This window comes from Xanthomonas sp. LMG 12461, from assembly GCF_009192935.1.
GTDB classification, from domain to species: Bacteria; Pseudomonadota; Gammaproteobacteria; order Xanthomonadales; family Xanthomonadaceae; genus Xanthomonas_A; species Xanthomonas_A sontii.
On sequence record NZ_NQYT01000003.1, the window covers coordinates 1 to 57,671 of the forward strand.

46 protein-coding genes (1 of these 46 running past the window's edge) are annotated in these 57,671 nt (G+C 70.2%); 20 read left to right on the top strand and 26 right to left on the bottom strand.

Features of this window, described 5'->3' with window-relative positions:
• Window positions 1-251: 251 nt before the first annotated feature.
• From CEK68_RS01015 to CEK68_RS01035, 5 genes are all read right to left on the bottom strand, one after another.
• Complete coding sequence (locus tag CEK68_RS01015) at window positions 252-635, bottom strand: MGMT family protein (RefSeq protein WP_152238263.1); 384 nt, start codon at window positions 633-635, stop codon at window positions 252-254.
• Window positions 632-1,564 carry a DMT family transporter gene (locus tag CEK68_RS01020; protein WP_152238264.1) on the bottom strand — a complete coding sequence of 311 codons (933 nt, stop codon included), beginning with the start codon at window positions 1,562-1,564 and terminating at the stop codon, window positions 632-634. Before CEK68_RS01020 ends, CEK68_RS01015 begins: the two co-directional genes overlap by 4 nt.
• A gap of 88 nt (window positions 1,565-1,652) precedes the next feature.
• Complete coding sequence (gene gorA / locus CEK68_RS01025) at window positions 1,653-3,014, bottom strand: glutathione-disulfide reductase (RefSeq protein WP_152238265.1); 1,362 nt, start codon at window positions 3,012-3,014, stop codon at window positions 1,653-1,655.
• A gap of 157 nt (window positions 3,015-3,171) precedes the next feature.
• Entirely contained in the window at window positions 3,172-4,413 is a 1,242-nt protein-coding gene (locus tag CEK68_RS01030; protein WP_226977716.1) for a DUF418 domain-containing protein, read from the bottom strand.
• 139 nt (window positions 4,414-4,552) lie between these two features.
• The gene (locus CEK68_RS01035; protein ID WP_017909247.1) at window positions 4,553-5,032 is read right to left on the bottom strand and encodes a peptidylprolyl isomerase; all 480 of its coding nucleotides are present in this window, start codon (window positions 5,030-5,032) and stop codon (window positions 4,553-4,555) included.
• 109 nt (window positions 5,033-5,141) lie between these two features.
• Here CEK68_RS01035 and CEK68_RS01040 point away from each other — a divergent pair, with 109 nt between their 5' ends.
• Both CEK68_RS01040 and CEK68_RS01045 read left to right on the top strand, forming a co-directional pair.
• A complete protein-coding gene (locus CEK68_RS01040) occupies window positions 5,142-5,684 on the top strand; it encodes a C40 family peptidase (protein ID WP_017909248.1) in 543 nt (180 codons plus the stop codon).
• A gap of 107 nt (window positions 5,685-5,791) precedes the next feature.
• A complete protein-coding gene (locus CEK68_RS01045; RefSeq protein ID WP_081616424.1) occupies window positions 5,792-6,625 on the top strand; it encodes a C40 family peptidase in 834 nt (277 codons plus the stop codon).
• 117 nt (window positions 6,626-6,742) lie between these two features.
• On the opposite strand, the gene CEK68_RS01050 is transcribed toward CEK68_RS01045, so the two are convergent.
• Window positions 6,743-7,519, bottom strand: a complete 777-nt coding sequence (locus CEK68_RS01050; protein WP_043092618.1) for a class I SAM-dependent methyltransferase — start codon at window positions 7,517-7,519, stop codon at window positions 6,743-6,745.
• A 161-nt stretch (window positions 7,520-7,680) separates the two neighbouring features.
• Between CEK68_RS01050 and CEK68_RS01055 the strand changes: the two genes are divergently transcribed.
• Window positions 7,681-8,430, top strand: coding sequence for a nucleotidyltransferase domain-containing protein (locus CEK68_RS01055; protein ID WP_152238266.1), 750 nt, complete (start codon window positions 7,681-7,683; stop codon window positions 8,428-8,430).
• Window positions 8,431-8,452: 22 nt separating this feature from the next.
• Here the strand turns inward: CEK68_RS01055 and CEK68_RS01060 are convergent, their stop codons facing one another.
• The 3 genes from CEK68_RS01060 to CEK68_RS01070 all read right to left on the bottom strand — a co-directional run bounded on the left by CEK68_RS01060 (window position 8,453) and on the right by CEK68_RS01070 (window position 11,230).
• Window positions 8,453-8,932 (bottom strand): acyl-CoA thioesterase, encoded by a 480-nt coding sequence (locus CEK68_RS01060; RefSeq protein WP_017909252.1) that lies wholly within the window; start codon window positions 8,930-8,932, stop codon window positions 8,453-8,455.
• Window positions 8,933-9,045: 113 nt separating this feature from the next.
• The gene (locus CEK68_RS01065) at window positions 9,046-9,882 is read right to left on the bottom strand and encodes a class I SAM-dependent methyltransferase (protein WP_152238267.1); all 837 of its coding nucleotides are present in this window, start codon (window positions 9,880-9,882) and stop codon (window positions 9,046-9,048) included.
• A gap of 7 nt (window positions 9,883-9,889) precedes the next feature.
• Window positions 9,890-11,230, bottom strand: coding sequence for a dicarboxylate/amino acid:cation symporter (locus tag CEK68_RS01070; RefSeq protein ID WP_017909254.1), 1,341 nt, complete (start codon window positions 11,228-11,230; stop codon window positions 9,890-9,892).
• 151 nt (window positions 11,231-11,381) lie between these two features.
• Here CEK68_RS01070 and CEK68_RS01075 point away from each other — a divergent pair, with 151 nt between their 5' ends.
• The 6 genes from CEK68_RS01075 to CEK68_RS01100 all read left to right on the top strand — a co-directional run bounded on the left by CEK68_RS01075 (window position 11,382) and on the right by CEK68_RS01100 (window position 18,467).
• The gene (locus CEK68_RS01075) at window positions 11,382-13,088 is read left to right on the top strand and encodes an alkaline phosphatase (RefSeq protein ID WP_150409891.1); all 1,707 of its coding nucleotides are present in this window, start codon (window positions 11,382-11,384) and stop codon (window positions 13,086-13,088) included.
• Between the two features lie 44 nt (window positions 13,089-13,132).
• Window positions 13,133-13,660 (top strand): WG repeat-containing protein, encoded by a 528-nt coding sequence (locus tag CEK68_RS01080; protein ID WP_226977717.1) that lies wholly within the window; start codon window positions 13,133-13,135, stop codon window positions 13,658-13,660.
• Window positions 13,661-14,143: 483 nt separating this feature from the next.
• Complete coding sequence (gene tilS / locus CEK68_RS01085) at window positions 14,144-15,460, top strand: tRNA lysidine(34) synthetase TilS (RefSeq protein WP_226977718.1); 1,317 nt, start codon at window positions 14,144-14,146, stop codon at window positions 15,458-15,460.
• A gap of 31 nt (window positions 15,461-15,491) precedes the next feature.
• Window positions 15,492-15,755 carry an exodeoxyribonuclease VII small subunit gene (locus CEK68_RS01090; protein ID WP_017909613.1) on the top strand — a complete coding sequence of 88 codons (264 nt, stop codon included), beginning with the start codon at window positions 15,492-15,494 and terminating at the stop codon, window positions 15,753-15,755.
• On the top strand, window positions 15,745-16,626 hold the full coding sequence (locus tag CEK68_RS01095; RefSeq protein WP_152238268.1) for a polyprenyl synthetase family protein: 882 nt from the start codon (window positions 15,745-15,747) through the stop codon (window positions 16,624-16,626). Before CEK68_RS01090 ends, CEK68_RS01095 begins: the two co-directional genes overlap by 11 nt.
• Window positions 16,627-17,372: 746 nt before the next feature.
• Window positions 17,373-18,467, top strand: a complete 1,095-nt coding sequence (locus CEK68_RS01100) for a M35 family metallo-endopeptidase (protein WP_152238269.1) — start codon at window positions 17,373-17,375, stop codon at window positions 18,465-18,467.
• Window positions 18,468-18,549: 82 nt separating this feature from the next.
• On the opposite strand, the gene CEK68_RS01105 is transcribed toward CEK68_RS01100, so the two are convergent.
• The 4 genes from CEK68_RS01105 to pmbA form a co-directional block, all read right to left on the bottom strand.
• Entirely contained in the window at window positions 18,550-19,683 is a 1,134-nt protein-coding gene (locus tag CEK68_RS01105) for a DUF1501 domain-containing protein (protein WP_152238270.1), read from the bottom strand.
• Window positions 19,684-19,720: 37 nt separating this feature from the next.
• Window positions 19,721-21,148, bottom strand: coding sequence for a DUF1800 domain-containing protein (locus CEK68_RS01110; RefSeq protein WP_152238271.1), 1,428 nt, complete (start codon window positions 21,146-21,148; stop codon window positions 19,721-19,723).
• 172 nt (window positions 21,149-21,320) lie between these two features.
• A complete protein-coding gene (locus CEK68_RS01115) occupies window positions 21,321-21,698 on the bottom strand; it encodes a DUF4870 domain-containing protein (RefSeq protein ID WP_010344465.1) in 378 nt (125 codons plus the stop codon).
• A 312-nt stretch (window positions 21,699-22,010) separates the two neighbouring features.
• Window positions 22,011-23,375, bottom strand: coding sequence for a metalloprotease PmbA (gene pmbA, locus CEK68_RS01120; protein WP_150409897.1), 1,365 nt, complete (start codon window positions 23,373-23,375; stop codon window positions 22,011-22,013).
• A gap of 95 nt (window positions 23,376-23,470) precedes the next feature.
• Here pmbA and yjgA point away from each other — a divergent pair, with 95 nt between their 5' ends.
• Window positions 23,471-24,067, top strand: a complete 597-nt coding sequence (gene yjgA / locus CEK68_RS01125) for a ribosome biogenesis factor YjgA (protein WP_017910610.1) — start codon at window positions 23,471-23,473, stop codon at window positions 24,065-24,067.
• 171 nt (window positions 24,068-24,238) lie between these two features.
• Here yjgA and tldD read toward each other — a convergent pair whose 3' ends face one another.
• The 4 genes from tldD to CEK68_RS01145 all read right to left on the bottom strand — a co-directional run bounded on the left by tldD (window position 24,239) and on the right by CEK68_RS01145 (window position 32,039).
• Window positions 24,239-25,681, bottom strand: coding sequence for a metalloprotease TldD (tldD, locus tag CEK68_RS01130; protein WP_017914545.1), 1,443 nt, complete (start codon window positions 25,679-25,681; stop codon window positions 24,239-24,241).
• 226 nt (window positions 25,682-25,907) lie between these two features.
• On the bottom strand, window positions 25,908-29,825 hold the full coding sequence (locus tag CEK68_RS01135) for a YhdP family protein (RefSeq protein ID WP_152238272.1): 3,918 nt from the start codon (window positions 29,823-29,825) through the stop codon (window positions 25,908-25,910).
• A 157-nt stretch (window positions 29,826-29,982) separates the two neighbouring features.
• Window positions 29,983-31,473 (bottom strand): ribonuclease G, encoded by a 1,491-nt coding sequence (gene rng, locus CEK68_RS01140; RefSeq protein ID WP_010340444.1) that lies wholly within the window; start codon window positions 31,471-31,473, stop codon window positions 29,983-29,985.
• Window positions 31,473-32,039 (bottom strand): Maf family nucleotide pyrophosphatase, encoded by a 567-nt coding sequence (locus CEK68_RS01145; RefSeq protein WP_152238273.1) that lies wholly within the window; start codon window positions 32,037-32,039, stop codon window positions 31,473-31,475. Before CEK68_RS01145 ends, rng begins: the two co-directional genes overlap by 1 nt.
• Window positions 32,040-32,172: 133 nt before the next feature.
• On the opposite strand from CEK68_RS01145, the gene CEK68_RS01150 reads away from it, so the two are divergent.
• Together CEK68_RS01150 and CEK68_RS01155 are read left to right on the top strand one after the other, a co-directional pair.
• The gene (locus CEK68_RS01150) at window positions 32,173-32,913 is read left to right on the top strand and encodes an SIMPL domain-containing protein (protein WP_017907288.1); all 741 of its coding nucleotides are present in this window, start codon (window positions 32,173-32,175) and stop codon (window positions 32,911-32,913) included.
• Between the two features lie 232 nt (window positions 32,914-33,145).
• Complete coding sequence (locus CEK68_RS01155) at window positions 33,146-33,817, top strand: energy transducer TonB (protein WP_152238274.1); 672 nt, start codon at window positions 33,146-33,148, stop codon at window positions 33,815-33,817.
• Between the two features lie 440 nt (window positions 33,818-34,257).
• On the opposite strand, the gene CEK68_RS01160 is transcribed toward CEK68_RS01155, so the two are convergent.
• Entirely contained in the window at window positions 34,258-37,260 is a 3,003-nt protein-coding gene (locus tag CEK68_RS01160; RefSeq protein ID WP_226977719.1) for a TonB-dependent receptor, read from the bottom strand.
• A gap of 890 nt (window positions 37,261-38,150) precedes the next feature.
• Between CEK68_RS01160 and CEK68_RS01165 the strand changes: the two genes are divergently transcribed.
• Window positions 38,151-40,874, top strand: coding sequence for a TonB-dependent receptor (locus tag CEK68_RS01165; protein ID WP_226977720.1), 2,724 nt, complete (start codon window positions 38,151-38,153; stop codon window positions 40,872-40,874).
• 139 nt (window positions 40,875-41,013) lie between these two features.
• On the opposite strand, the gene rlmH is transcribed toward CEK68_RS01165, so the two are convergent.
• From rlmH to CEK68_RS01205, 8 genes are all read right to left on the bottom strand, one after another.
• A complete protein-coding gene (gene rlmH / locus CEK68_RS01170) occupies window positions 41,014-41,484 on the bottom strand; it encodes a 23S rRNA (pseudouridine(1915)-N(3))-methyltransferase RlmH (RefSeq protein WP_010340439.1) in 471 nt (156 codons plus the stop codon).
• A gap of 22 nt (window positions 41,485-41,506) precedes the next feature.
• On the bottom strand, window positions 41,507-42,664 hold the full coding sequence (locus tag CEK68_RS01175) for a J domain-containing protein (protein ID WP_226977721.1): 1,158 nt from the start codon (window positions 42,662-42,664) through the stop codon (window positions 41,507-41,509).
• Window positions 42,657-43,070, bottom strand: a complete 414-nt coding sequence (rsfS, locus tag CEK68_RS01180; protein WP_017907284.1) for a ribosome silencing factor — start codon at window positions 43,068-43,070, stop codon at window positions 42,657-42,659. Before rsfS ends, CEK68_RS01175 begins: the two co-directional genes overlap by 8 nt.
• 56 nt (window positions 43,071-43,126) lie before the next feature.
• A complete protein-coding gene (gene nadD, locus CEK68_RS01185; protein WP_193314069.1) occupies window positions 43,127-43,918 on the bottom strand; it encodes a nicotinate-nucleotide adenylyltransferase in 792 nt (263 codons plus the stop codon).
• The gene (gene holA / locus CEK68_RS01190) at window positions 43,915-44,949 is read right to left on the bottom strand and encodes a DNA polymerase III subunit delta (RefSeq protein WP_017917515.1); all 1,035 of its coding nucleotides are present in this window, start codon (window positions 44,947-44,949) and stop codon (window positions 43,915-43,917) included. The genes nadD and holA overlap by 4 nt, the downstream gene beginning before the upstream one ends.
• 101 nt (window positions 44,950-45,050) lie before the next feature.
• A complete protein-coding gene (gene lptE / locus CEK68_RS01195) occupies window positions 45,051-45,665 on the bottom strand; it encodes an LPS assembly lipoprotein LptE (RefSeq protein ID WP_152238277.1) in 615 nt (204 codons plus the stop codon).
• Window positions 45,666-45,789: 124 nt separating this feature from the next.
• Window positions 45,790-48,432, bottom strand: coding sequence for a leucine--tRNA ligase (gene leuS, locus CEK68_RS01200; protein ID WP_152238278.1), 2,643 nt, complete (start codon window positions 48,430-48,432; stop codon window positions 45,790-45,792).
• A 221-nt stretch (window positions 48,433-48,653) separates the two neighbouring features.
• Entirely contained in the window at window positions 48,654-49,277 is a 624-nt protein-coding gene (locus tag CEK68_RS01205) for a DUF998 domain-containing protein (protein WP_152238279.1), read from the bottom strand.
• 154 nt (window positions 49,278-49,431) lie between these two features.
• Between CEK68_RS01205 and trxA the strand changes: the two genes are divergently transcribed.
• The 7 genes from trxA to CEK68_RS01240 form a co-directional block, all read left to right on the top strand.
• The gene (gene trxA, locus CEK68_RS01210) at window positions 49,432-50,292 is read left to right on the top strand and encodes a co-chaperone YbbN (RefSeq protein ID WP_343193837.1); all 861 of its coding nucleotides are present in this window, start codon (window positions 49,432-49,434) and stop codon (window positions 50,290-50,292) included.
• A 160-nt stretch (window positions 50,293-50,452) separates the two neighbouring features.
• Window positions 50,453-52,129, top strand: a complete 1,677-nt coding sequence (locus CEK68_RS01215; protein WP_226977722.1) for a FecR domain-containing protein — start codon at window positions 50,453-50,455, stop codon at window positions 52,127-52,129.
• Window positions 52,126-53,796, top strand: coding sequence for a CHASE2 domain-containing protein (locus tag CEK68_RS01220; protein WP_152238281.1), 1,671 nt, complete (start codon window positions 52,126-52,128; stop codon window positions 53,794-53,796). The genes CEK68_RS01215 and CEK68_RS01220 overlap by 4 nt, the downstream gene beginning before the upstream one ends.
• Window positions 53,793-54,242 carry a DUF4442 domain-containing protein gene (locus CEK68_RS01225; RefSeq protein WP_152238282.1) on the top strand — a complete coding sequence of 150 codons (450 nt, stop codon included), beginning with the start codon at window positions 53,793-53,795 and terminating at the stop codon, window positions 54,240-54,242. Before CEK68_RS01220 ends, CEK68_RS01225 begins: the two co-directional genes overlap by 4 nt.
• A gap of 214 nt (window positions 54,243-54,456) precedes the next feature.
• Window positions 54,457-55,134 carry a DUF502 domain-containing protein gene (locus CEK68_RS01230; RefSeq protein WP_017910205.1) on the top strand — a complete coding sequence of 226 codons (678 nt, stop codon included), beginning with the start codon at window positions 54,457-54,459 and terminating at the stop codon, window positions 55,132-55,134.
• Window positions 55,131-55,913, top strand: coding sequence for a queuosine precursor transporter (locus CEK68_RS01235; RefSeq protein ID WP_193314071.1), 783 nt, complete (start codon window positions 55,131-55,133; stop codon window positions 55,911-55,913). Before CEK68_RS01230 ends, CEK68_RS01235 begins: the two co-directional genes overlap by 4 nt.
• Before the next feature lie 199 nt (window positions 55,914-56,112).
• Window positions 56,113-57,671, top strand: the 5' portion of a protein-coding gene (locus CEK68_RS01240; protein ID WP_150410298.1) for a DUF885 family protein. It continues 319 nt past the right edge of the window; 1,559 of the gene's 1,878 nt are visible here — the first part of the coding sequence; the start codon lies at window positions 56,113-56,115; its stop codon lies beyond the right edge, outside the window.

The window sequence follows — 57,671 nt, forward strand, 5'->3', positions numbered from 1 at the left end:
GCGCCGTACCCTCACCCCAACCCCTCTCCCGGAGGGAGAGGGGCTTGGCGTTCCCTTCTCCCCTTGGGAGAAGGTGCCCCGAAGGGGCGGATGAGGGTACGGCGCGCAGCCTCGTGCAGCTGAAACACCGCATGCGCTTCGCGCCCCTACCCTCACCCCAACCCCTCTCCCGGGGGGAGAGGGGCTAAGCCCTTCACAGCCGGCGTCTTCTGCGCTTCGAGACACGAGCCCCGCAGTTCTGGCGCGCCTCGCTAGCGAGGCCCCCACACCTCGGCATCGAGATCCCGCGCCGGCGCGGGCGCACGCTTCACCCGTCCGCCCTGCACCGCCACGCCTTCGGCGCGCAGGCGCTGGCATTGCTCGCGATAGCCACGCGAGCCTTCCGGAAAGGCGATGCGGCCGTCGCTGCGCAGCACCCGGTGCCAGGGCAGCGCGGCATCGGCATTGCCGCCGAGCAGGCGCGCCACCAGCCGCGCGCGTCCCGGCAACCCGGCCAGCATCGCCACCTCGCCATAGCCGCGCACCTGGCCCGACGGGATCGCCCGGATCGTCGCCAGGATCCGCGCATGCGCCTCGGCCGCCGCCGTTGCGGCCGGCGCCGACGCGCGCGCTGCGGGCGGCCGCCGTGGACTCACGCCGACCGTGCCCGCACCGGCCGCGACACCAGCAGCACCCCGCCCAGCACCAGCACGGTGCCGGCGATCTGCCACGGCCCCATCGCCTCGCCCAGCACCAGCACGCTGAGCACGATGGTCGAGACCGGGCCGAGCATGCCGATCTGCGACGCGAGCGCCGAGCCGATGCGCTGCACCGCCAGCATCGTCGCCAGCACCGGCACCGCCGTGCACAGCGTGCCGTTGAGCAGCGACAGCGCATAGACCGGTGTCGGCAGGACCAGCGCGTGCAGCGGCCGCAGCAGGAACTGGGCGATGCACAGCGCGCAGGCGACCAGGCTGGCGTAGGCGGTCAATCGCACCGCGCCGACCCGCGCCACCAGTTGGCCGCTGCCGACCAGATAGGCCGCATAGGCCAGCGCGCTGCCGAATACCAGCAAGCTCCCCCAAGCAGTACGCGCGCCGCCGATCTGCAGGTCGTGGCCGAACGCCAGCAACACGCCCAGGTAACTCAACGCCAGCGCCCACAGCTGGCGCCGCTGCGGACGCCGCCGCCACAGCAGCACGCCGATCAGCAACACCAGGGTCGGGGTGAGATAGAGGATCAGCCGCTCCAGGGTCGCGGTGATGTAGGCTAGGCCGAGGAAATCCAGGAAGCTGGCCAGGTAGTAGCCGAGCACGCCCAGCGCGACGATCCGCCAACGGTCGCCCGCCTGCAGTGGCGGCGCGCTGCGCGCCGCCCACAGCGCCATCGCCGCGAAGCACGGCAATGCCACCAGCATGCGCAAGGCCAGCAGGGTGACCGCATCGACACCGTAGCGATAGCCGAGCTTGACGATGATGGCCTTGCCCGAGAACGCGATCGCGCCGCCGGCGGCGAGCAGCACGCCACCGAGGCTGGCCTGGGTGGCGGTGGGGGCGACGGCGGCGGACGTACCGGACGCGCTCATCGCGCGGCGCCGCGGCAGGGAGAAGAGGACACGTGCATGCCGCCATTCTACGGCGCCACAGCCAACCAGCCGCCGGATCGCGGCGACCTCAGCGCATCAGCACCACTTCCTCGGCCGAAGTCGGATGGATCGCCACGGTGTCTTCCAGTTGCTGCTTGGTCACGCCCAGCTTCAATGCCACCGCAAAGCCCTGCAGGATCTCGTCGGCCCCATCGCCGAGCAGATGGACGCCGACCACACGCTCCTCGGCGCCCACGCACACCAGCTTGAACAGGCTGCGCTGCGGCGAATCGGCCAGCGCCTGCAGCATCGGCCGGAAATTGCTGCGGTACACGGTCACCGCGTCGGCGCCATAGCGCTCGCGTGCCTGCTCCTCGCCCAGCCCCACCTGGCCCAGCGGCGGATGCGAGAACACCACGCTGGGCACGTTCTCGTAGTCCAGCCGTGCCTGCGGCCGGTCGCCGAACACGCGGTCCATCAGCTTGCGCCCGGCGGCGATCGCCACCGGGGTCAGGCCGACCTTGCCGGCCACGTCGCCGATCGCATACAGCCCCGGCACGTCGGTGTTCTGGTATGCGTCCACCACGATCTCGTGCTTGTCGCCCAGGCGCACACCCAGCGCTTCCAGGCCAAGGTCGCGCGTGTTGGGACGGCGCCCGATCGCGAAGAACACCTTGTCGACGCTCTCGCCGGGCTGCCCCTGCGCATCGACCACGCACAGGTCCTCGCCGCTGCGGCGCAGGGCGCTGGCGCGGTAACCGAAATGCAGGCGCACGCCCTGGTGGCGCAGGTTGTCGGCAAGCTGCCGTGCCAGTTCCGCGTCGAACCGCTCCAGCAGGCGCTCGCCCTGCACGTACAGTTCCACCCGGCTGCCCAGCGCCTGCAGCAGCCCGGCCAGTTCCACCGCGATATAGCCGCCGCCGATGATCGCCACCCGCGGCGGCGCCTCGCAGAGATTGAAGAAGTCGTCGGAGACCAGGCCCAGCTCGGCGCCGTCGATATTCGGCCGCAGCGCGTGCGCGCCGGTGGCGATCACCACGTGCTTGGCGCTGACCCGCACGCCGTCGTCGCATTCGACGGTGTGCGCATCGACCAGCCGGCCGCGCCGCGGGATCAGCACCACGCCGTCGGCATCTAGCCGGCGCCGGTAGCTGGCGTGGATGTTGCCGATGTAGCCCTGGCGGTGCGCCACCAGTTCCGCCCAGGACAGCGTGGCCTCGGGAATGGCGAAGCCGACCGCGCGCGCCAGGTCGATGCGTTCGACCAGATCCGCCGCCAGCCACATCGCCTTCTTCGGCACGCAGCCGACGTTGACGCAGGTCCCGCCGAGCGCGCTCGGCTCCAGGATCGCCACACGTGCGCCATGGCTGGCGGCGCGGAAGGCGGTGGCCAGGCCGCCGGACCCGCCGCCCAGCACCAGCAGGTCGTAATCGCGGATCGACCCGTTCACGGCGCACGCTCGGCGCGCGGCGGGGTCGCATCGGGCGCGGCGCGGTGCGCGCGGTTCACATCGTCCATCGGCTGTCCTGTCGCATGTCTCGGTCGCCGCGGAGCATGCCATGGGCGGCCGCGCGGCAGATGTGAGGACGCCGCCGCAGTGCCTGCGCTCAGGCCGCGTCGCGGCGGCGCATCGGCTGCCAGCGCAGGTAGCTGGCCGAGCGCCACAGCCACTCCACCGGGCCGAAGCGGAACCGCTGCAGCCACCAGTGCGACAGCGCCACCTGCAGCACGAACAGCGCGACCGCGAACGGGATCTGCCAGGCGCGCGGCAGTTGTTCGAAATAGCCGAAGCCGTAGCCGTAGAACAACGTGGTGCACACCAGCGACTGCAGCAGATAGTTGCTCAGCGCCATGCGCCCGGCCGGCGCCAGCCACTGCAGCGCCGGCGCGGCGCGCACCAGCCAGGCCGCATAGCCCAGTGCCATCAGGCCGCTGGCGACGCTGGCCAGGGCGTAGGCACAGGTCAGACGCAGATCCAGCCGCGCCGGGTCCATCCACGGCTCCAGCCGGAAGCTCAGCAGCATCAGCGCCAGGCCCAGCGGCAGCACACCCCAGCGCAGCACCGCCAGCAGCCGCGGGAAGCGCTGCGGCTGCGCGGCCAGGCCGCTGCGCACGCACCAGGCGCCGAGCAGGAACATGCCGAAGATGGTCGGCGCGTTGAACACCAGCCCGCTCAGCGATTCGACCAGGTCGCGCGCGCGTTGCGCGGTAGCCTTTGCGTAGCTGCCATGGCCGAACACCTCGCGCTGCTGCGCCAGCGCCGCCGCGCCGTGCCGCGCCTGCTCGGCCATGTCCCGATGCCACTGCGCTGCAGCGTGCGGATCGGCCTGCGCCGCCCAGGCGGCGGCGCCGACCAGCAGCCACAGCGCCGGCGCGAACAGGTACACCACCATCGCCATCCCCGGCAGCCAGCGCGTGGGCGCCTCGCGAAACGCCAGCAGCATGAACGCCAACAGCGCGTAGCTGACCAGGATGTCGCCGGACCACAGCAGCACGGCATGCAGCAGGCCGATCAGCAGCAACCCCGCGCTGCGGCGCAGGAAGAAGCCACTGAACGGCCGTCGCGCGATCTCGGCGCGCTGCACCATCACCGCGAAGCCCATGCCGAACAGCAGCGAGAACAAGGTGTAGAACTTGCCCTGCACCAGGATGTAGACCAGGGCGTCGGCGACGCGGTCGGCGCCGCGCAGCGCCGGATCCAGGCCGGTCATCGCCGCGTCCAGCGGGCCGACGAAGCCCTCGATGTTCATCAGCAGGATGCCCAGCAGGGCGAAACCGCGCAGCACGTCCAGCGTGGCGATGCGCTCGGCGGGCGCGACGGGCTGCAACACGGGGGCGGAAGTGGCCAAGGCGGCACCGGGCGGAAGGCCGGCGATGTCCCTCGCCGCGATCAGGAAGGCCGCCGGCGTCCGCAGCGGCACGACGGCGCCGCTGCGTGCGGCGCCAGGGCTGGCGGCACCGGCGCGACCGGCACCGCCGCCAACGCACTCAGTGGTGGTGGCCGCCGTCGCCGTGCACGTGGCCGTGCTCGATCTCTTCGGCGCTGGCCTCGCGCACGTCGACGATCTCCACGTCGAAGTGCAGGTCCTTGCCGGCCATCGGGTGGTTGAGGTCGACGTCGACCACGCTCATGCCGACCTTCTGCACGGTGACCGCGCGCGGGCCGAAGTTGGTCTGCAGCACCACCTGGCTCCCCGGCTGCAGCTTGACCGCGCCGAAATGCTTCTTCGGCACGCGCTGGCTCAGGCCCTCGCGGTACTCGCCATAGGCGTCCTTGGCGGCCACGTCGACGCCGAAGCTGTCGCCGGCGGCCTTGTCCATCATCGCGTTCTCCAGACCCGGGATGATGTTGCCGTGGCCGACCAGGATCACCAGCGGATCGCGGTCCTTGGAGCTTTCGATCGGTTCTTGACCGACTTCCGAAACGGTGTAGTGGAAACGGACGACGCGGTCTTTTTCGATCTTCATGTGCACTCTGCGCTGTGGCTGCCGGGGGCAGACGGGATGGGCGGCTTGTCGGCCGCCGGGAGCGCCGCCATGATGGCGGCCTTCTGAGGTCGCGCATTATCCCGGCTCCATGCACAACACGCCAGTTTCGCCGCGCGGCCGCCGCGCGTTCCCGTGGTGGCTTCCGCTGCTGTGCACCGCCGCGCTGGCGGCCTGCGGACGCCACGAGGTCCGCCACACCCGGCCGGCACCGGTGGCGGTGCGCGAGTGGCCGCAGGTGGCGCCGGCCGACCCGGGCGCGGCCAACGCAGTGCTGATGCGGGCGCTGGGCCTGGTCGGCACGCCCTACCGCTACGGCGGCAACACCCCCGAGTCCGGGTTCGACTGCAGCGGCCTGGTCGCCTACGTCTACCGCGACATGCTCGACCTGCGACTGCCGCGCACCTCGCGCGAACTAGCTGCGGTGCAGGGGCCGCGGATCGATCCGCAGCGGCTGAGCACCGGCGACCTGGTGTTCTTCGGCAGCGCAGGAAATGTGACGCACGTCGGAATTTATGTCGGTGAAGGCCGCTTCGTGCACGCTCCCAGCACGGGCGGCACGGTGCGCCTGGATTCGCTGGACGGGGCCTACTGGCGGGACCACTACACCGGCGCAAAGCGGGTTTTGCGCTGAACTGTGATTTCACCCACATTCATAATTACGAAAATTTAACCTTATTTGAACTTCCTATTTCTGTCTACAAGGCATGATCCCCCATCGTTTTATTTTGTGATCCAAGCGTGACGACCGAAGCCCAGACCTCTCCAGGCAAGCCCGCCGTTCCCCGCCGGACCGCTTTCCGCCTCTTCTGCACCGCCTCGCTCTGTTTCTCGGCCCTCCCGGCCCTGGCCCAGACCGCTCCCGCCGACACCGTCGTCCCGGAAGCGATCGCGACCGTCGCCCCCGCTCCCGCCCAGGTGAGCGCCACCGCGACCACCGCCCAGGCGGCGGCGCAGACCCCCAACACCACCACCTCGGCCAAGCCGGCCGCCGCCCAGGCGCCCGCACCGTCGCGCAGCAAGGCCGACGCCGCCGCCACCGCCACCCTGGCCGCCCTGCTGCCGCACCTGGCCGCCAACGACACCATTCCGCTGATGGACCGCTCGGCGATGTTCGCCGGCGACATCAGCCGCCTGCTGGCCAACTACGACGTGTCCCAGCCGGTCCCGCGCGAAGGCGTGGTGCCGGGCGGCGACAAGGTCCAGTCCGTGCTCAAGCGCGCCATGGCGCTGCTGGGCACCCCGTACCGCTGGGGCGGCGAGGACACCGAAGGCTTCGACTGCAGCGGTCTGGTCGGCTACGTGTTCCGCACCGCGCTGGGCATCGAACTGCCGCGCGTGTCGCGCGAGATGGCCCGCGAGGCCAATGCCCAGCTGATCAAGGACCGCGACGCGCTGGCGCCGGGCGACCTGGTGTTCTTCGGTCGCAAGGGCCGCGTCGACCATGTCGGCCTGTACGTCGGCGAGGGCCGCTTCCTGCACGCGCCCAGCCGCGGCAAGGACGTGCGCGTGGACACGCTGACCTCCGGCTACTGGGGCGAGAAGTTCGTGCAGGCGCGCCGCGTGGCGATGTAAGCCGCCACTCCGCAGATACCGCACAGAAAAGGCCGCTGGGGACAGCGGCCTTTTTGGTTGTGGCGTTTCGCGGCCGCCCGGCTGGCGGTCGTGCCACTGGCACCGACGCGGCCGCCCTCAGGCGGTGGCAACGATCGCGCGCACGTCCTTGTCGATCCGCAACGCGCCGTCGCCATGCGCAAACGCCGCCTCTACCGCCTGCCGCAAGGCTGACGCGTGCGCCTGCGGCGGCAACGGCAGACTCTGCAGATAGGCCATGACGTCCTCGGGATCGGTGCAGACCAGCACGTCGTCGAAGCGTGCGACCCGGACCTGTGCGAAGTGCATGGCGAACAGGCGCGCGCCCGCCTCCGCGTCCAGGCGCAGGGTGGACGGGTCGCGGTCCGGGCCACCAGCCACCCCGGCGACCAGTTGCGCGAGTTGACGCATGTTGTCGCGACCATTGAGCACCGCCAGTACTGCCGCGCCTGGACGAACGATGCGCCGCAGCTCGCGCACGCCCGCATGCGGATCGGGCAAGTGATAGAGCATATGCACGGCCAGTGCGGCGTCGATGCTGGCATCGCGCAGCGGCAGGCGCATCGCGTCGCCGACCACACCCCGTGGCCGCAACGCCGCCGCCTGCGCCAATGCCGCAGCGACCATGGCCGGCGAGCGATCCAGCAATTGCAATGCCAGCGATGGCGGCCACTGCCCGGCGAGCGCGCCCCACAGCTGGCCGGTGCCGCAGCCGATATCGGCCACGCGCATGTCTGCGGCCAGCGGCACCTGCGCGCGCAACCAAGGGTACCAATCGCCGCGGCCGTACTTGGCATGCAGCGACTTACGCTGCGCCAGCCGCTGGGTGTCGCCATATTGCCGCTGCAGTTCCGCGCTGTCCGCCTGGAGGGTCATCGTCGCCGTCCGCGTTGCCCGCCGGCACGATACGCTGTCCGCCTCGATCGCGTCACCGGAACTTCGATGACACCACGCCCCTCGCCTGCCTCGCAGTCCTGCCGTGCCGATGAGCTCGTCCGCCGGGTCGCGTCCTGGCCGCAATTGCAGGCGCTGCGCTGATGCCGGCCAAGCACGTCCTGCCCACGCCCACCCAGGCGCTGGCGATCGCGCAATCGCTGCTGTCCACCCGCTACGCCGACGCGGCGTTCGGCTTCGCGGCCGGCTCGATCCTGCGCGGCGAAGGCACGCATCTCTCCGATCTCGACCTGGTCGTGGTCTATGAGCGCCTGCCGGCCGCACGCCGCGAATCGTTCCTCGCCGACGGCATGCCCGTCGAAGCCTTCGTGCACGACCCGGGCACGCTGGCCTGGTTCGTCGACGAAGACGCCGCCCGTGGCCGCCCCAGCCTGCTGCACATGATCGCCGAGGGCACCCTCGTCGGCACCGCGACCGAATCCTCACGCAGCCTGCAAGGCCAGGTCGCCGCGCGGCTGCAGGCCGGGCCGCCGCCGCTGACGCAGGCGCAACGGGACGCGCTGCGCTACGAGATCACTGACCTGGTCGACGACCTGTGCGGCGAGCGCAGCGCCGCCGAGATCCTCGCCATCGGCGCCCTGCTGCATCCGCGCCTGGCGGAACTGGCGCTGCGCGGACGCGGCCATTGGTACGGCAGCGGCAAGTGGGTGCCGCGCCTGCTGGCACGGATGGATCCGGCCTTGGGCCAACGCTTCGACCAGGCCTTCGCCGCGCTGTTCGCCAAGGCCGACGGTGCGCCGGTGCTGGCACTGGCGCAGCAGGAACTGGCCGTGCACGGCGGCCGCCTGTTCGACGGCGACTGCCGCATCGCGCCCCCGGACTGGCGCGCCTGAGCCAGCGCGCGGGCGCGCGCCCTCAGCCGTGGTAGTGGGCGATGGTGTCCTCGATGCCCTTGCTCAGCTCCATCACCTTCTGCGCGTACTCGGCCAGACGATGGTCTTCCGGCGTGTCCGGATGCCAGGCCGGCACCGCGGTGGGGCGGCCTTCGACGCCGTCCAGGGCCACGAACACGATAATGCAATGCGTGCACAGACGCGGCTCGCCGCCCATCGGATCGCGGGCGCGCACCTCGATGGCGAAATGCATGCTGCTGGTGCCGGTGTGGACCAGCTTGGCGCCGACCGTGACCATGTCGCTGATGCGGATCGGCGAGACGAAGCGGATGCCGCCCACCGCCACGGTCACGCTGTAGTGGCCGCTCCAGCCCACCGCCGCGGCGTAGCCGACCTGGTCGATCCACTTCATCACCACGCCGCCGTGGACCTTGCCGCCGTAGTTGACGTCGATCGGTTCGGCCAGGAAGCGGAAGGTCAGTTCGCGTTGCGTGCCGCTCATCGGGAGTCCATGCAGGGGAAGGAGGCGGCAGTCTGCCATGCGCCGCCGCCGCCAATCGCAACGGCGCCGCAATAAGGTGTCGCCGCAGACGCGCCGGCGGCCGACGGCGCCGGCTAGGCCGCGGCCAGCGCGAGATTGTCGCGCTTGCGGATGCACAGCCACGGGAAATGCGGCTGGCGCCAGCGCAACGCCCGCAGGCAGCGCACCGACAGCCGCCGTGGGTCGAACAGCCGGCGCAGCACGATGCCGTCCAGTACCGCCTCGGTGTGCTGGTGGTACTGCTGCGCCAGTTCGGCGCAGCCCAGGCCGCTGAAGTAGCGCAGGCTGCGCGCGGCGCTGGCCCTGGCTTGCTCGACGTCGGCGTAGAACGGGCTATCGAGGATGTGCAGTTCGCCGTCGTGCTGCAGCAGCTGCAGCAGGCGTGCGATCAGCGCACGCGGATCGGCGAAGTATTGGAGGCAGGCCGGCACCACCACGACATCGAACCGCTGCGCCGGCAGCGGCAAACGCAGGATGTCGCCGGCGACGAAGCTCAACCGCGGCGCGTCGGCGAAGACCCGCGCCGCCTGCGCCAGTTCGGTGCGATTGACGTCGACACCGCAGACTTCGCGCTGCAGGCCGCTGGCCAGGCGATACGACAGCCAGCCGTTGCCGCAGCCGAGTTCCAGCAGAGGACCGTCGCCGCCACGCGCACGCAGATGGCGCAACAGGCGCCGGCACGATTCGGCGCGCACCCGCCATTCGTGACTGGCGCCGAGCGCGCCGGGCGGCTGCGGCAGCGTGCGCACCTGCGCGTCGCTGTAGAGACGGCCTTCGCGGCGGCGCACGTCCAGGTAGCGCTGCTCGAACGGGTCGTCCGGCAGCGCGTCGTGCACCAGCACACCCGCGTGCAGCGTCAGCCCGGGCAACTGTCGCAGCTGCGCGCGCAGGCTCTCGGCAGGCGTACTCACGGACGCATCAACGCACCTGGCCGGAACCGTCGACCGGCGGATCTTCCAGGCCGACATTGCTCGGGGCGGCCTCGTAGATGGTGCGATCGAGCAGGCCGGTCTCCTTGGCCACCAGCACCGGCACCAGCATCTGCCCGGTCACGTTGGTCATGGTGCGCATCATGTCCAGCACGCGGTCGATGGCGTACAGGTAGCCGATCACCTCCAGCGGCAGGTTGGCCGCGCTCAGCACCACCGTGGCCATCACCACCGCGGTGCCGGGCACGCCGGCGGTGCCGAAGCTGCCCAGCACCGAGGCGATCAGCACCACGAAATACTGGTTGGCGGTCAGCGGCACGCCGGTGTACTGGGCGATGAACACCGCGCACAGCGCCGGGAAGATCGCGCCGCAGCCATCCATCTTGATGCTGGCCCCCAGCGGCACCGCGAACGCGGCGTAGTCCTTGTTGACGCCGAGGTTGTGGGTGATCGAGCGCAACGCCACCGGCATCGCGGCGAAGCTGGAGGAACTGACGAAGGCCACCTGCATGCCCGGCGCGGCACCGCGGAAGAACTTCCACGGGTTCAGCCCGTGCACCAGCAGCAGGCCGCTGTACACCACCACGATGTGGATCGCGCAGGCCAGGTACAGCGCCAGCACGAAATTGCCGAACGGCAGCAGCTTTCCGAAGCCGTAGCCGCCGACCAGCGCGGCGATCAGGCCGAAGGTGCCGAGCGGGGTCATCTCCAGCACGAAGCGGGTGACCTGGATCATGATCTCGCTCATCTGCTTGGTGAGCTTGCGCGCCTCGGCCACGCGCTCGCCGAGCTTGACCATGGCAAAGCCCAGCAGCGCGGCGAAGAAGATCACCGGCAGAATCGAACCGCGCCCGGCCGCCAGCACGGTCTCACCAGCGGCATTGGTCTTGGTGCCGATACCGGTGAGCGCATAGAACGGGTTGGACGGCACCACGTCCAGCAGCACCTGCACCGGGCTGGGCACATCGCGCGGGGTCCAGGCGCTGTCCACGCGCAGGCCCAGGTGGCCGGCGCCCGGCTGCAGCACCGTGCCCACGGCCAGGCCGACGCCGACCGCCAGCGCCGCGGTGACCACGAACCACAGGAAGGTGCGCCCGCCCAGCTTGGCCACCGACTGCTGCCCGTGCAGCGCCGAGATCGCGTTGATGACGGCGAAGAACACCAGCGGCACCGCGATCATCTTGATCAGGGTGACGTACAGATCGCCCAGCGGCTTGAACCAGGTCTCCGCGGTCGGGCCCAGCGCCCAGCCCGCCAGGGCGCCCAGCAGGAAGCCGGCGACCACGCGCTGCCAGAACGGAATGCGTAACCAGGCCGTCACCAGTTTCATCGACGCTGTCCAGAGAGATCGGGGGTTTCGCACGATAGCGCACCCCGGCAGCAGCGACGACGCCATGGCTGGAAAGGCGCGATGTCATCGGCGTGCCTTGTCGCAGCCGGCATAATGCAGGGGACTTCGTTGTTCAGGACCCGTTCTGCGTATGCGCCTACCCGTTTCCGCCCTCGCCGCCGCCTCCACCCTGCTGCTGGGCGCCTGCGCCAGCACGCCGCATGCGCCGGCCGCCAGCGCCAACGTCGCGCCGATCGTCGTCCCCGCCGTGGCCCATCCGGCCGGCGAGACCCCGGCCTGGTGGTACCGCAGCGGCGCCGCCAAGGCCGCCAACAACGGTGCGATGCGCGGCAAGGCCAAGAACGTCATCCTGTTCCTCGGCGACGGCATGAGCCTGACCACGGTCGCCGCCGCGCGCATCCTCGACGGCCAGCGCAAGGGCGCCTCCGGCGAAGAGAACCAGCTGTCGTGGGAAGCGTTCCCCGCCACCGCGCTGAGCAAGACCTACAACACCGATTCGCAGACGCCGGATTCGGCCGGCACCATGACCTCGATCACCACCGGGGTGAAGACCCACATGGGCGCGATCGGCGTGGCCGCCGGCAAGCGCGACGCCTGCGCCGACAGCCTCGGCAAGCAGTTGCTGAGCTGGCTGGAACTGGCCGACAGCGCCGGCATGGGCACCGGCATCGTCACCACCACCCGTCTCACCCACGCCACCCCGGCCGCGACCTACGCGCACGTACCCGAGCGCAATTGGGAAAGCGATGCCGACCTGCCGGAGAAGGCGGTGGCCGAGGGTTGCCGCGACATCGCCCAGCAGATGGTGAGCGCACGCTTCGGGCGCGGCCCGCAGGTGATGTTGGCCGGCGGCCGCGGCCAGTTCACCACCGTCGAGCAGCGCGACCCCGAGTACGACGACAAGGTCGGCCTGCGCCTGGACGGCCGCGATCTGGTCGGCGAATGGCGCCAGCGCCATCCGCAGGGCGCCTACGTGTGGACCCGCGGGCAACTGGAAGCGGCGCAGAACGCGCCGGCGCTGCTGGGCCTGTTCGAGCCGGACCACATGCAGTTCGACCACGACCGCGACCGCAGCGCCAATGGCGACCCGAGCCTGGCCGAGATGACCAAGGCCGCGATCCGTACCCTGTCGCAGGACAAGAACGGCTATGTGCTGATGGTCGAAGGCGGCCGCATCGACCACGCGCACCACGCCGGCAACGCCTACCGCGCGCTGGACGAGACCATCGCCCTGTCGCAGGCGGTGCAGGCCGCGGCGGACGCGACCTCGGCCGAGGACACGCTGATCATCGTCACCGCCGACCATTCGCATACGCTGAACTTCGTCGGCTACCCGCAGCGCGGCAACCCGATCCTGGGCAAGGTGCGCGGCACCAGCGGCGAGGACGCCAATACCGGCGACCTGGCGCTGGACGGCAACGGCCAGCCCTATGCCACGCTCAGCTACGCCAACGGCCCCGGCTACACCGGCGCCAGCAACCAGCAGCCGGCCGGCATCAAGACCTTCCCGCATGCGCCGAGCAATTTCGAGCCGGCCAACGGCCGTCCCGACCTGACCCACGTCGACACCGAAAGCCCGGACTTCATGCAGGAAGCGCTGGTGCCGACCAAGGCCGAGACCCATGGCGGCGACGACGTCGGCATCTGGGCGCGCGGCCCCGGCAGCAACGCCTTCCGCGGCAGTCTGGAAGAGAACGTGATCTACCACGTGATCGTGCAGGCCACGCCGACGCTGCGTGCGCGGCTATGCCAGGCGGGCACCTGCAACGGCGACGGGGTGCCGGTGGAACTGCCCAAGCCGACGGCGTTCATGACTAGCGCCGCCACCGCGCAATGAGGCGGTGTCGGCCGCACCGCGGCCGCCTGCGCGTGGCCGTTGCGTTGCTCGCAGGGTTCGCTGCGTTTACAGCGCTCGGCACGGTGCCGGCGGCCACGGCGCAACCGGCCACCGAGGCCTGCCGACTGGGCGACCCGAACAGCGATCGGCCGGTGGTGCCGGGCTGTCGGCTCGGCGCCGACGAACGCCTGGCGCTGACGCCACAGGCGCTGCGGCGCCTGCCCTTCGATCGCGACGGGCTGGCGCTGCTGAGCGTCGGCGCACGCTTCTACTACGTGCGCGCCGACGGCCGCAGCCTGCCGGTGATCACCTGGGACAACGGTCCGGATGGTTTCACCGAAGGGCTGACCCGCGGCATCTTTCACGGCCGCATCGGCTTCTACGACCGGCAGCTGCGCGAGGTGATCGCGCCGGTCCACGACTTCGCCTGGCCGTTCGAGCACGGCGTGGCCGAGGTCTGCGACGGCTGCAGCGCGGGCACGCCCGACACCGACGGCCACACGCCGATGCAGGGTGGCCGCTGGTACTCCATCGATCGCCACAACCGCGAAGTGCCGGCGCCCAAGCGCTGAGCCGATGAGCCGATGAGCCGATGAGCCGATGATCGTGTGCGGCATGGCCGCGTTGTCGCGGAGAAGGTCGCCAAGGCTGGTTCTCTGCAACGCGTCTCTTTGAATCTCCAGCGATGTCGCGGGAAGCGCATCGTCCGCGAGGTGAGACATCCCCGCGTCGGGACTGAAGTCCCTCCCACATGGGGCTACCTCACGTTGCGCGGCTTCAAGCACCGTCGCGCGCTGGCGGCGGGCCAGTCGTCGCGTGCTGGCGGCCGACATCGAGCAGGCAACGGCTGAGCAAGCAGTCTGGATAGTCCCGAGTGCCGACAATTGCTCTTGTGGGAGGGACTTCAGTCCCGACGCGATTAGCTGAAAGGCATCGGAACTGAAGTCCCTCCCACAACGCTGCTCAGGCGCAAAGACGTCGCCATGCCACGCTTCGCGCTGACCTGCGCTTGCGTCTACAGTGACGCGATGCCGCCGCACGCCTCTACGCCCCCGTTGTCCGCACTCGCCACCGCGCTGCCCGATCCGGCACCGGCGCCGCTGCTGCTCGGCCTCAGCGGCGGACTGGATTCGACCGTGCTGCTGCACCTGCTCGCGCAGCAGCCGTCGTACCGCCACGCCGGCCTGCGCGCGCTGCATGTGCAACACGGCCTGCATGCCGACGCCGACGCCTGGGCCGCGCAGTGCGCGCAGCTGTGCGCCGCGCTGGCGGTGCCGCTGCAGGTGGTGCGGGTGCAGGTGCCGCGCGACAGCGGCGATGGCCTGGAAGCGGCCGCGCGGCAGGCGCGCCGCCACGCCTTCGCGCAGGCGCTGCAGCCCGGCGAATGGCTGGCGCTGGCGCAGCACCGCGACGACCAGGCCGAAACCTTCCTGCTGCGCGCGCTGCGCGCCTCCGGCCCGGATGGCCTGGCGGCGATGCAGGCGCTGTCCGATTTCGCCGGCAGCCGCCTGTGGCGGCCGCTGCTGGCGCAGCCGCGCAGTACGCTGCATGCCTATGCACAGCAGCACGGCCTGCAGTGGATCGACGACCCCAGCAACGCCGACCCCGGCTTCGACCGCAATTTCCTGCGCCTGCAGGTGCTGCCGCTGCTGCGCCAGCGCTGGCCGCACGCCGACGCCGCCCTCGCCCGCAGCGCGCAGCTATGCGCCGACGCCAGTGCGCTGCTGGAGGTGGACGACGGCGCGGCGCTCGACGCGCTGCAGGACTCCCCCGGTGCCCCGCTGCCGCTCGCACCGCTGCGCGCCCTGCCTGCGGCGCGGCGCGCGCGCGTGCTGCGACGCTGGGTCGCACAGGCCGGCCTGCCGCCGTTGCCGGCGGCCGGGCTGGCCGCGATCGAACGCGACCTGCTGCAGCCGCGCGCCGATGCTTCGGCGCAGTTCGCCTGGCACGGCGCCTGCGTGCGCAGCTGGCACGACACGCTGTACGCCGAGCGCGACCCCGCGCCCTGGCCTGCCGACTGGCAGGCGCAGTGGGACGGCCGCGCGCCGCTGCCATTGCCCGATGGCCGCCGCCTGCACCTGCGCGCCGACACCACGCTGGCCTTCGATACGCCGCTGCTGGTGCGCGCGCGCCGCGGCGGCGAACGTCTGCTTCTGCCAGGACGGACGCAGTCGCAGGCACTGAAGCACCTGTTGCAGACGCAGGCCCTGCCACCCTGGCAGCGCATGCGACTGCCGCTGCTGTTCGACGCCACGCAACTGCTGGCTGCCGGACCGGACCTGCTGGCCGCGCCGCTGCACGATTGGCTGCAGGCGCACGCTGCACGCCTTGAGCTGGATGCGCTGCCGGCGCCGGCGCCCGCCTCGCATTGACCCTGCCGCCGCCGCCGCGCACACTTTCGCCATGCCCAAGAAGTCCCAAGACGATGCCTCCCCGGTCGCGCGCTTCGAGCAGTCGCTCGAGGAGCTGGAAGTGCTGGTGGAGAAGATGGAAGCCGGCGACCTGAGCCTGGAGCAGTCGCTCAGCGCCTACGAGCGTGGCGTGGGCCTGTATCGGCAATGCCAGCAGGCGCTGGAGCAGGCCGAATTGCGCGTGCGCCTGCTCAGCGATCCCGAGCAGCCCGACAGCGCCGAACCCTTCGATCCCGTGCCGCCCCATGGCGGCTGAGGCGGCGTTCGCGCACTGGCGCGAGCGGGTGGAAGCCGGCCTGCAGGCGCAGTTGCCGGCCGCCACGCTGGCGCCGCAGCGCCTGCACGCGGCGATGCGCCACGCCACCCTCGGCGGCGGCAAGCGCATGCGCCCACTGCTGGTCTATGCCAGCGGCGCGCTGTTCGGCGCCGACGCCGCGCGCCTGGATGCACCGGCGCTGGCGGTGGAACTGATCCACGCCTATTCGCTGGTCCACGACGACCTGCCGGCGATGGACGACGATGCCCTGCGCCGCGGCCAGCCGACCGTGCACATCGCCTTCGACGAAGCCACCGCGATCCTCGCCGGCGACGCGCTGCAGAGCCTGGCGTTCGCGTTGCTGGCCAATGCCGAGGACGCGGCGGCACCGCTGCGCGTGCAGTGGCTGCAGACCCTGGCCGAGGCCGCCGGTGCGGCCGGCATGTGCGGCGGGCAGGCATTGGACATCGACGCCACCGGCCGCGTGCAGGCGCTGCCGGACCTGCAACGCATGCATGCGCTGAAGACCGGCGCGCTGATTCGCGCCAGCGTGCGCCTGGGCGCGCTCGGCGGCGGCGCCGACGCCGCCGCGCTCGCGCAATTGGACAGCTTCGCCACCGCGCTGGGCCTGGCTTTCCAGGTGCGCGACGACATCCTCGACGTGGAAGCCAGCTCCGAACAGCTCGGCAAGACCGCCGGCAAGGACGCGGCGCAGGCCAAATCCACCTACCCGGCCCTGCTGGGCATGGACGGCGCCAAGGCCAAGCTGGCCGAACTGGCGCAGGCGATGCAGGACAGCCTGCACGGCTATGGCGCTGCCGCCGATGCACTGGCGGCGCTGGCGCGGCTCGCGGTCGATCGCGCGCACTGATCGCCACGCTCGACGCGTGCGATCGTTGCGGCTGGGCCGCACGCGTCATTAGCCGCGCAGGCGCTGCACCGCATCCGCGAAACCAGGGATGGATGCTGGCGCTGGCCGCGCGCAGCCCGTGATGACCAGAGGCGCTGTTGCAGGAGCGGCTTCAGCCGCGACAGACGGCATCGGTCATGCCTGTCGCGGCTGAAGCCACTGCTACATGGGCTTGCGGTGAGTGTCTGAGGCAATGTGGGAGGGACGTCAGTCCCGACTGCTTTCGCGGTCCGATCGTCCGCAACGCCGCTCGTCGCGGATGCATGACGGTTGACTCCCACACCAGGCGACCAGGCGCATCTCACGCCACGGCAACCCGCGTTGCCGCAAAAATTCCGACGCCGCGCATACCGCTGCAGATCGCGATGACGCCGGCTGCGGCGAATGGAGATCCCGGACGTCCTCATCGCCTTCGGCAAACGCCGCCACCAGCACGATCTCGCACGCACACGCACACGCACACGCACAGTGCGAGCGTGATCGCCACATGGCCTATCCGCAACGCTGCGCTCGATCCAGTGCATGCCGCTGCAGCGCGACACTCACGCGCGGCGATGTCTGTCCGCGATGCCGATACTGAGACCTGGCGCGCGCTTCGCTGGACGAAATCGAAGACAAACGCACCTGCGACGCGCACGCGCGCATCACCGGGCTAGTTTGCTTCGGCCCCTGTCACGGGGCGCCCACTTTCGACGGAGAGAGACTGCATGAAACACGCATCCCGGATCTCGGCAGCGATCGGCTTCAGCCTGGTCGGCATCATCTCGGCGGCCACGGCGCAATCGCAACTCACGCGCACGCCCGCGCCGCTGCAGGTCGAACTGACGCCGGTCGCCGACGCCGACGGCCAGCAGCGCGGCCAGATGGCGGTGACCGTGCGCAACACCGGCACGCAGGTCGCACGCGTGCCCAAGTGGGAACTGCCGCTGGGCGATCTCGACAACGCCCTGTTCCAGGTCCAGCGCGACGGCAAGCCGGTGGATTACGTCGGGCGCCTGGTCAAACGCGCCGCGCCGCGCGCCGAGGACATGGTGGTGCTGCAGCCGGGCGAAGCGAAGCAGGCGCAGATCGACCTGAGCCGCGCCTACGACCTGACCCGCAGCGGCACCTACAGCATCCGCCTCGACGCGCCGCTGCAGGGCGCCGCGCTCGCCGATGGCGCGCGCATGCTGCGTGCCGACGGCGAGCCGCAGACCCTGTCCAGCGCGCCGCTGACGGTATGGCTGGATGGCGGCCGCGGCCATGCGGTGCGCAACGACCTGATGGTCGGCCCGCAGGCGGTGGTCAACGGCGTCAACTACGCCTCGTGCAGCACCAGCCAGATCAGCACCATCGGCAGCGCGGTGAACGCGGCGCGCACCTACTCGCAGAACGCCAAGACCTACCTCAACGGCGGCAGCACCGGCGCGCGCTACACCACCTGGTTCGGCGCCTACAACGCCAGCCGCTACAGCACCGCCACGTCCAACTTCGTCAACATCGATTCGGCGATCGACCAGAACAACGGCCAGATCACCATCAATTGCGGCTGCAGCGACAGTTCCTACGCCTACGTGTATCCGAACCAGCCGTACCAGATCTACGTCTGCAATGCGTTCTGGAGCGCGCCGCTGACCGGCACCGACTCCAAGGCCGGCACCCTGATCCACGAAATGAGCCACTTCAGCGTGGTCGCCGGCACCCAGGACACCGCGTACGGCCAGAGCGCGGCCAAGAGCCTGGCCAAGAACGATCCGGCGCGCGCGGTGAAGAACGCCGACAGCCACGAGTACTTCGCCGAGAACAATCCGTCGCAGAACTGAGTCCGGCACGCCGGTGATCGCCCGGGCGCCGACCTGCCGTCGGCGCCCGGTGCGCGTGCGGCCCATGCCGCATGCTCAGTCGCTAGGCCACCAACCCCTCCAGCCTGGGCAATGCCGCACTGCCGGGAAACACCTGGGTGTCCAGCGCGCGCTCGGACACGCCCAGATGCGCAGCGAGCACGTGCCGGAACAGGCTGCGCAGGTCGCTGGTGGCGCGCAGATCGCGGCCCTCGTTCAAGGCCCGCGGCGACAGCCCCGGCCAGTCGCCGGCGATGCGCCCGCCGCGCACCGCGCCGCCGGCCAGGAAGGCCACGCCGCCGGTGCCATGGTCGGTGCCGCCGGTGCCGTTCACCGCGGCGGTGCGGCCGAACTCGGTCACCACCGCGACCACGCTGCGCGACCAGCAGGCCTGCGCGCCATCGTGGAACGCGCGCAGCCCCGCATCCAGTTCGCCCAGCTTGCGCTGCAGCACCGCGGCCTGGTTGCCGTGGGTATCCCAGCCCGCATCCTCGACGAAACCGATCCGCGGCCCGTCGGGTTTGGCCATGAAGCTGGCCGCCGCACTCATCGCCTGCGGCAATTGCCCACCCTTGACGCTGTCCACCTGCATGCCCTGCTCGCGCAGCGCGCGCGCGAAATCGCCGGCCAGCTGCGGATCGGCGGCATACAGCGGCTGCAGACGCTGCAGCAGGATCGGATTGACCGCGCTCGGCAGCGGCGGCGACCAGCTGTTCACCGCGCCCGGGCCACGCATGATCAGCGGCGTCACCGCGCTCACCGACACCGCCTCGGCGCCGTGCAGGGCCAGCGCGCAGCGGTTGAGCCAGCCGCTGGACGCGCCGCTGGGCCGCGCGGTGCCGTTCTCCAGGCAATCCTGCGCCTCGAAGTGCGAGCGCTCGCGGTACGGCGGCGCCACCGCCACCACCGGCAGCCATTGCTTGCGCGCGTACAGCTCATGCGCGAACGCCAGCGCCGGATGCAGCGCGAAGCTGCCGTCCAGGGCCAGGGTCTGCGGCGGCACCAGCGCGCCGCGCAGGCGCGCGTAATCGGGGTCGGCGGACGGCACCAGCGCGTGCAGCCCGTCCAGCGCACCGCGCAGCAGCACCACCAGCAGGCGCGTGTCGGCGCCCGGCGCGGCCAGGCCGCTGCCGGACCACAGGCTCAACACGGTGGCCGCTCCGCTGGCGGCGAGGAAACGGCGGCGCGTCAGTTGCATCGGAACGTCTCCCATCGCGAAGTGGAACGCGCGCCGCTCAGACGCGCCATTGGAAGGCCGGACTGGCCAGCAACACCGCCACGCCTTCGCGCGGCGCCTCGGCGCGCCGCACGGCGGTCAGCGTGTCCGCGTCCGGACCGTCGCCGAACGCGGTCGCGGCCAGGCCCAGCGGATCGCCCGGGACCAGCCCGGCCAGCGCCTCGGCGGCCTGCACGCGCTTCCACAGCGCGTCGGCGCCGCCCCATTCCGCCGCCACGTCGGCGTAACCGGCCGGCGAGCGCGGGGTGAACGGCGGCTGCCCCATCCGTGCCAGCAGGGTCAGCACCGTCTTCTGCTGCGGCGGCGCCTCGGGCCAAGCGCCGCCGGCGCGCAGCGCCGACACCACGAAATCCTGCGGCGGCTTGAACTTGCGCGCCTGCGCGTCCCAGGCCTCGGGGCTGTCGATCAGGGCGCGGTAGACGTGGCGCAGGTCGCCATCGCTGCGCCGCCACGCGTCGGCCATGCGCTGCACCAACGCCGGCGGCGGATCGTCGCGGACGAAATGCCGGGCCAGCTTGAACGAGACGTGCTGCGCGGTGGCCGGATGCCGCGCCAGCGCGGTCAGGATCGCCTCGCCCTGCGCCACGCCGTCCTCGGCGTAGCGCCGGCCCAGCACCAGGCGGCTGCCGGCGGCGTGCGCCGGCGCGCGGAACACGAAGGCCGTCTCGGGCATGCCCTGCTCGACATCGCGCGGGGCCGGCACGCCCCAGCCGGTGATCGCACGCGCCAGTTCGGTGACGTCGGCCTGGGTATAGCCGCCATCCACGCCCAGCGTGTGCAGCTCCAGGATCTCGCGCGCCAGGTTCTCGTTGAGCCCCAGGCGGCGCACGGGACGTTCGGGATCCAGGCGCAGGGCCCGGCGCTGCGCACGTTGCGCCAGCAGCGAGTCGGGGCCGACCGAATTGGCGTTGTCCAGGTAGCGCAGCATCGCCGGGTGCCGCTCCACCGCCAGCAGCAGGTCGGCGAAGCGGCCCATGCAGTGCGGGCGGATCGCCTCGCGCTCCATCGGCGCCGCGTACAGCGCGGCCGCGCGCTTGTCGACCGAGACCGCGAAATGATTGGACCAGAACTGCACCAGGCGCTCGGCGAATCCGGCCGGGCTGGACACCGCGACCCGGTAGCGTGCCGCCAGTTCCTGCGCCTGTGCCTGCCGGTACAGCCCGCGCGCGGCCTGCTGCGCCTGCTGAGCGGCCTGCTGTGGATCGCCGGCCGCCTGCTGCCGCGCCTGGCGGCGTTCGCGCTGGTAGTCGGCCTCGCGGCGCAGGTAGGCCAGGCTGTCGGGCAGGCCCTGCAACGCCGGCGCCAGCGGCGGCGACTGCAGTTGCGCAGCCAGCCAGGCGCGCGGTTCGCCCATGGCGGCCAGGTCCCCGGGACGGGCGCCCAGGCCGAAGCGGTTGGCGGCGCTCAAGCTCTCGCGACGGATCATGCAGCGCTCCGGTGATGGCGACAGCCTTGCAAACGCGCCACCCGGGCCGCGGTTGACCGCCCGGCGGCGGCGTGACGCTTGGCCACCCTGCGCTCTCCCGCCGGAGCGCAGTGCGGGCACAAAAAAGGCCCGGCGCAACGGCCGGGCCTTCGGAGATGCCTCGCAGGTGCGCTTACTTGATCAGGCGCAGCGCGAACGGGTAGCGGTAGGCGACGCCTTCGTTGGCCTTGATGCCGGCCAGGATGCAGAGCACCAGGTTCACCACCCACACCACCGGCGCGAGCAAGCCGCCGATGATGATCACGCTGAGCACCATGCAGATCACGTAGGCGATGGCGATGGTGATCTGGAAATTCAGCGCTTCCTTGGCCTGATCGTTGAGGAAGGACTTGGCCGGGTTGTCCTTGTTCACCAGCCAGATGATCAGCGGCACGATGAACCCGAGGAGGATCCCCGACAGATGGGTGATCAGCGCGACCGTGCGGTCTTCCTGGGGGCCTGCCGAGGCCGGCGGCGGCGGCGGGGCGGTGACGTTGTCGAATTCGCTCATCGGTATTCCGTTCCTTTGGTGGTGAGGGGACAAGACGTTTGGCGCGTCACTCTCGGCGGCCCGCGCAGCGCTGTCAAGCGAGGCCGGCACAGCGGGACGCGCGCCACGCCGGGCGCCGCGCCGGTCCATCGGCCCATACGGCAGCGGATCGCGCTCGCCCCATCACAGCGTCGGGGCGATCGGGCCAGCGCATCGCCATGAGCCACAGGTGCAGTGCGGCCAGCGCCTGCGGCACCAGCGCGTAGGGGCGATGCCCAGGCCCCGGGCGTGCGACGTTGCTGCCGTCACCTTCCGCGGCGCGTGTCGGTGCCCTCAGTCGTTGCCGGCCACCGTCATCCTGCCGACCAGCACCGCGCCGATATGCACATGCGAGCGCACATCGATGTCGGCGCCGACCGCCTCGATGTCCTGGAACATCTGCCGCAGGTTGCCGGCGATGGTGATCTCGTCCACCGGATAGGCGATTTCGCCGTTCTCGATCCAGAACCCGCCGGCGCCGCGCGAGTAATCGCCGGTGACGGGGTTGACGCCGTTGCCCATCAGGTCGGTGACCAGCAGGCCGCGCGGCAGGCCCTTGAGGATGGCCTGCAGATCCACTGCGTTGGCCGCCACCTGCAGGTTGTGCACCCCGCCGGCATTGGCGGTGGTCTGCAGGCCCAGCTTGCGCGCCGAATAGCTGCCCAGCACGTAGCGCTGCAGCACGCCGTCGCGCACCAGCGGCGCCTCGCGGGTGGCCACGCCCTCGCCGTCGAAGGCGGCCGAGCGCAGGCCGCGGCGCAGGTGCGGCCGTTCGTCGATCGCGAACCATTCGGGGAACAGGCGGGTGCCGGCGCTGTCGAGCAGGAAGCTGGCGCGGCGATACAGCGCGCCGCCGGACACCGCGCCAAGCAGATGCCCGATCAACGAGCGCGCCATTTCCGGCGCGAACAGCACCGGCACCTCGCCGGTCGGCAGCGAGCGCGGCTGCAGCCGCGCCACGGTGCGCTCGGCGGCACGGCGGCCGATCGCCGAGGCGCGTTCCAGGTCCTCGCGCGCCAGCGCGCTGCTGTACCAGCCGTCGCGCTGCATGCCGTCGCCCTGCCCGGCGATCAGCGTGCAGGCGATCGAATGGTGGGTGCTGCGCTCGCAGCCGACGAAGCCGTGCGAATTGGCATAGACCGACAGGCTCTCGCTGCTGCCGGCCGAGGCGCCGTCGGAATTGCTGATCCGCGCATCGGCGTCGCGGCCGGCGGCCTCGCAGGCCAGCGCCAGGTCGATCGCCTCCTCGGCCTGCAGCGGCCACGGATGCCAACGGTCGTAATCCGGCTGCTCGCGCGCCATCAGCGCCGCCTCGGCCAGGCCGGCGGCCACATCGTCCTCGGTGTAGCGGGCGATGGCGCAGGCCTGGGCCACGGTGGCCTCCAGGCTGGACTCGTGCAGATCGGCGGTGCTGGCGCTGCCCTTGCGCTGGCCGAAGTAGACGGTGACGCCGATGCCGCGGTCGCGGGTGGATTCCACGGTCTCCACGGCGCCCAGGCGCACGTTGACGTCCAGCCCGCGGTCTTCGCTGCAGCTGACCTCGGCCTGGCTGGCGCCAAGCGCGCGGGCGCGCGCCAGCAGCCGTTCGGCGATATCGGACAGGCGCTCCAGGCGCTGCTGGCTGTCGTCGCGGTGCAAATCGGGGGTGATCGCGTTCAATGCTTTATCCTTGTTGTGCGAATCCCTTCGCCCCTGTCCGGCCGTCCTGGCCGGATGTGTTGATTTGATTTCCAGCCCGATCGAGTAGTACGAGCATGCGCGGACGCGACGAAGACACCGGTGAATTCCGCGGCGAAAGCCGCAGCCAGCAACGCCGCGAGGCGCTGGAAGTGCTGAGCCTGGGCGAGAAGCTGGTGGCGCTGACCCCGGCGCAGCTGGCCAAGCTGCCGGTGCCCGAGTCGCTGCTGCCGCACATCGCCGAGACCAAGCGCATCACCTCGCACATCGCGCACAAGCGGCAGCTGGCGTTCCTGGCCAAGCAGATGCGGCGCGAGGACGAGGCGGTGCTGGAGGCGATCCGCGAGGCGATGGACGTCAACAGCGACAGCGCGCGCCGCGAAGTGGCGGCCATGCACCGGGTCGAGGACTGGCGCGAGCGGCTGCTCGCCGAAGGCGACACCGCGCTGGCCGAACTGCTGGCCGAGCATCCCGACGCCGACCGCCAGCGGCTGCGCCAGCTGGTCCGCAACGCCAAGGACGAGCGGCTGAAGAACAAGCCGCCGCACGCTTACCGCGAGTTGTTCCGGGAGCTGCGCGAGATGATCCTGGGTGGTGCGTCGGGAATGGGGAATGGAGAATCGGGAATCGAAGAAGCGGACGACGACGCGGCGTTCGACGACACGCGCGACTGAGGCGCGGCAACGTCGGCTGCCACGCACAACGGACGACGCGCTCCCAGCCCAGCGAGCGCGGCGCGCGATGAACCTACCCGCCAGGCCGGCAACGCCGCAGCACACCGCGGCTGTGGCTTTGCCGATTCCCGTTTCCCGATTCCCGATTCCCTGCCTACCCACTCCCGGCTCCTAGGCCGTCCCGCCCACGGTCAGCCCGTCGATCAGCAGCGACGGCTGGCCCACGCCCACCGGCACGCTCTGCCCGTCCTTGCCGCAGACGCCGACGCCTTCATCCAGCGCCAGGTCGTGGCCGATCATGCGCACCTTCTGCATGGTCTCCGGGCCGTTGCCGATCAGGGTGGCGCCCTTCACCGGCGCGGTGACCTTGCCGTCCTCGATCAGGTAGGCCTCGGTGGCCGAGAACACGTACTTGCCGCTGGTGATGTCGACCTGGCCGCCACCGAAGTTGACCGCATACAGGCCCTTCTTCACCGAGCGGATCATCTCCTCGGGATCGTGCTGGCCGGCGCGCATGTAGGTGTTGGTCATGCGCGGCATCGGCAGGTGCGCGAACGATTCGCGGCGGCCGTTGCCGGTCGGCGCGACGCCCATCAATCGCGCATTGAGCGTGTCCTGCATGTAGCCGACCAGCACGCCGTCCTCGATCAGGGTGGTGCAGTTGGTCGCGGTGCCCTCGTCGTCGACGTTGAGCGAACCGCGGCGGCCGTCCAGGGTGCCGTCGTCGACGATGGTGACGCCGGGCGAGGCCACGCGCTGGCCGATGCGGCCGGCGTAGACGCTGGTGCCCTTGCGGTTGAAGTCGCCTTCCAGGCCGTGGCCGACCGCCTCGTGCAGCAGCACGCCGGGCCAACCCGGGCCCAGCACGACCTGCATGACCCCAGCCGGCGCCGGCACCGCCTCCAGGTTCACCAGCGCCTGGCGCAAGGCCTCGCGGGCGAAGGCTTCCGGGCGGCCGTCGGCGAACAGCGTGGCGTAGTCGTAGCGGCCGCCGCCGCCGGCATAGCCGGATTCGCGGCGGCCCTGCTGTTCGACGATCACCTGTACGTTCAGCCGCACCAGCGGGCGCACGTCGGCGGCGAGCACGCCGTCGCTGCGCGCCACCAGCACCGTGTCCACGCCGCCGGACAGGCTCACCATCACCTGCTGCACGCGCGGGTCGGCGGCGCGCAGGTATTGGTCCAGCCGCCGCAGCAGCTCGACCTTGTGCGCGTTGTCCATCGCGTCCACCGGGTCCAGCGCCGGGTACAGCGCGCGGCCGCCACCGCGCTGCAGCGCGTGCGCCGGCTGCGCGCCGCCGTCGCGGGAGATGGCCCGCGCCGACTGCGCGGCGGCCAGCAGCGCGTCGCGGTGGATGTCGTCGGAATAGGCGAAGCCGGTCTTCTCGCCGGAGATCGCGCGCACCCCCACGCCCTGCTCGATGGAGTGGGCGCCGTCCTTGACGATGCCGTCCTCCACGCTCCAGCTCTCGCGCCGCGAATGCTGGAAATACAGGTCGCCGAAGTCGATGCCGGGGCCGAGCAGCGTGCCGAAGGCGCGCTCCAGGCTGGTGGCATCCAGGCCGGCGGGAAGCAACAGGCGGGTTTCGGCGAGACTCAGGGCGTGATCGTTCATGGGCTCAACATGGGGGACGAAGGCGCGCAGCGCAAGCGGGGGCGGCACAGTCTGAACACAGCAGGCGCGCGGGAAGCGCTGCTGTCTCCAGGCAATGCACGGCATCCCATGCACGCGCAGGGCGCCGCGCCACTGCCATCCTTGCGACCGGCGTCGCGCGCAACCGCCGCCGTCCCCACTCCCGGCTTTCAACAGCCGCAGGCTGGTCATCCCCAATCCCGGCTTTTCAGGGCTTCCCGGACGCAGCCGGCGGCGTCGCGGCAGGCGCCGCCGGCGGGCGCGCCGACTCGCGCTCGATCACGTCCACCTTGGGATCCTTCCACGGCCCGGTGACCCGGTAGGTGCGCGCGCCGATGTTGCCCAGCGGCTTGCCCAGCACCGCGTTGGCGGCGGCGCCGACCGCCGCGCCGACCGGCCCGCCGGCCACCGCGCCGACCACGGTCAGCAGGTTGCCGGACTTGGGATTGACGTCGATGGTCTGGTCGAACTGCTGCGCGCGCAGGTCGGCCTCGCCGCGCACCTTGATCTCCGCGGCCGGGCCATCGATGACCAGGTTGTCGCTGCGCGCCAGGCCGTCGCCGAAACGGATCTGGCCGTCGATGCGGTTGAAGGCGAAGCCCTTGGAGAAGAAGTCGCGGAAATCGAACATCAGCCGCCGCGGCAATTGCGCCACGCTGAGCAGGCCGAGCACGCGCCCGGCGCCCGGGTTGAGTTCCAGCAATTGCCCATTGCGCGCGGCCACGTCGAGCTGCCCCTGCACCGTGGCAAGCTGCAGGCCGGACGGCGTGCCCGGCCAGGCGGCGCTGAGCGTCAGCTGGCCTTCGCCGCCGCGCACCTGCCCGCCGAAGTCCAGGTTCTGCATCAACTCGCCCAGGTCGCGGCTGTCGACGTTGGCGTTGAGCTGGGTCCGGGCGGTGGCGCCCTTGCCGCGCCAGTCGCCGCTGATGTCGATCTTCTGCTTGTCCGAACGCAGGTGCAGCTGGTCCACCTGCATGCCGTCGGCGAGCTTGCGCGTGCGCAGCGAGGCCGCGCCGAGGGTCATCGCGCCGAAGCGCAGGTCGTCCACGTCCAGCGCCAGCGCCGGGATCGTGGCCGGGTCCAGGCTGTCGGCGAACGGGCCGGCCGGGACCGGGCCGGCGCTGCCGGCGACCCCGCTGCCGGCGGGCGTGGCGACCACCGCCGTCGGCGTGCCGTTCGCCACCGGCAAGGTGGCCGTGGCCGAGCGCCAGTGCACCCGCGCCAGGCGTCCGCCGAGTACGCCGCCGTCCTTGGTCGGCACGCTGAGGTCGCCGGCCAGGGCCGGGCCGTCCAGGTGCACGTCGATGCTGTCGGCCTGCGGCAGCAGGCGCAGGCGGGTGTTGTCGAACACACCGCCCAGCAGCAGCAGATGGTCGGCCAGGATCTCGATACGCCGCAGCGGCATCGGGTCTTCGCCGCCGTTGGCCGCGGCGGCGTTCGGATCGGGACGGCTGACCACGCCGATCCAGTCGATGGCGTTCAGCGCCGCGGTGCGCCCGCTGACCACCAGGCCGCTGGCCGGCGGTTCGTCGGCGACGTGGTCGCTGCCCATCACCACGCGCACGCCGGTCTTGCCGCCCTGGCTGCGCGCCGCCAGCGCCATCAGCTTGCCGAAGGCCACCTCGATGCGGCCGCTGCCGACCGGCAGCGGCACGTTGACCGAGGTCGCCAGCGGCGTGGCCGGCGCCTTGTCCATCGGCGCCGGCATCAGCAGCTGGGTGCCGACCAGGTCCGAGCGCAGCTGCAGCCGGGTCGGCGGCTGCGCGCCGCCGTCGGGGGTCTTGGGCAGGCCGACGCCGATGTTCCAGCGCGAGCGGCCCTGCACGTACGGCTTGAGCCAGGCCATTTCCGGCACCCGGTCGAGCAGTTCGTTCGCGTCCAGCGACGCGCTCAGCGCGGCCTCGAAGGCCTGCTGCGGATCCTGCACGCCGTCGCCGGCGCGCAGCGCCAGTTCGCCCTGGTGGCCCTGGTAGGCCACGCTCAGCTTCTGCGCGGCGAATCCGGTATCGCTGTAGTTGGCGCTGCCGCGCATGTCGTCGAAGGCCAGGTCCCAGCGCTTGTCGGCGATATGCGCGCCGAGCAGGTCGACCGTGCCGCGCAGGTGGTGGGTGCCGATGTCGGCGCGCAGCGGCTGCAGCAGGTCGAAGGTGACATCGGCCGGCCCCGACGCGCTGAGCGCATCCAGGGTGTCGCCGTAATGGGCATGCAGCGGACTCTGCCGCAGCATCGCCAGCAGCTTGCCGGTCTCGGCGCGGGTGCTGGCCAGCACGCTGAGCTGGCCTTCCTTGTAGTCGGGCAGCGCCGCCGACAGCTGCTCCACCGGCACCCCGCCCATGCTGCCGCGGCCGTGCACCTCGAAGCCGTTGCCGATGAAGGCGACGCTGGCGTCCACGTTCTCCACCGCCGGCCAGTCGTGCTGGAAGCGCACCTTGGCGTCCTCCAGCCGCGCGGTCGCCTCGAAGCGGCCGTTGTGGTCGGCGAACGGCCAGTCGTCCAGGTCGCCGGAGACCAGCGCATGGCCGTCGCGCAGGCGCCCGCCCTGCAGCGCGGCGTCGAGCCAGTCGGTGGCGGCCTTGCTCATCTTGGAATGGACCCAGAACTTCTTCGCCGCCACCACCGGCGCGTCCTGCAGGTCGGCGGCCAGGTCGATCCACGGCCGCGAGCCGTCGTCCTGGAAGCGCAGCCCGCCGCGCACGTCGGCGCCGTAGTCGCTGCCCTGCACGCGCAGCCCGGGGGTCGCCACGCGCAGGCCGTCGCCATCGCGGAAGGCGACGATGCGTCCGGCCAACTGGACCTGGTGGACCACGCCGAAGCCGCTGGGCCAGTCGACGCGGACCGGGCTCCCGGCGTCCAGCGCCAGTTCGCCGGCCTGGGCATCGCCGTCGAAGCGGCCGCGCAACCCGCTCACGCCGGGCGCACCGCCCGCCGGCGCGAACGCCAGGTCGGCCAGACGACCCTGGCCGTACAGCGGACCGCCGGGAACCCCGCTCACCGCCACCTGGGTCAGCTGCAGACGCGGCTTCGCCACCGCCAGCCAACTGCGCAGGCTGGGCGAAAGCCGGTCGCTGAGCCCGGCCACCGCGATCAGCGGCGCCAGGTCGAGCCGATCGCCGTACAGGGCGAAACGGCGTCCGCCGGCCACGGTCAGCCCGTCCAGGCGCTGCAACGGCTGTCCGGCCTGGCCGAACTGCAGTTGCGGCGCATCCAGCCGCCAGCCACCGTCGATCTGGCGCCAGCGCGCCTTCGCGCGGAAGGTGGTGAAGGCGAGCTGCGGCCGGGTGCGCCCGTCGGCCAGCGACGCGCCGCGCAGGCGCAGCGCGCGCAGCGTGGCGTCCACGGTCACCCCGGCGACCCGGCGCTGCTGCAGGTCCAGCCAGGCCTGGACGTCGCCGACGCCGCCCTGCAGTTCGATGCCGGCCGCATGCAGCAGGCCTGCCCAACCCGCCAGTTCCGCCGGGCGCACCGCCAGGTAGGCCTGGCCGTCGCCACTGCGACGGTCCAGGTCCAGCACCGCGGTCAGCGGCGCCTGTTGCAGATCGCTCCAGCCGTGCACGCCCACCTGCAGGCGCTCGCCGTTCACGCGCATCCGCAGGTCGATCTTCGGCACCTGCGCTTCCAGGCCCAGCGACGGGGCGTGTACACGCAGGCGTCCATCGATGACCTGCAACTCGCCCAGCCCTTCCAGCGCATCCAGCGGATCGCCGCCCTGCCCCGAGGTCGGCAGGCCCTGCACGCTCCAGTTGCCGTCGTCGGCGCGCAGCAGGGTCAGCGCCAGGCCGCGCAGGCGCAGTTCGGTGAACGAGCGCCCGGGCAGCAATCCCGCGTACATCGACACCAGCACCTCGGCCTGGCCGATGCGCACGCCGTCGCCGGCACCGATGCGCAGCCCATCCAGGCGCAGCAAGGGACCGCGCCGGGTCCAGGCCGTCTCCAGCCGGTCGAAGCGGATCGGCCGCCCGGCGCGCTCGCTCAGCCACGCCGCCACCTGCTGCGGATGCCGCTCCACGAACGGCAGCGCCTGGCTCAGCGCGCCCACCGCCAGGGCCACGCACACCAGCCCGATCGCCACCGCGTAGAACGCGAAACGGCGAGCCAGGCGCAGGCGGCGGCGCAGCGGGGTGTGCATCAGGTGCGGGGAATGGGGAATCGGGAATGGGGAATCGCAACAGCAGAGCGCGAACTGCTCATTGCCGTGTGAAATTCGGCCGAGGAATCCAGGGATGCGTCAGCGCGAACAGCGCGCTCTTCCCCCATTCCCCATTCCCGACTCCCGATTCCCAGCCTCACAACAACACCACGTCGAACTGCTCCTGCAGGTATTGTTCGTCGGCCTGGAAGCGGATGGTCTTGCCGAGGAATTCCTCCAGCTCGGCCACCGCCGCCGATTCCTCGTCGGTGATGCGCGCCACCACCTTGGTCGAGGCGATCACCAGCAGCCGCGCCGCGTCGAACTGGCGCACCGCGCGGGTGATCTCGCGGAAGATCTCGTAGGTCACAGTCTCGGCGGTCTTGATCGAGCCGCGCCCGCTGCATTCCGGGCACGGTTCGGACAGCTGCCGCTCCAGGCTCTCCACGGTGCGCTTGCGGGTCATCTCCACCAGGCCCAGCGGCGAGAACTCGTACACCGTGGTCTTGGCGTGGTCGCGCGAAAGCGCCTTCTCCAGCGTGCGCAGCACCTGGCGGCGGTGCTCGGCATCGTCCATGTCGATGAAGTCGATGATGATGATGCCGCCGAGGTTGCGCAGGCGCAGTTGCCGCGCCACCGCCTGCGCCGCCTCCAGGTTGGTGCGGAACACCGTCTCCTCGAGATTGCGCTGGCCCAGGAACGAGCCGGTGTTGACGTCGATGGTGGTCATCGCCTCGGTCTGGTCGATGACCAGGTAGCCGCCGGACTTCAGCGGCACCTGCTTGTCCAGCGCGCGGGCGATCTCGTCCTCGACCCCGTACAGGTCGAAGATCGGACGGTCGCCGGTGTACAGCTCCAGGCGCTCGGCCAGCACCGGCATGTACTTGGCGACGAAGGCCTGCAGCCGTTCGAAGGTCTCGTGCGAATCGACCTTGACCTTCTCCACGTCCTTGCGGATCAGGTCGCGCACCGCGCGCAGCGGCAGGCTCAGGTCCTCGTAGATGATGCTGGCCGGGGCGCCGTCGCGGCCGCGCCGCTCGACCACGTTCCAGACCCGCGACAGGTAGGCGATGTCCTCGGCCAGTGCCTCGGCCGGCTGGCCCTCGGCATTGGTGCGGATGATGTAGCCGAAACCGCCGTGGCTGGCGGCCAGGTCGGCGACCAGGGTCTTCAGGCGCTGCCGTTCGGCCTCGTCCTCGATCCGCGCCGACACCCCGATCACCCGCGACTGCGGCAGCAGCACCAGGTAGCGCGAGGGGATGCTGATCTGCGTGGTCAGCCGTGCGCCCTTGCTGCCGATCGGATCCTTGACCACCTGCACCACGATGTCCTGGCCGTCGCGCAGCAGCTCCACGATCGGCACCGCGGCCGAGACCGGCAGTGGCGTTGCCTCCTCGGTGTCGCCATTGCCGACCGGCGCCGGCCGCACCACGTCGTTGGCGTGCAGGAACGCCGCGCGCTCCAGCCCGACCTCGACGAATGCCGCCTGCATGCCGGGCATCACCCGCTGCACCCGGCCCTTGTAGATGTTGCCGACCACGCCGCGGCGCCAGCCGCGCTCGATGTGCAGCTCCTGCAGCATGCCGTTCTCGATGACGGCCACCCGGGTCTCGCGTGGTGTGACGTTGACCAGGATCTCTTGCGACATCACAGCACTCCGAAGGTGCGCAGCAGGTGGTGGGTCTGGTGCAGGGGCAGGCCCATCACCCCGGAATAACTGCCGTCGAGACGGCTGACGAAACGCTCGGCGCCGCCCTGGATCGCATACGCGCCGGCCCGCCCCATCGGCTCGCCGCTGGCCACGTAGTCGGCGATGTCGCGCGCGGACAACGGGGCGAAGGTCACCGCCGTGGGCACCAGCACCAGCTCTTCGCGGCCGGCGGCGACCAGCGCCACCGCGGTCATCGCCTGGTGGGTGCGCCCGGACAGGGCCGCCAGCATCGCCGCCGCATCCTCGGCGTCGGCCGGCTTGCCGAACACGCGATCGTCCAGCACCACCTCGGTGTCGGCGCCGAGCACCACCGCGTCGGCGGCATCGGCCAGTTGCGCCAAGCCGGCACGGGCCTTGTCCAGCGCCACCCGGCGCACATAGGCCTGCGCCGACTCGTCGGCCGCGCGCACTTCCGGCACCTCGAGGTCGAGGATCCGGAACGGCACGCCGAGGCGGGTCAGCAGTTCGTTTCTGCGAGGGGAACGGGACGCGAGATACAGCATGGCCGAAGGATAACCCGACCGGACTGACTGAACGATCGCTAATTGCGGGACGATCGCTTCGACCCCGGCGAAGATCACGACGCGTTCATCGTCGCGGCAACACCCTCGCCCAATCTTCACAAGGAGAACATCGATGCGCGCATTGTCCGTCCGCCCGCTGCTGCTGGCCCTGTCCCTCGCCCTAGGAGGCACGATGACCGCCCACGCCCAATCCGCCGCGCCCGGCTACGCCGTGCCCGCCGACGGCACCCTGCTCAACATCGCCGCGCAGGCCGAGGCCAAGCGCGCGCCCGACGTCGCCGCCATCTCCGCCGGCGTGGTCACCCAGGCCACCGACAGCGCCGCGGCGATGCGCCAGAACGCCGAGCAGATGACCAAGGTACTGGCCGCGATCCGCGCCGCCGGCATCGCCGACAAGGACGTGCAGACCAGCGGGGTCAGCCTCAACCCGCAGTACAAGTACGCCGAGAACCAGGCGCCGCAGATCATCGGCTACCAGGCCAACAACTCGGTGAACCTCAAGGTGCGCGACATCGCCAAGCTCGGCAAGGTGCTCGACGCGCTGGCCGCACAGGGCGCCAACCAGATCAACGGCCCCACCTTCGAGATCGACGACCCCGAACCGTTGTACGACCAGGCCCGGGTCGATGCGCTGAAGAAGGCGCAGGCACGCGCGCAGACCTACGCCAAGGCGCTGGGCCTGCACGTGCGGCGCATCGTCAGCATCTCCGAAGGCAGCAGCGGCGGCGTGCGCCCGCCGATGCCGATGATGCGCGCGATGGCGATGAAGGCGGAGATGGACAGCACCCCGGTCGCGCCGGGCGAGAGCAGCGTCTCGGTCAACCTGGATGTGGTGTTCGAACTGGGCAAGTAAGCCCGGTCCGCCCCCTCCTTCGCGACGGCGCCTGCGGGCGCCGTCGTCGTTTTCGGTCCGCCGCAGCGCCCCTCGCCAATACGGCACCCGGCCTCGATCGCCGCCGCCTCTTGCCAAAGTGCCCGCGACCGGCGCACTGTCGAAACGCGGACGGGCGCGATGACCCCATCCGTCGCCCCCGTGCGTTTTCCGGTACCGCAGTCCACGACACTCCTATCGCAGAGGTGGATCCATGGTTCGCACGCAACTCCCCGCCCCGTCCTTCCGCATCGACCTGTCCCGGGTCCTGGCCTACAGCACCGCGATCGCCCTGCACGTGCTGGCCGCCCTGTTGCTGCTGCTTCCGCTCTCGCACGTGACCGCGCCACCGGAACCGGCGCAGGTGCAGCCGCCCTGGCAGCAACCGGTGCTGGTCAAGGTCACGCCACCGCCGCCGACCATTCCCACCGTCGAGAAACAGGTGCCGACGCAGCCGCGCACGCCGACCGCAGTCCCGGTGCCGACCCCGACGCCGGCGCCGCTGTTCGACAGCAGCCCGGTAGCGCTGGACACCGCGCCCAATGTCGACCCCACGCCCAGCATCGCCGCACCGAGCCTGCCGCCCGCAAGCGCGAGCGCGCCGGTGGACGGCATGCAGTTGCAGTACCTGCGCGCGCCGGCCCCGCCGTATCCGCGCGACGCGCTGCGCGATCGCCTGCAGGGCAGCGTGCTGCTGCGGGTGCTGGTCGGCACCGACGGGCAACCGCTGCAGGTCAGCATCGAGAAGAGCAGCGGCCACCGGGTGCTGGACCAGGCCGCCCGCGACCAGGTGCTCAAGCGCTGGGCGTTCAAGCCGGCGCTGCAGAACGGCACGCCGGTGCAGGCGTACGGACTAGTACCGGTCGATTTTTCGATGGACCGCTGAAGCGCTCTACATCCAATGGCCGGCGCCCCAGCGCCCGGCCATTGCTGCTCACGCGGCTCGCGGCTCGCGGCTCGCTTCCATCCTCCGATCAGGTTGCGCCTTGGCGGCGCAATCCAGTTGGATGAGTCGACATCCACAGGATCTTCCAGCGAAGGCACGGCGTCGCGCCTGCCCCCGTCGGTAGCGCGACAGCCCGATGCCCTCGTTGCCTGACGCCCACGCCGCGCGCCTGCCGCACCTCCCAACCTGCCAATCCACCTGGCAAGGTTCGCGCACCGCCGTCGTAGCACCGAGTCCGCCAATGCTGCGGAGGTGGCTGCCACCGTGGATCATTGTGTCGCAATCCGCCGCGAGCCCTGCACCCGAAAAAAAAGCCCGCCCCCTCGGAAAGGGACGGGCCTAGCAGTCGCTGTTACGCCGCGCCGGGCGTCAGGTTTCGATCAATAGTCGTAGGACACCGAAAGCTGCAGGTAACGCGGGGTCTGGAAGTAGTTGCCCATGCCATAGGTGTTGAGCACCGTGTACGGACTGGACTCCCAACTCGCGTACTGCTGCAACGGCTTGCGCTCGTTCAACAGGTTGAACACCTGCAAGCCGAACGCCAGCTTCTGGTCCGCGAACGCCGGGCGATAGATCGCGCCCAGATCGATCTGCTTGGTCCACGGAGTGCGGCCCGCATCACCGGGACGCGACGCACTGCCGGCACAGGTGTGGTAGGCCGAGCCGTAGCCAACCGGATCGCCTGCCGACGATCCCTCGTCGGTGCCGTTGGCACTGAAGTAGCCCAGGCAATCGCGCGGCGTCCCCGACTGGATACGCAGGTTGGCCGAGACCATCCACTCCGGCGTGAGCTGATACGCGCCGTAGACCTTCAACTGATGGCGACGATCGTTGGCCAGATAGCCGCCGGCCCACGCCATCAGCGCCGCCGCGTCCCAATCCTGGGTCTTGGAAACGTCGGTCTGGCCGATGTTGGACTTCAACTGGCCTTCGGTGTTGCCGAAGTTGCGCGACCAGGTGTAGTCAACACGGGTACTCCACTTGCCATCGAAGGGATGCTCCAGATACAGGTTGACCGCCGCGTAATCACGCTTGGCAGAGCTGTCGAAGCCCCAGTCGGACTTGCTCATGGTGAAGTTGGTGCGGCCGCCGCTGGTGTTGGCCAGGCTGAAGGAGTTGGTCTTGCCGGGGTTGAACAGGATGCAACCCGGAATGTTGACCGTACTCGGATCCACCCCCAGCGACTCGAGCTTGGTGCTCATGCGGTCCGGATCGCACACATCGTCGATCGCGGACTGCAGCTTGCGGTAGGTGCCCTTCGCACCGAAGGTCCACTTCTCGGCAAACGCCTGATCGAAGCCCACGATCAGCTCATCCTGATACATCGACTTCAGGTCGGTCGGGGTGAAGGTGCGCGGATCCGGGGCGACGCCGTACTCGCCGTTGGAGGAAACCGGGCCGGGGCCGAGCGGGCGCAGGCCGGTCGGGTTGCCCTTGGCATCGATGCCGGTGTAGGTGAAGTACTCGCTGGTGTAGGTCGACGCCGAAGCGCCACGGATCGCGACGCTGTTGGGCAGCGCCAGGAAGTAACGGCCCAGGTTGGCGTAGACCTTCAGCGTCGAATCGCCGTGCACGTCCCAGGTCGCGCCTAGACGCGGCGCCCACTGGTTGCCGCTGTCCACGTACGGCTTGGCTTCGCTGTTGCTGTTGATGAACTTGTCGTTGCGCAGACCCAGCGACAGCAACACGTTGTCGCTGACCTGCCAGCGATCTTCGAGGAAGTAGGCCTTCTGCTTGACCGTCATCGACGTGGCGGTGCTGAAGATCAGCCGGCGCACATAGTAGCCCTGACCGCCCGGCGCGCCCACGCCCAACGCCGAGCTGATCGGCGACGTCGGCCGGGACGACTTGGCGTAGTACCAGGAGTAGCCCGGACCGGTCATCGACTGACCTTCGTTCTCGGCCTGGTAGTAGATGTTGTCGATACCGAAAGCGAGATCATGGTTGCCCAGGCGGTAATCGAAATCCACGCGCAGGCCGCGGGTGTTGTCCTTGCCATCGAGCAGGTTGCGCGCGCCCTGGCCGTTGCGGATCGGCGTGCCGCCGTTGGTGGCCGGATTCTGGAAGACCACGCCGCTGAGGTACGGATCCGGACTGACGATGCCCGGGTAGTTCTTGTTGTCGAAGGTGCTCTTGCCGTAGGTGGCGCTGAAGGTCAAGTCCTGGGTCAGATAGCTGGTGTACTTGCCGATGTAGTAGGTGCTGTTCTGCTTGACGATGTTCGGTTCGACGGCGGTGTTGCGCGCGCCCTCGGACAGCGTGGCATAGTCGAACGCATTGTAGTAACCGCCGGTGCGGTCATTGCTCTTGATGCCGGTCAGCTCGAGGACGTTGCTGTCGTTGATGTTCCAGTCGACCTTCGCATAGACCTTGGGCTTTTCCTCGTTCCAATGGTTGCGCGCCAAGACGCTGCTGTCGGACGAATTGGTCGACACGCCGTCGATCTTCTCCTGCTCGGCCGAGACGAACACGAACAGGCGATCCTCGATCAACGGGCCGCCGGCATAGGCGCTGTATACGTTGCTCCAGGTCGGGTTGTCCTTGCGCGAGCGATACAGCTTGCCGGTCAGCGTCGGATCCTGATAGCCATAGCCGCTCGGCAGGGACGCGTCGGGGTAGTACACGTCCTTGGGCGACTCGGCAGTGGCGCGCGGCCGCCACAGCACCTGGCCGCCGAAATGCCATTCGTTGGTGCCGCGCTTGCCGATCTGGCTGATCACGCCGCCGTCGGAACGGCCGTAGCGCGCGCTGTAGCCGCCGGTATAGACCTCTTGCTGGTCGATGGCGCCGTACGGCAGGCTGACGCCGCCGATGTTGTTGATCGGATTGCCGGTGGAGAAGCCGTTGACGTAGTAGGCATTCTCCGACACGCCGGCGCCGCCAAAGGAAACCGCGTTGCCGAAGTAGCCGCTGCCGGCCACGGCGCCCGGCGCCAGCAGGGCGATCGCCTCGGCGGAACGGGCCAGCGGCAGGCGCTGCAGTTGCTCGGCGGTGATGACCGTGCGCGAGTCGACCGTGGTGACGTCCACCGGCGCCACGTTGCTGGCGCTGACGGTCACCGTATCGAGCGTGGCGGTGCTGTCGGACTTGGCGAAGGAGACCTCGGTGCCCGAGCTGACGCGCAGGCCGATGCCCTTGCGGGTGTCGACGGCTTGCCCGTCCTTGTTGAGGGTGACGCTGTAGGTGCCTACCGGCAGCGAGCCGATATTGAAGCGCCCGGCGCTGTCGACCGGCACCGTACGGGTAAGACCGGTATCGCTTTGCACGGTGATGGTCGCGCCCGCGGGCGCGACGCCGTAGATGGAACCGGTGGTGCTCTGCGCGTGGACGACGCCCTGCGTGAGTGCTGCTCCCAGAAGCACGGCCAGTACGCTACGACGCATGACACGGCTTGGATAGTGCTTGGACATCTGTCCTCTCTCCCCTGACGGAACGTGAAGGACCTTGGCTGTTGAACGCAGCGCCGGTCGGAAATTAAGAAATCTTTAACGAAAATTTGTTTCGTTTAAAACGATTCTCTTAACGCGAGATTAATTTAGAACAAAATTTCCACACGATTGCAACTCTTGGCTCATGACTTCTACACACAAAGCGGTTAGAGGTTGACAGAACGGCCTGGCACAACTGGGATATGCGCAGCTTTTTGCCGGGATGGACCGCGGCATTGGGCATCGGCACCCCTCTCGAAGCGCTGCTCCTTGCGGACGGACGTCGGGGTCCGGCGCGCGCGCCCCGGATCGCGGTCCCGGCCAACCTGGAGGAACCGGACAAACGCAGGAGCGACAGCCGCCCCGTTCCAGGACAACGGAACGTGGACGCACGTGAACGTCCCGCCATGCAGCGATACCCTGCAAACGGACTTGCCAACGCAGGCCGTCAGGCCCCGCGTTAGCTGCCCTCACTGCCAACGCAGCGGACTGCAACGTTTGAAGAACGGTAGGAACACACATGCCGGTCCTCTCGCGTCGCAGACACCCGGCCTTGCACCACTTCAGACAAGCGCTGCACCGCAGCGGTGCAACGACTCATCCTGCTATGGCGACTGCAATCGGTTTCTGTCAGCGCAAACAGAACTGGGATGCGTGGCATAAATCTTTCATTCGGTTACGGTTTTTACTGAAAATTTGACCATCTCTTCACGGCGAATCCACCTTGATGCGTCAAGGACGGCGGCAAGCCGCCCCTCCGTGGTGCATTCATCCGAATAGTGCGTTTCCCAGTTAGGAGAGAAACTGTGAACACCCATCCCCCCCGGCGTGCAACCCGCCGGCACTTGCTTTGCGTCTCCGTCGCCGGCGCCCTTGCGTGCGTAGCCGCACCCGCCGCCTTCGCCCAGGAAGCGGCCACCAATCTCGACCGCATCACGGTCACCGGCTCCAACATCCCGCGCACCGACACCGAGACCCCGTCGCCGGTGCAGGTGGTGACCCGCCAGGAGATCGACCGCACTGGCAAGACCTCGCTGGGCGAGTACCTGCAGACCCTGACCGCCGACGGCGCCGGCTCGATCCCGAAGAGCTTCGGCAACGGCTTCGCGGGCGGCGGCACGGGCATCTCGCTGCGCGGCCTGGGCGCCGGCTCCACGCTGGTGCTGTTGAATGGCCGGCGCATGGCCACCTACGGCCTGGCCGACGACGGCCAGAAGGTCTTCACCGACCTGAGCACCATCCCAGTGGACGCGGTCGAGCGGGTCGAAGTGCTGAAGGACGGCGCCTCGGCGATCTACGGCTCCGACGCCATCGCCGGCGTGGTCAACATCATCCTGCGCAGCGATTTCCAGGGCGCGATCCTGCGCGGTTCCTACGGCCTCTCCGGCGACGGCGACGGCGATGCGCGCAAGGCGACCCTGACCGCCGGTACCGGCGACCTCGCCAGCGACGGCTGGAACGCGTTCTTCAGCCTGGACGTGGGCAAGACCGACGCGATCAAGATCAGCGACCGCAAGGACCGCAAGTGGATCGGCACCGGCGACATCCGGCGCTGGGGCTACGGCAACGATGCGCAGTTCCTGGGCGGCGCCTTCCTCAACGGCGGCCGGAGCGGCGGCGTCGGCCCGAACGGCTCGGTGTTCGACAACAACGGGCAATTGGTCGCGCTGCCCGGTTGCGCGGGTCTGACCACGATTCCCAGCCAGAGCGACGCGACGGCGCAGGCGCAGGGCTGCCTGTGGGATCCGGCTCAGCAGTTCCGCGACCTGGCGCCGGAGGAAAAGTACGTCAACGTCTTCGGCCGCGCCAGCTTCGCCTTCGGCGAAGGCGGCGAGATCTACACCGAGATCGGCTACTCGAAGAAGGACACGACCTTCTCCAATACGCCGTCGGGCGTCTCCGGCGGCTGGGGCTACCCCGGCAATACGGTCAACGCCAATAGCGGCGCCGGCGCCACCGTGCTCTATGCCGGCCATCCCGACAACCCCCTGCCCTACGCCGCGCGCGTGCGCTACAGCGCCTGGGACGTGGGTCCGCGCGTGACCGAGAACAACAACGAGTTCAACCGCGTCCTGGTCGGCGTGAAGGGCAACTGGGGCGACTGGAGCTACGACACCGGCTACCTGCACTCCGGTACCGACCTGACCAGCACGCGTACCGGCTTCCTGCGCTACAGCGCGGTGCGTTGCGTGCTGGGCAACCCGGCCTGCCCCGCCGGCACCTGGCGCATCGGCGACAACGCCAACCTCAACTCGCAGGCGCTGTACGACTACATTTCGCCGACTATCAGCGCGCGCGCCAAGTCCAGCCTGGATTCGTTCAACGCCACTGTCTCGCGCAGCCTGATGGATCTGCAGGGCGGCCCGCTGGGCCTAGCAATCGGCACCGAATGGCGCCGCACGAGCAACAGCCTGACCCCGCAGACCTACACGGACGTCGGCGACATCATCGGCCTGGGCTATTCGGCCTACGACGGCGTCCAGAACGTGTATGCCGGCTACGTCGAACTGTCGGCGCCCGTGCTGGAGCAACTGGAACTGTCCGCGGCGCTGCGCTACGACAAATACGATGGCGGCGACGGCAAGGCCACGCCGAAGCTGGGCGTGAAGTGGACTCCGGCCGACTGGATCGCGGTACGCGCCACCTATGCCGAAGGCTTCCGTGCACCCAATCCGGCCGAGAACGGCAAGGGTGGCCTTGCCGCGTTCTCCAATGCCAAGGATCCCATGCGTTGCGCGGCGCAAAACACCCCCGCCAACTGCAATGCGCGGTCAGTGGCAATCATCACCACCCCGAACCCCGCACTGAAGCCGGAAGAGTCCAAGAGCTACTCGGTGGGCCTGGTGCTGCAGCCAACCCACAGCACCTCGTTGACGGTTGACGCCTGGGAAATCAAACGCACCAACGAAATCGCCGCCAGCGACACCGCTGCGGCAATCGCAGCAGGCGACGTGGTACGCGACACCGACCTGATCAACGGCATTGCGGGGACCGGCAGCATCCTGGCGGTCAACACCGCTTACGTGAACGCCTCCTCGTCGCGGGTCCGCGGCATCGATACCGATATTCGTCAGACTTTCGACATCGGGCCTGGTGAGTTGGAAATGGATCTGCAGTGGAGCCACCTGCTGAAGTTCGAACGTACCGATGCCGGCAGTACTGCCGACTATCTCGGCACCCATGGCAACTGCGACGTGACCAACTGCGTCGGCACGCCGAAGGACAGGATCAACTTCGGCACTACCTGGCGCCAGGGTCCGTGGAGCGTCAGCGGCGTGGCGAACTACATTTCCAAGATGGAAAACGTTGGTCAGCGTGGCGGCGACTACCTGTTCAGTTATGCGGATGGTACGCCGGTCAAGAAGATCGCCTCGTTCACCACCTTCGATCTGTCGGGCCGCTGGAACATCACCGAGGCGTTCGAACTGAACGCGTCGGTGCAGAACGTGTTCGACCGGATCGCCCCGCTGGATCCGACCACCTACGGTGCGGTCAACTACAACCCGCTGCACTTCAGCGGTGCGATCGGCCGCTACTTCACGGTGGGTGCGAAGTACACGTTCAACTGATCGCGAACGTCGCAAGGCCGTAACGAAAAGCCCGGGCGAAAGCCCGGGCTTTTTTTGTTGCCTGAGCGGTGCGCCAGCATCGGCATCACGCACGCATTGCCGCCACGCGCACGCGATCCGCGATCAGGCGATCAGGCGATCAGGCGCGATGGTAAGGATGATTGGCCAACATCGCCGCGGCGCGGTAGAGCTGCTCGGCCACCACCAGCCGCACCAGCATGTGCGGCAGGGTCAGCGGCCCCAGCGACCAGGATTCGCTGGCGACCGCCAGCACCTCCGGCGAATGGCCTTCGGGACCGCCGATCAGGAACGCCAGATCGCGCCCCTGTCCGCGCCAGTGCTCCATGCGCTGCGCCAGTTGCTCGGAACTGTGTTGCTTGCCGGGCACGTCCAGCGCCACCACCAGCGCATTCTTCGGCAGTGCCGCCAGGACTCGGCGGCCTTCGTCCTCGATCGCGCGCTGCGCATCGCGGCCCTTGCCGCGCAGGCCGGGTTCGATCTCGACCAGATCCAGCGGCAACCAGTGCGAGAGCCGCTTGCGGTACTCGGCGAAGCCCTGCGCCACCCAGGCCGGGGCGCGCTCGCCGGTGGCGATGAGGCGCGCCTTCATCGCTGCGCGCGGCAGGCGCGCATCACCAACGCTCGCCCAGCAGCAGGGCGTCGTACATCGCGTCGTCCAGTTCCTGCTCGGCCAGCCGGGCACGCTCCCGCTTCAACCATTGCTTCAGCGTGTCGGCCTGCCGCGCCGCAGCGCGATCGTCGGCACAGGAGCGGATCTCCTCCTGCACCTGCCGCTTGATCTGCGCCAACAGCGCATCCAGGCGCTGCGGCTGCGGCGCGCGCTCGTCTTGAAGACCGTAACGCCCCATGAAGTCATCGACCAGTCCGGCCAATGTCTGCTCGACCTGCCGCAGTTGCGCGGCGAACAGGTCGTTGTAGTCACGGATGCGCTCCTCGGCCATCGCCGCGATGCCGGTCTGATCCAACTGGCCGATTTCCAGTTGCAGTTCCAGCAGTGCCAGCAGGTCGTCGTTTTGATACGCCTGGTTGAGCCGCTGCATCAAGGCGGTCTTGCGCTCGCGCTGCTGCGGATCGGGCTCGCGGTCCGGATGCAATGCGGCGACTAGATTGCGGTACAGCGCGCGACGCGTCTGTTGCGGATCGGCGGCGACCTGCGCGGCCTTGCCTGCACCGGCACGGCGGCGCTTGTCGCGCTGCTGGGCGCGCCCGGCCGCATGCGCCTGCTGTGCGTGCAGCCGCTCCTGGATCTGCGCATACAGCGCTTCGGGGGAGTGGATATGCGCCATTTCCTCTTCGGTCAGGCCGAATTCCTCACCGATGACCGACGTCAGCAATGCCTCGGATTCGGCCAGATCCTGGTCGAATCCGAGGGGGCTATGCCGGTCGTAGATGTCCTTCAGGCCATCGTTGTCGCCGTCCCGGATCAACAGCGCAGCCAACTCGCAAATGAGCTCGGACAGATCGGCGCGATCGCGCTTGCTCAACTTGAAGGTGGCATGCGCTGCGTCCAGTTCCCGCAACAACTGTACCTGCGCCGCATCGCGCTCCTGCAGCAAGGGATCGACCTGCTCGTGGAAACGCTGCTCCCAGCGCGGCAGCGCGTCCTGCCACGCATGCAACTGCGCACGGGCGCGCTCCAGACGCCTGACCAGGGAGTCGAAGCGCTTGCGTGCCGGCGTCGCGGGTGTCGATTCGGTCGCGCCGACACGCTTGCTGACCGGCAACGCCTCGGTGCCGACGCTGCGCGCGGGATTGCGCCGCTTAGGCATCGCGTGCCGAGTCGTCGTCGTCGCCCGGCGGCTGGTCGCCGACCGTCCACAGCCGCTCCAGCGCATAGAACTCGCGCACCCGCGGCAGCATCACGTGCACCACCACGTCGCCGAGATCGACCAGTACCCACTCGGCCTCGCGCTCGCCTTCCACGCCCAGCGGCATGACATCCAGGCGCTTGGCGTACTTGATGACTTCGTCGGCGATCGACTTGACGTGGCGGGTGGAGGTGCCCGAAACGATGACCAGGTAGTCGGTGACGCTGGACTTGCCGCGCACGTCGATTTCCGCCACGTCCTTGGCCTTGAGTTCCTCGACTGCCTCGCGGACGTGGGCGAGCAGGACCGGCAGCGGCGGCGGCGGATTGGGGACTTGGGTCTTGATGACGTGGGCTTGACTGGACAAAGCGGCGAACTCGATGGAATGGGGCGAATTATAGGCGACCCCGGCAGGGCGCGTATTCAGCCAGAGGCGGCGGCACCGGACGCATACAGCGCATGGTCGCGGATATAGGCCGCCACTGGTGCCGGCAGCAAGGCCGCCCAGTCCTCGCCGGCGGCGATGCGCGCGCGCACCAGGCTGGCCGATTCGCTGCGCAGCGGCTGCCGCAGGCACCACAGGCGGCCGCCCGGCGCACGGGCCAGCGCCTGCGGCGTGTCGGCCCAGCGTCCGGCCACCGCCTGCGCCAGTTCCGCCGGCACCGCCCGCTCCCAGCCGCTGCCGGCGCGGTCGGCGACGATCAGGTGCGCGGCCTCGAGCAGCGCCGGCCACTCGCGCCAGCCGTTGAAGCCGACGAAGCTGTCGCTGCCGATCAGCAGCGCCAGCGGCGCGTCGGCGCCGAGCTCGGCGCGCAGCTCGCGCACCGTGTCGATACTGTAGGACGCCACACCGGGTCGGGCCTGCGCACGGCGCACTTCGTGCAGGTCCAGGACCAGCCCCGGCGTGTCGGCGATGGCCAATGCCAGCATCGCGCAACGCTGCTGCGCATCGGCGCCGGGCGCCGGGCGATGCGGCGGATCGGCCGCCGGCATCAGCCGCACCGGCACCCCGAACGCCTCCCGCGCCGCCCGCGCGATCGCCAGGTGGCCGTTGTGGATGGGATCGAAGGTGCCGCCGTAGATCAGATGCAGTGGTGGGGAATGGGGAATGGGGAATGGGGAAGAAGCAACAGCCGCGGGCTGCGGGGTCTCTGGCGGAACCGCAGCGCCGCTGTTCCCATTCCCGATTCCCGATTCCCGACTCCCGGCGCTCATACCACCAACAACCGCACCGCCCGCGCCTCGGCGATCGCCAGCAGCAGGCGTTCCAGGGCGATCCAGGCATCGCCGTCGGCGCGGCCCTTGGCGATGCGGTCGATGCGGCCGGCCTCGGCGGCGAAACGTTCCCAGCGGCGCGGTTCGGCGTGGCGCTGCAGCGCGCGCTTGAACGGCGCCTGCCGCGACTCCCAGATGCCCTGCCCCTTCATTTCCGCCGCCAGGTTGCCGCCGGCGGCCTGCACCTTGGCCAGGGCGGCGGTGCGCAGCAGCTCCTTGATCAGGATCGGCAGCAGCGCGGCCACCGCCTCGCCCTCGGCGCGCAGGCCGGCGAGCATGCGCCGCACTGCTGGCGCCTGCCCGCCGAGCGTGGCCTCGGCCAGGCGGAACACGTCGTAGCGGGCGGCATCGGCGACCAGCGACTCCATCGCCGCCACGTCCAGCCCCTGGCCGTCGGCCAGCAGCGCCAGCTTGTCGATCTCCTGCGCCGCCGCCAGCAGGTTGCCTTCCACCCGTTCGGCCAGGCGCTGCACCGCGCCGGCGTCGGCGCGCAGGCCCTTGCTGCGCAGGCGCCGCTCGATCCAGTCGCCCAGTTCGTGCGGCTTGATCGCCCAGGCCACGGCGATGGTGCCGATGCGCGCGACCGCGTCGGCCCACTTGCCCTGGTGCGCCTTGCTCCATTCGTTGCAGGTGATCAGCAGCACCACGTCCGGCGGCGGATCGGCGCAGAACGCACTGATGACCTCGCCGCCCTCCTTGCCGGGCTTGCCGCTGGGCAGGCGCAGCTCGATCAGGCGTTGCGCGCTGAACAGGCTGGGCGCATTGAAGCTGGAATACAGCTGGCCCCAGTCGAAATCGCGACCATCGGCATCGAACACCTCGCGCTCGCCGATGCCGGCGGCGCGCGCGCGGGCGCGCACCGCATCGGCGGCTTCGAGCACGCGCAGGGTTTCCGGACCGGCGATCAGATAGACCGGCTGCAGCGGCTGCGACGCCGGCTGGGTGGCGAGTTGTTCGGGACGCAGTTCCATGGCGACAGCCTACGCTGCTGCAGGCACATACGGCGAACGCCATGCGCCGGCAGCGAACGGCGTGGCCGCCGTGCGCGGCGGCGAAGGCAGCAGGGCGAGGCTCAAGGCTGCGGCGTGGTCGCCGGCTTGCCTGCGGCCGGGGTACCGTCGGCCGGCTTGCCTTCCACCGGCGTGCCGTCGGTCGACGGCGGCGCGGCGTTGACGTCCTTGCCGTCGCGCACCTGCGCGCGCACCACGCTGTCGATCCGGCGCAGCATCGAGGCCGACATCTCGCGGCGCAGTTCGTCGGCCAGGATCTCGCGCTCGGTGGAGGTACCGGTGGCGTCGGTCGGCGGGGAGACGTAGTCGCGCGACAGCTCGATCACCTGCTGCGGCACCAGCACGCTGCCGTCGGCGCGGCGGAACAGGAAGATCGCCGCGTAGCGCAGGCTGTATTCCTGGGCGCGGCCTTCGGCGTCGAGCGCGATCGGCAGATCGCCCCAGCGCTCGGACAGCACCTCCAGGCGGGCCACACCGGTGTTGACCTCCTTGGGCGCGATCTGCGCGCCGGCCGCGCGCAGGCCGCGCTCGAGCAGCTTGGCCAGCTCGCTGTACGGCGCCGAGGACACCACCTTCACCGACGGCGTGTCGGCCGGCAGGGTCAGCTTGTTGCGCAGGTGGAAACCGCAGGCGGTCAGGGACGCCGCGAAGACGAGAGCGAGCAGGAGTCGGGTCATGGACACAGTCTGGAGGAGCCGGCTGGGCGCGGCAACAGGCGGCTAGCCTGCCGTACGCCGCGTGAACGCGGGTTGAGACCTGCCGCGCCGCACGGCCGCGACGCGGCCGCAGCGGCGCGCCGGCTCACGCCGCCACCAGGTTCACGATCTTGCCGGGGACGATGATGATCTTGCGGATGCTCAGCCCTTCCAGGAACTTGGCCGCATTCGGCTCGGCCTGGGCCAGCGCCTCGATCTGCTCGCGCGGGGTGTCGGCGCCGACCTCGATGGTGCCGCGCAGCTTGCCGTTGACCTGCACCGCCAGGGTCACCGCGTCGCGTACCAGCGCGGCCGGGTCCGGCTGCGGGAACGGCACGTCCTCCAACAGCGTCGCCGGATGGCCCAGCGCCTGCCACAGCGCGTGGCTGGCGTGCGGGGTGATGGGGTTGAGCAGCAGCACCGCCGCTTCCAGCGCTTCCTGGCGCACCGCGCGGCCCTGATCGCCGGCGTCGTCGAACTTGGCCAGCGCGTTGGTCAGTTCCATCACCGCGGCGATGGCGGTGTTGAAGCTGTGGCGGCGGCCGTAGTCGTCGGCGACCTTGCCGATGGTCTCGTGGGTCTTGCGCCGCAGCGCCTTGTGCTCGGCATTCAGCGCGGCCGGATCCAGCGCCGGCGCGGCGCCGTCGGCGACATGCTTGTGCACCTGCGCCCACAGCCGGCGCAGGAACCGCGCCATGCCGTCCACGCCGGCCTCGTTCCACTCCAGCGACTGCTCCGGCGGCGCGGCGAACATCGAGAACAGGCGCACCGTGTCGGCGCCGTACTTGCCGACCATCGCCTGCGGATCCACGCCGTTGTTCTTGGACTTGGACATCTTCTCGGTGCCGCCGATCAGCACCGGCTGGCCGTCGCCGCGGTGCACCGCGCCGATCACCCGCGCCTTGTCGTCGCGCTGCACGTCCACGTCGGCCGGGTTGATCCAGTCCTTGGAACCGTCCGGGTTCTGCCGGTAGAAGGTCTCGGCGATCACCATGCCCTGGGTCAGCAGGTTGGTCGCCGGCTCGTCGCTGTCCACCAGGCGCGCGTCGCGCAGCAGCTTGTGGAAGAAGCGGAAGTACATCAGGTGCAGGATCGCGTGCTCGATGCCGCCGATGTACTGGTCCACCGGCAGCCAGTAGTTGCCGCGCTTGTCGACCATGTCCTTGGCGCCGGGCGAGGTGTAGCGCGCGTAGTACCAGCTCGACTCCATGAAGGTGTCGAAGGTGTCGGTCTCGCGCTCGGCCGCCGCGCCGCACTGCGGGCAGGTGGTCTTGCGCCATTCCGGGTCGGTCTTCAGCGGCGAGCCGGTGCCGCTCAGGGCGACGTTCTCCGGCAGCAGCACCGGCAGTTGGTCTTCCGGCACCGGCACCGCGCCACAGCTCTGGCAATAGATCACCGGGATCGGGCAGCCCCAGTAGCGCTGGCGGCTGACGCCCCAGTCGCGCAGGCGATAGTTGACCCGGCGCTGGCCCTGGCCCTTGCGCTCGAAGCGCTCGGCCAGCGCCTCGAACGCGCCCTGGAAGTCCAGCCCGTCGAACTCGGCGGAATTGACCAGTTCCAGTTCGCGGGTCTTGTCGCCGTACCAGTCCTGCCAGCGGCTCGGGTCGTAGCTGCGCTCGTCGTCGTTCTTCGGCGCCTTCAGCGCGATCACCTGGCGGATCGGCAGGGCGTACTTGCTGGCGAATTCGAAATCGCGCTGGTCGTGGCCGGGCACCGCCATCACCGCGCCGGTGCCGTAGCCCATCAGCACGAAGTTGGCGACCCACACCGGCACCTGCTCGCCGCTGATCGGGTGCACCGCGGTCAGGCCGGTGGCCATGCCGCGCTTTTCCTGGGTTTCCAGTTCGGCCTCGGAGACGCCGCCCTGCTTCAGCTCGGCCAGCAGCGCGGCCAGCTCGGGATTGGACTTGGCCGCGTGCAACGCCAGCGGATGCTCGCTGGCGATGGACACGAAGGTCACGCCCATCAGCGTGTCCGGGCGCGTGGTGAACACGCGCAGCGGGTCCAGCGCGCTGCCGTCGGCGTCGCGCACGTCGAACTGGATCTCCAGGCCCTCGGAGCGGCCGATCCAGTTGCGCTGCATGGTCTTGACCGACTCCGGCCAGCCCGGCAACTGGTCCAGGCCGTCCAGCAGTTCCTGCGCGTAGTCGGTGATGCGCAGGAACCACTGCGGGATCTCGCGCTTTTCCACCAGCGCGCCGGAGCGCCAGCCGCGGCCGTCGATGACCTGCTCGTTGGCCAGCACGGTCTGGTCGATCGGGTCCCAGTTCACCACCGCGTTGCGGCGGTAGGCCAGGCCCTTGCGCATCAGCCGGGTGAACATGCGCTGCTCGTGTACGTAGTACTCCGGCCGGCAGGTGGCGAACTCGCGCGACCAGTCGATGGCGTAGCCCAGCGACTTGAGCTGGCTGCGCATGTGGTCGATGTTGGCGTAGGTCCACTTCGCCGGCGCGGTCTTGTTTTTGATCGCCGCGTTCTCGGCCGGCAGGCCGAACGCGTCCCAGCCCATCGGCTGCAGCACGTTCTTGCCGATCATGCGCTGGTAGCGGCTGATCACGTCGCCGATGGTGTAGTTGCGCACGTGGCCCATGTGCAGCGCCCCGGATGGGTACGGCAGCATCGACAGGCAGTAGAACTTGGGCTTGTCGGAGGTCTCGTCGACCTCGAAGGCGCGGGTGGCGTCCCAGAACTGCTGGGCGGAGGATTCGACCTGCTGCGGGTCGTAGGCGGTGGGCTCGACGGCGGACATGGAAACGGGCAAGGGCCAGGCGGCAACAAAGCGGCCAAGGGTACCGTAGCGCGGCAAGCCGCTCCAATCCCGGCGACGGGCGGCAGCGGCGCGGGACGCCGCGGCGGCGCCTGGCAGGCGCCGGAACCGCGGCTGCAACGCGATTGGCGACGCCGGGCCGCACGCCGGCGTCGGTCCTGCGGCAGCCCGCCTCGAAGGCCGACTGCGCAAGCCCGACCGGGTCAGCCGCGGTGCGGGACCCTCGTTGGCCCCGGCCACCAGGCCAGCAACGCCAGCCAGCCCCACCACAGCAGGAACACCAGCCGCTGCGCCAGCGCCGGCGACAGCAGCCGATCCAGCGCGAACGCGCCCAGCGTCACCAGCAGCGCAATCGCCAACGCCAGCGCGGCCCAGCCGCGCGCGGTCGGATCGCGGCGCGCGCCCAGCCCCAGCAGGGCCGCGGCCGCCACCAGGGCCACCACCCACAGCAACCACGCGCTGGCATGCAACTGGGTCGCGCGCGCGTCCAGGTCGGTCGGATCCAGCGGCAGCAGGCCCATGCCGGCGAAAGCTAGGCCGGCCAACAGCAGCAACTGCCCACCAACGCGCAACGACCAGGGCGCGTGGAGGCCGGCGCGGCGCAGCAGCCGCAGCGCCAGCGCCATCGCCAGGCCCCCGGGCAACACGAATGCCAACAGGTTGAACGCCCAGGCGTGCGGGATGCCGCGCGCGCCGAGCAGGGCCAGCGGATGCGACCACGGCAGATAGCCGGGCAGCACCGCGCCGAAGCCCAGCATCGCCGCCACCGCGGCCACCGCCAGCAGCGGCCCGATCCAGCGCAGCACCCGTTCGCTCACCTCGCCCATCCGTTCCCGTCCTTTCGCGCCGGCATGGCGCCTCCAGCCGGGCATTGTCGCCGCTGCGGCCGCGGCCGGCACGCGCGGCGTGGCGCCGCCGCCCTTGCATCGGCGCCGCGACGCCTCCATACAGAGCGTCCTCTCGCCTGCGATGACACTGCCCATGTCCGACACGCCCCACGTTTTCGACGCCAAGACCGAGACCTTCGAAGCCGACGTGCTGCAGCGCTCGCTGCAGACCCCGGTGCTGGTGGACTTCTGGGCGCCCTGGTGCGGCCCGTGCAAGACCCTGAGCCCGATCCTGGAAAAGCTGGCGGCCGAGTACAACGGCGGCTTCGTGCTGGCCAAGGTCGACGTGGACAAGGAGCAGCAGATCGCGGCGGCGTTCCAGATCCGCTCGGTGCCGACGGTATTCCTGGTCAAGGGCGGGCAACTGGTCGACGGCTTCCCCGGCGCCCTGCCGGAGGGCCAGTTGCGCGAGTTCCTGACCCAGCACGGGATCGCGCCGCTGGCGGCGCAGGAACCGGCCGAGGACGTGCCGGCGGCGCCGCTGGATCCGCAGGCCGAGGTACAGCGCCTGCGCGAGGCGGTGGCGGCCGAGCCGGACAAGGACGAACTGAAGCTGGATCTGGCCCTGGCCCTGGTCAAGGTCGGCGCCGCCGCCGAGGCCGAGACCCTGATCGACGCACTGCCGGCCAATCTCGCCACCGACGAGCGCGCGGTGCGGGCACGGGCGCGACTGGGCTTCGTCGGCGCGCTGCAGGCCGCCCCGCCGCTGGAGACCCTGCAGGCCACGCTGGCGCAGGATCCGGCCGATCTCAAGGCGCGCTACCTGCTGGGCGTGCGCCACCTTGTCGGCGGCGACGACGCGGCTGCGCTGGAACAGTTCCTGGAGATGCTGCGCCAGGACCGCACGTTCGAGGACGGCCTGCCGAAGAAGGCGCTGATCGATGCGTTCCGGGTGATCGAGGACGAGGATCTGGTCGGGCAGTACCGTCGGAAGATGTCCGCCCTGTTGTTCTGAGATTACAATCTCAGGTCCAGCGGCTGACTACGGCGTCTCCAGCCGCTGCGACGGACGGACGGACGCGACCCGGCCTGACCCCAGGATGCCGCGATCAGGGACGAACGCCGCCTGCAGCCCCGCAGGCAGCGCCGGCCTGGTCTTTTGCCGGATGTATGCCGTGAACCAGTTCGATCGCCGCATGGCCTCGCCCACCCGCACCTCGTGGGCAGGCGCACGCAGACTGGTCGGCCTGCTGTGCTGGATTGGCCTGCTGCTCGCCCCCACTGCGATGGCGCAGGACTGGCACTACCGGGTGCGCCCCGGCGATACGCTCTGGGATCTCGGCCGGCTGTATCTGCGCCCGGGCATGGACTGGGCGCGGTTGGGCCAGCACAACCAGGTCGCCGATCCGCAGCGGCTGGTGCCGGGATCGCGCCTGCGGTTTCCGATCGCCTGGCTGCGCGTGCAACCGGCGCCGGCGCGGCTGGTCGCCCTGCGTGGACAGATCAGCGTGCAGACCGCCGACAAGGCGACGCTCTCGGCGCAGCAAGGCATGCCGCTGCCGATCGGCAGCGCCCTGCAGACCGGTGCCGATGCCAGCGCGACCGTGCAGTTCGCCGACGGCTCGCGCATGCAGGTGCGTGAGAACAGCCTGGTGCGCTTCGACCAGCTCGTCCGCTACGGCGCCACCGGCATGGTCGATACGCGGGTGCGGCTGGAGAAGGGTCGCACCAGCAACGACGTCATCCCCGCCACCGGCCCCGCCTCGCGCTACATCATCCAGACCCCGTCCAGCACCAGCAGCGTGCGCGGCACCCGCTTCCGGGTCGGCACCGGCAGCGACAGCGCGTTCGCCAGCACCGAGGTGCTGCAGGGCGCGGTGCGCGTCGCCGGCCAGGGCGGCCAGCGCCTGCTGCAGCCAGGCGAGGCGGCGCGGGTCGCCACCGGGTCGGCGCCGCGGCAGGAAGCGCTGCTGCCGGCGCCGATCCTGGACCTGGCGCACAGTCGCCTGCAGCGTCCGCCCTACCTGCTCGCCTGGGCGCCGCTGGCCGGCGCCAGCCACTACCGCCTCGAGGCGGTGGACGCGCAGCAACGCGAGGTGCTGCGCTTCGCCCAGGAAACCGAGGCCACCGCACTGGCGCTGGACGCGCTGCCGGCCGGCGACCTGCGGCTGCTGCTGCGTGGCGTCACCGCCACCGGCGTGGAAGGCGAGGACGCCGAGCAGCCGCTGCAGGTCTCGGCCACGCCGCTGCCGCCGCTGACCGTGCAGCCGCTGCACGAGCAGCAACTGCGCATCGCGCGGCCGCGCTTCGTCTGGACCCGCAACCCGGAGGCGACCAGCAGCGTGCTGCAAGTGGCGCGCGATGCGCAGTTCCAGGACCTGCTGCTGGAGCAGCAGACCGACGCGACCCATCTGCGCGCGCCGCAGCCCCTGCCGCCCGGCACCTACTTCTGGCGCCTCGCCTCGCGCGATGCGCAAGGCCGGCAAGGCCCGTTCGGGCAGGCGCTGACGCTGCATCTCAGCGATACGCCGGTCGATCCCGGCCTGGCGCCGGCGCAGGCCGAGCGCAGCACGCTGACCCTGCGCTGGCAGCCGGATCCGGACGCGCACCATTACCGGGTGCAGCTGGCGCGCGATCCCGCGTTCCGCCGCGGCCTGCTCGAACGCACCGTGACCCAGCCGCAGGTCGCGCTGCCGCGGCCGCGCCGCGGCACCTGGTACGTGCGTATCCAGACCCTGGACGCCGACGGCGAGGCCGCGCCGTTCTCGACGCCGCAGACGCTGGACCTGCCCTGCCGCTACTGCAAGCTCGGCACGGCCGGCGGCGCGCTGCTGCTGTGGCTGGCGTTGTGAACGCCACGCTGCTGCGACACGTGCTGGTGGCGCTCGTCGCAGCCGCACTGGCCGCGGCACTGAGCCTGGGCGATGTCACCGGGCGACTGGACAACGCGCTGTACGACGCGGCAATCGCGCAGGCGCCGCGTCCGGCCGATCCGCGCATGCTGCTGATCGCCATCGACGACCGCAGCCTGCAGGCACTGGGCCAGTGGCCATGGCGACGCGACCTGCACGCGCGCCTGCTCGACCGGCTCAGCGCAGCGGGCACCGAGCGGGTGGCGCTGGATCTGCTGTTCAGCGAACCCGACCTGCAACACGCCGACGACGATGCGCGCCTGGCCGCGGCGCTGCGGCGCAATGGCCGCACCGTGCTGCCGGTGATCGGCAGCGCCAGCGGTGCGGACATGCCGCAGGAGCTGCTGCCGATCCCCGCCATCGCCACCGCCGCGGCGGCGCTGGCGCACACCGACCTCGCCGTCGATGCCGACGGCATCGCGCGCGGCGTCTACCTGCGCGCCGGGCTCGGCAGTGCGCACTGGCCGGCACTGGCCGCGGCCCTCACCGGCCGCGCGCTGCCGCCGGCGCCGGCCACCACCGACGCACCCTATGCCTGGCATCGCGCGGACTACGTCGGCCTGCGTTTCGCCGCGCCGTCGGCAGCGTTCGCGCAGGTGTCCTACGTCGACGTCGTGCAGGGCCGGATTCCGCTGCAGTCGCTGCGCGGACGCCTGGCGATCGTCGGCGTCACCGCCACCGGTCTGGGGCAGCGGGTGATGACGCCGATGTCCGATGCGCGCTGGATGAGCGCGCCCGAATACCAGGCCAACGTCGCGGCGATGCTGTTGCGCGGCGACCCGATCCTGCCGTCGTCGCGCACTGCCCAGGTGGCCGGGTCCACGCTGCTGGTGCTGCTGGCCTGCCTGGGCACGCAGTGCGCCGGTGGGCGCCGACGGCGCTGGCTGGTGCCGCTGGCGAGCATGGCGGTGGTCGCCGGCGGCAGCCTGCTGTGGCTGCTGCTCGGCAGCCGCTGGTTCGCGCCAGGAGCGGCCCTGCTCGCCCTGGCCATCGTCGCCGCCGGTCAGTTCTGCCTGCACGCGGCACGCTGGCGCCGCCAGGCGCATCGCGACGCTCTGACCGGTCTGGTGAACCGCCACGGCTTCGAACAGGCGTTCGCCCAAGCGCTGGACGAGGCGCGGCGCAGCGGCCGGCCGCTGACGCTGATCATCGTCGATGTGGATCATTTCAAGCGCTACAACGACACCCTGGGCCATCGCACCGGCGACCGCGCGCTGAAGCTGGTGGCCGCCGCGGTGGCGCGGCATGCGCGACATCCGCGCGAGGTCGCCGCGCGCTTTGGCGGCGACGAGTTCGCCATGATCCTGCCCGCCACCGATGCCGCCGATGCCAGCCGCATCGCCGCGGCGCTGGTCGAGGAGATCCGCGGGCTGTCGCTGCGCGCGCCGAACGGCAGCGTCGCCATCACCGCCAGCCTGGGCGTGCACAGCGCCACCGCGACAGCGCTCACGTCGGAGCGCGCGTTCTTCGAATCCGCCGACGCGGCGCTGTACCGGGTCAAGCGCGACGGACGCGACGGCTACGCGCTCAGCGACGCGACACCAGCACACCATACGCATGCGTCTGGTAACCTGCCGCACTCCGATCCACCCACTGCCGCGCAATGAAGCCATCGCTGTTCCGCCTGGGCCTGAACCTGTGGCCGCCGTTCCTGTGCGCCGGCATCCATGTGACCGAACTGAGCGCGGACTACCGCCACGCCCGCGTCGAACTGCGCATGCGTCCGTGGAACCGCAACTACGTGGGCACCCATTTCGGCGGCAGCCTGTTCGCCATGACCGATCCGTTCTGGATGCTGCTGACCATGCAGAACCTGGGGCGCGACTACTACGTCTGGGACAAGGCCGGCAGCATCGAGTTCGTGCGCCCGGGGCGCGGCACGGTCAGCGCGCGGTTCGATCTGGACCAGGCGCTGCTGGACGAACTGCGCGCGGCCACCGCCAGCGGCGACAAGCATCTGCGCTGGTTCGAGACCGACGTCGTCGACGCCCAGGGCGAGGTGGTGGCGCGGACGCGCAAGCAGCTGTACGTCAAGCGCAAGCCGCCGCGTTAGCGCGCCTGCCGCCCGCGGGTTCGCCAAGGCCGGCGCCGCCTCTGCGCACGCAGGCGGGTACACATCGCATGCGATACCGACCGCGACGTCAGCGTGCGCGGCGTCGCGAGGCGGGCCGCATGGGCGGGCCCCGGCCCAATCGCAGCTGCACGGCCGCGCCACGAGACCATGCGGCGCCGCACCAACGGCCATCACGCGCCGCTACACTACGCGGATGTCGCCCGATCTCTCCGCTCCCGCCCCCCGCCCGTCCCTGCAACGGCTGTTCTTCACCGGCCTGCTGACCCTGTTGCCGATCTGGCTGACCTGGGTGGTGGTCAAGTTCGTGTTCGTGCTGCTCTCGGGCATCAGCAGCCCCTGGGTGGTGCCGCTGTCGGTGCGCATCGCCGCCTCGTTCCCGCGCGAGCTGGGCTGGGCCACCGCGCAATGGGTGCAGAACACCATCGCCCTGATCGCCACCCTGGCGGTGATCCTGCTGGTCGGCATCCTCAGCCGGCGCATGATCGGCCAGCGCCTGCTGCGCTGGTTCGAGGCCGTGATGCGCCGCATCCCGCTGGCCAGCGTGGTCTACGACAGCGTGCGCAAGCTGGTGGACATCCTGCAGACCCAGCCCGGCAGCACCCAGCGCGTGGTGCTGATCGACTTCCCGCACCGGGACATGAAGTCGGTGGGCCTGGTCACGCGGGTGATCAAGGAACACGGCACCGGCCGCGAGCTGGCCGCGGTGTACGTGCCGACCACGCCCAACCCGACCTCCGGCTACCTGGAAATCGTGCCGGTGGAACTGCTCACGCCCACCGACTGGAGCGTGGACCAGGCCATGAGCTTCATCATCTCCGGCGGCGCGGTGTCGCCGGAGAGCGTGCCCTTCACCCGCACCGTGGACCGCTGACGCCGATGCGCCGCGGCACGCTCGACGATCGCGCGGTCCGGCTGTTCATCGCCCTGGCGGCGTTCTTCTGCGTCAACGCCGCGCTGGCCGAGTTCATCGGGGTCAAGATCTTCGCCCTGGAAGACACCCTGGGCATCGCGCCGCTGAACTGGAACCTGTTCGGGCAGACGGGCTCGATGAACTTCACCGCCGGTACCCTGCTGTGGCCGCTGGTGTTCATCCTCACCGACACCATCAACGAGTTCTTCGGCCGCCGCGGCGTGCGCTTCATCTCCTGGCTGGCGGTGGGGCTGATCGGCTACGGCTTCCTGTTCGCCTTCGCCGCGATCGCGCTGGCCCCAGCCGGCTTCTGGGTCACCGCGGCGCAACACCAGGGCGTGCCCGACTACCAGGCCGCGTTCGCCGCGGTGTTCGGCCAGGGCATGTGGACCATCGCCGGCTCGCTGGTCGCATTCATGGCCGGCCAGCTGATCGACGTGGCGGTGTTCCACCGCATCCGCAACGTGACCGGGGAGAAGCACGTGTGGCTGCGCGCCACCGGCTCCACCGCGGTCTCGCAGCTGATCGACAGCTTCGTGGTGATCTACATCGCCTTCGTGCTCGGCCCGCAGCACTGGTCGATGCAGCTGTTCCTGGCGGTGAGCACGCTGAACTACATCTGCAAGATGCTGCTGGCGGTGCTGCTGATCCCGCTGCTGTACCTGATGCGGCGGCTGATCACCGACTATCTGCCCCCCGAACGCGCCGAACAATTGCGCGAGGAAGCCGCCGCCGACTGAACGCCGGCACACGCGCGAGCGCACCGCACGCGCTTGCGCGCGGCCATCGTGCAGCGCCGCAGAGGCCGCTGCCGCCTGGCCCGTCGCGACACGGCGCCCGCCCGCGACAGGGCGGTGGGCGCCCGCAGGCAGCGGCCATGGGTGGCCTCGGCGGTGCGGATCGGGCAAGCTCCCCGCTCGCTTGTCGTTGGAGCCCGCAATGCCGCCCCGCTTTTCCCGCCTGCTGTCCCTGGCCATCGCCACCGCCCTGAGCCTGTCGCTGGCGGCCCCGGCGGACGCGGCCAAGAAGAAGACCACCAAGCAGACCACCGCGCAGACCCGCGCCAAGGCGAGCAAGGCCCGCAAGGCGCGGCCGGCGCCGGCCCCGGTGGTGCTGACCAAGGCGCAACAGCTGAACCGGCTGTACGACGACTACTGGGAAGCCTCGCTCAAGCTCAATCCGCTGCAGGCGACCTTCCAGGGCGACAGCCGCTACAACGACCAGTTGCCGAACTTCCTCTCGGCTGCGTTCCGCCAGCAGTCGCACGACTTCACCGTGGAGTGGCTGGGCAAGGCCGAGGCGATCGGCAAGGACGGCCTCAGCGGCCAGGACCTGCTCAGCTACGAGATCTTCGTCGGCGACGCGCGCAACGCGCTGGAGGCGGAGAAGTACCCGAGCTGGATGCAGCCGGTGAACCAGTTCTACAACGTCGGCAGCATCATGGTGATGCTCGGCTCCGGCACCGGCGCGCAGCCGTTCCGCACGGTCAAGGATTACGACAACTGGTCGCGGCGCGCGCTCGGCATCCCGGCGCTGTTCGACCAGGCCATCGCCAACATGCGCGAAGGCATGAAGGCCGGCGTGGTGCAGCCGCGCGCGTTGATGGAGAAGGTGCTGCCGCAGCTCGATGCGATCATCAAGCCCACCGCCGAGGAGAGCCTGTTCTGGGGCCCGGTGCGCAACCTGCCGGCGGACATTCCGGAGGCCGAGAAGCAGCGCATCACCGCCGAATACAAGCGCATGATCGAGTACCGGATCATGCCGGCCTACCGCGCGCTGCGCGGCTTCATCGCCACCGAATATCTGCCGGCCACGCGCAATACCGCCGGCATCGGCGCCCTGCCCGGCGGCGATGCCTGGTACGCCTGGAACGTGCGCCAGAGCACCACCACCGACCTGACCCCCGCCCAGATCCACCAGATCGGCCTGGACGAGGTGGCGCGCATCCAGGGCCAGATCCAGGCGGTGATGAAGCAGGTGCGCTTCCGCGGCTCGATGCAGAAGTTCTTCAAGTTCATGCAGACCGACAAGCGCTTCACCTTCAAGAGCGAGGACGAGCTGCTGAGCTACTACCGCGGCCTGGAAGGCCGGGTCGACGCGGCGGTGCCGCGCATGTTCTCGCTCAAGCCCAAGGCCGCGTTCGAGATCCGCCCGGTGGAGCCGTACCGCGCGCAGTCGGCCGCCAGCGGCTCGTACATGCGTCCCAGCGAGGACGGCCGCCCCGGCATCTTCTACGTCAACACCTACGACCTGCCCAGCCGCAAAACCTGGGATGCGGAAGACCTGTACCTGCACGAGGCCATTCCCGGCCACCACTTCCAGCTCGGCCTGCAGCAGGAGCTGACCAACCTGCCCAAGTTCCGCCGCTTCGGCGGCGAGACCGCCTTCATCGAAGGCTGGGGTCTGTACGCCGAATCGCTGGGCAAGGACCTGGGCCTGTACCAGGATCCCTACAACTATTTCGGCTACCTGCAGAACGAGCTGTGGCGCGCGATCCG

What these genes read in the sequence shown, in the direction of transcription:
- yjgA (WP_017910610.1), top strand. Translation starts at nt 23,471, where the DNA reads ATGCGCGGACGCGACGAAGACACCGGTGAATTCCGCGGCGAAAGCCGC.
- CEK68_RS01100 (WP_152238269.1), top strand. Translation starts at nt 17,373, where the DNA reads ATGAAACACGCATCCCGGATCTCGGCAGCGATCGGCTTCAGCCTGGTC.
- CEK68_RS01155 (WP_152238274.1), top strand. Translation starts at nt 33,146, where the DNA reads ATGGTTCGCACGCAACTCCCCGCCCCGTCCTTCCGCATCGACCTGTCC.
- CEK68_RS01115 (WP_010344465.1), bottom strand. Translation starts at nt 21,698, where the DNA reads ATGAGCGAATTCGACAACGTCACCGCCCCGCCGCCGCCGCCGGCCTCG.
- CEK68_RS01095 (WP_152238268.1), top strand. Translation starts at nt 15,745, where the DNA reads ATGGCGGCTGAGGCGGCGTTCGCGCACTGGCGCGAGCGGGTGGAAGCC.
- CEK68_RS01060 (WP_017909252.1), bottom strand. Translation starts at nt 8,932, where the DNA reads ATGAGCGGCACGCAACGCGAACTGACCTTCCGCTTCCTGGCCGAACCG.
- nadD (WP_193314069.1), bottom strand. Translation starts at nt 43,918, where the DNA reads ATGAGCGCCGGGAGTCGGGAATCGGGAATCGGGAATGGGAACAGCGGC.
- CEK68_RS01175 (WP_226977721.1), bottom strand. Translation starts at nt 42,664, where the DNA reads ATGCCTAAGCGGCGCAATCCCGCGCGCAGCGTCGGCACCGAGGCGTTG.
- CEK68_RS01020 (WP_152238264.1), bottom strand. Translation starts at nt 1,564, where the DNA reads ATGAGCGCGTCCGGTACGTCCGCCGCCGTCGCCCCCACCGCCACCCAG.
- CEK68_RS01160 (WP_226977719.1), bottom strand. Translation starts at nt 37,260, where the DNA reads ATGCGTCGTAGCGTACTGGCCGTGCTTCTGGGAGCAGCACTCACGCAG.
- tldD (WP_017914545.1), bottom strand. Translation starts at nt 25,681, where the DNA reads ATGAACGATCACGCCCTGAGTCTCGCCGAAACCCGCCTGTTGCTTCCC.
- CEK68_RS01070 (WP_017909254.1), bottom strand. Translation starts at nt 11,230, where the DNA reads ATGAAACTGGTGACGGCCTGGTTACGCATTCCGTTCTGGCAGCGCGTG.
- CEK68_RS01035 (WP_017909247.1), bottom strand. Translation starts at nt 5,032, where the DNA reads ATGAAGATCGAAAAAGACCGCGTCGTCCGTTTCCACTACACCGTTTCG.
- rng (WP_010340444.1), bottom strand. Translation starts at nt 31,473, where the DNA reads ATGTCGCAAGAGATCCTGGTCAACGTCACACCACGCGAGACCCGGGTG.
- lptE (WP_152238277.1), bottom strand. Translation starts at nt 45,665, where the DNA reads ATGACCCGACTCCTGCTCGCTCTCGTCTTCGCGGCGTCCCTGACCGCC.
- CEK68_RS01050 (WP_043092618.1), bottom strand. Translation starts at nt 7,519, where the DNA reads ATGACCCTCCAGGCGGACAGCGCGGAACTGCAGCGGCAATATGGCGAC.
- rlmH (WP_010340439.1), bottom strand. Translation starts at nt 41,484, where the DNA reads ATGAAGGCGCGCCTCATCGCCACCGGCGAGCGCGCCCCGGCCTGGGTG.
- CEK68_RS01055 (WP_152238266.1), top strand. Translation starts at nt 7,681, where the DNA reads ATGCCGGCCAAGCACGTCCTGCCCACGCCCACCCAGGCGCTGGCGATC.
- CEK68_RS01105 (WP_152238270.1), bottom strand. Translation starts at nt 19,683, where the DNA reads ATGCAACTGACGCGCCGCCGTTTCCTCGCCGCCAGCGGAGCGGCCACC.
- CEK68_RS01145 (WP_152238273.1), bottom strand. Translation starts at nt 32,039, where the DNA reads ATGCTGTATCTCGCGTCCCGTTCCCCTCGCAGAAACGAACTGCTGACC.
- CEK68_RS01205 (WP_152238279.1), bottom strand. Translation starts at nt 49,277, where the DNA reads ATGGGCGAGGTGAGCGAACGGGTGCTGCGCTGGATCGGGCCGCTGCTG.
- CEK68_RS01150 (WP_017907288.1), top strand. Translation starts at nt 32,173, where the DNA reads ATGCGCGCATTGTCCGTCCGCCCGCTGCTGCTGGCCCTGTCCCTCGCC.
- leuS (WP_152238278.1), bottom strand. Translation starts at nt 48,432, where the DNA reads ATGTCCGCCGTCGAGCCCACCGCCTACGACCCGCAGCAGGTCGAATCC.
- CEK68_RS01135 (WP_152238272.1), bottom strand. Translation starts at nt 29,825, where the DNA reads ATGCACACCCCGCTGCGCCGCCGCCTGCGCCTGGCTCGCCGTTTCGCG.
- trxA (WP_343193837.1), top strand. Translation starts at nt 49,432, where the DNA reads ATGTCCGACACGCCCCACGTTTTCGACGCCAAGACCGAGACCTTCGAA.
- CEK68_RS01225 (WP_152238282.1), top strand. Translation starts at nt 53,793, where the DNA reads ATGAAGCCATCGCTGTTCCGCCTGGGCCTGAACCTGTGGCCGCCGTTC.
- CEK68_RS01230 (WP_017910205.1), top strand. Translation starts at nt 54,457, where the DNA reads ATGTCGCCCGATCTCTCCGCTCCCGCCCCCCGCCCGTCCCTGCAACGG.
- CEK68_RS01110 (WP_152238271.1), bottom strand. Translation starts at nt 21,148, where the DNA reads ATGATCCGTCGCGAGAGCTTGAGCGCCGCCAACCGCTTCGGCCTGGGC.
- CEK68_RS01090 (WP_017909613.1), top strand. Translation starts at nt 15,492, where the DNA reads ATGCCCAAGAAGTCCCAAGACGATGCCTCCCCGGTCGCGCGCTTCGAG.
- CEK68_RS01075 (WP_150409891.1), top strand. Translation starts at nt 11,382, where the DNA reads ATGCGCCTACCCGTTTCCGCCCTCGCCGCCGCCTCCACCCTGCTGCTG.
- CEK68_RS01040 (WP_017909248.1), top strand. Translation starts at nt 5,142, where the DNA reads ATGCACAACACGCCAGTTTCGCCGCGCGGCCGCCGCGCGTTCCCGTGG.
- holA (WP_017917515.1), bottom strand. Translation starts at nt 44,949, where the DNA reads ATGGAACTGCGTCCCGAACAACTCGCCACCCAGCCGGCGTCGCAGCCG.